A 57,671-nucleotide genomic window follows, 5' to 3' on the forward strand; every position below is an offset into this window, starting at 1 on the left:
TGGTCCTGGCGCAGCGGCGACACCCCGCTGCTGTTCGACGGCAACTTCAACAAGAAGCAGGCCTACACCTCCGTCCTCAACGCACTCAACGCCGCCACCCCGAACACCAGCCCGTCCCCGGGCACCACTCCCTCCCCGGGCACCAGCCCGAACCCCGGCTCCACGAGCGCGATCAGGGGGGTCGCCTCCGGCCGGTGCCTGGACGTGAACGGCGCTTCGCAGGCCAACGGCGCGCAGGCGCAGATCTGGGACTGCAACGGCCAGTCCAACCAGCAGTGGACCTCCACCAGCGCCGGTGAGCTGCGGGTCTACGGCAACAAGTGCCTGGACGTGAACGGCGGCGGCACGGCCGACGGCAGCAGCGTGATCATCTGGGACTGCAACGGCCAGAACAACCAGAAGTGGCGCCTCAACTCCGACGGCACCATCACCGCCGTCGGGGCGAACAAGTGCCTCGACGTCATCGGCGCCGGCACCGCCAACGGCACGAAACTCCAGATCTACTCCTGCTGGGGTGGCACCAACCAGCAGTGGACCCGCGTCTGACATCACCACTCACTCACCGGGGGCGGCCATGACCTGGCCGCCCCTTTTCCCGTGGCCGGCAACGACTGCTGCGCCTGGTCGCCGCACCTCCTCGTCCCCGCGCCCCCTCGCGCCCGCCCGTCATCCCGCACGCCGGTCACGCGCGGACCATCGCCGGCGGGGCGCTTGCGCCCGCGCGGCCGTCGTCGTGAGAACACGACCACGGGCTCGGCCCACGGGCGACGTCGTCCCTTGACGAGAGGCATGTTATCGGTAACTCTTCTCTCCATTACAGAAGCGTCTGCGCCAGATTTCCGGGCAGCCCGCTGCCGCTCGACCCCGTGGAGCGGCGTACGGAGTGAAGCGTGATTGATGACATAGTTCCCCTCGCCTCGGCGCAGGGACGCCGGCGACGGTCGGACCGCCGGTTCGCGCGGCACGTGCGCGTCACGGCCGAGGCGTACGCCCTGCTCGCGCCGAGCCTGATCGGATTCCTGCTGTTCCTGGTCGCGCCCATCTTCGGGGTGGCGGCGCTGAGCCTGTTCGACTGGAACCTGATGGGCGCGCCCTCGTTCGTCGGCCTGGACAACTACCGCGAACTGGCCGCCGATCCCGATGCGTGGCGGTCCCTGGTCAACACGGTCTACTACGTACTGCTCAACATCCCGGCGCAGACCGTGCTGGCCCTGCTGCTGGCTCTCGCCCTGAACCGGCGGATGCGCGGCGGCAAGGTCTTCCGCGTGGCCTTCGTGCTGCCCTGGATGGCCATGCCCGTGGCCCTCGGCATCGTCTGGTCCTGGATCTTCGACCCCAGACACGGCGTGGTCAACCAGGTGCTGGGCATGGTGGGAATCGACGGGCCGAACTGGCTCACCGATCCCGCCTGGGCCATGCCCGTGATCGCCTCGGTGAACGTCTGGCAGTACACCGGCTACACCATGCTGATCCTGCTGGCCGGGCTGCAGGCGATTCCGCACCAGTTGTACGAGGCCGCGGCGATCGACGGCACCACGCCGGCGCAGCGGTTCTTCATGATCACCCTGCCGCTGCTGCGGCCGTCGCTGTTCTTCGTGCTGGTCACGAACACGATCGGGTCGTTCCAGGTCTTCGACACGGTCTTCGTGATGACCCAGGGCGGTCCCGGCGGCGCCACCGACGTGCTGAACTTCCACATCTACCAGCAGGGTTTCCAGCTCTTCCGGGCCGGGTTCGCCTCGGCGCTGGCGATGGTGCTGTTCGGACTGATCCTGCTGGTGACCGCGGCGCAGTTCCTCTACTTCCGCAAGCGCACCGTGTACGACTTCTCGTGAGGACCCGATGAAGAGGACACAGCTGAAGAGGATCGCGCTGTATCTCGCGCTCTTCATGGGCGCCGCGGTCGCGGTCGCGCCGTACCTGATGACGCTGAACTCGGCTTTCAAGGAACCCGCGAAGGTGCTCACCACCCCCGCCTGGGAGCCCGCCTTCCCCGTCACGCTGGGCAACTTCGCGAAGGTCTGGTCGGAGTACGACATGGCCGGCTTCCTGCTGCACTCGCTGGTCTACGCCGGGGCCGTCACGGTCGGCCAGGTCGTCTTCAGCACGATGGCCGCCTACGCCTTCGGGCGGATGTCGTTCCCCGGCCGCGACGCACTGTTCTGGGGCTACCTCGCGACGATGATGGTGCCGCAGATCGTCACCCTTGTGCCGCTTTTCCTGATCATGCGGGAGTTCGGGCTGATCGACACCTATCTTGGGTTGATCCTGCCCACCGCGTTCGGCACGCCGTACGGGATCTTCCTGGTGCGGCAGTACTTCCGCACGATTCCCAGGGACCTGGAGTCGGCCGCGCGCATCGACGGCGCGGGCACCTGGACGGTGCTCACCCGCGTCGTGCTCCCGCTGAGCCGCCCGATCCTCGCGACGCTCGCCACCATCACGTTCATCACGACCTGGAACACGCTGCTGTGGCCGCTGATCATCACCAACGGCGACGCGGTCAGGGTCGTCACGCTGGGCATCTCGGCGCTGAAGGGTCAGTACTCCTCGCAGTACCACCTGATCCTGGCGGCCGCCGCCCTGGCGCTGCTCCCACTCGTCGTGATCTTCCTGCTGTTCCAGCGGCACATCGTCCGCTCGATCGCCCTGACCGGGCTGAAGTAACCACCTCCACAGAGAAGAAGGGCATGCAGCTATGTCCAGAAAAATCGGTTTATCTATGGTCGCGACGGCGGCCCTCCTGGCCTTGGCCGCCTGCGGCGGAGGTTCGGACGACTCCGGCTCCTCCGGCGGCGCCGTCACCCTGCGCTACGCGATGTGGGACGAGGTGCAGAAGCCGCCGATCGAACAGTCGATCCGCGAGTTCGAGAAGGCCCACCCGACCATCAAGGTCCAGATCGAGCTGAACAACTGGAACGACTACTGGAGCAAGCTGCAGACCCAGCTCGCCGGGCGCTCGGCGCCCGACGTCTTCTGGGACCACGTCTCCTACTTCCCCAAGTTCGGCAAGGAGGGCGTGCTCACCGACCTGGCGCCGCTCATCGCGCAGGACAAGGTGGACACCTCCGGCTACGACCCCAAGCTCGCCGAGGGCTGGAAGGTGGACGGCAAGGTGTACGGCCTGCCGAAGGACTGGGACACCATCGGGCTCTTCTACAGCGCCAAGGCCCTGAAGGAGGCCGGGCTCACCCCCGCCGATCTCGACGGCCTCACCTGGAACCCCGCCGACGGCGGCACCTTCGTCAAGACGCTGCGGAAGCTGACGGTCGACGAGAACGGCAAGCGCGCCGACGAGCCCGGCTTCGACCCCGAGAAGGTCAAGCAGTACGGCCTGGCCATGCAGGCGCCCACCGGCCAGCAGGACTGGTGGAACTTCGCGCTGCAGAACGGGTGCAAGCTCCAGGACAAGCCGTGGGGCCGGTGGACCATCGACCAGCCGGCCTGCGTGCAGGCCATCCAGTTCGTCCAGGACCTGCGGCTGAAGTACCACGTAGCCGTGCCCGCCACGGTCACCAACCCGCCCAACGGCCCGTCGCTCGACCAGGTCGTCGGCCGCGGCGAGGCGGCCACCGCGATGGACGGAAGCTGGATGCTGCGCGCCTTCGACACCGCGCTTCCCGACGGCGGCTTCGGCGTCGCCGACCTGCCCGCTGGGCCGGTCGGCAAGGGCAGCGTCTACAACGGCCTGACCGAGGCGATCTACTCCGGGACCAAGCACCCGAAGGAGGCGTGGGAACTCCTCAAGTGGCTGACCTCGGAGAAGCACCAGAAGGCCGTGGCCCAGGCGGGCGCCGTCTGGCCGGGGATCAGCTCGCTCAACGACGTCTTCGCCGAGGCGTGGAAGGCCAAGGGCGTGGACGTCACCGGGTTCAAGAAGGCGGCCGAGGGCACCACGATGGGCTACCCCCTCACGGAGGCGGCCGACACCTACAACGTGAAGGCGCTCGACATCTTCAACCAGGTCTGGCTCGGGCAGATGCCGGCGCAGGACGCGGCCAAGAAAATCAACGACGAGGCGAACGCCGCCATCAAGTAGGCTCTGGAGCTATGGGAGTTACCGGTCACATGCCAGCGCAGGACGCTTCTCGCGGCCGCTCGGCGAGCATCTGGGACGTCGCACGTGTGGCCGGTGTCTCGCAGCAGACCGTCTCTCGTGTCATCAACGGCAAGGCCCGGGTCAGCGAGGCGACCCGGGCCAAGGTCCTGCAGGTCATCGCCGAGCTCGGCTACCGGCCCAACAAGCTGGCCCAGACGCTGGCGGGAGGCCCGGTGCGGTCGGTCACCGTACTGACCTCCGACACCGCCCTGTACGGCGCGGCCGCCACGCTGCGCGGCATGGAGGAGGCGGCCAGGACGGCCGGCTTCTCCGTCGGCATAAGCGTCCTGGAGCCGGAGTCCCAGCAGACGGACATCGCCCTGCGGCTCAACCGGCCCGGGGAGCCCGTCATGGTGATCGCCTACGACGACGCGGGCGTGCGCGCGCTCCGGGCGCTGCCGCCGGACGTCCCGGTGGCCGCCGCCGTCGAACGCCGCCCCGACGAGGGCGACGCCGCGGACGGCGGCCCGTGGCAGGTCTGGCTGGACGACCGGGCCGCCGCCGCGCACGCGACCCGTTACCTGCTCGGCCTGGGACACCGGACGGTCCACTACGTGGCCATCCCCTCCTCCACCAGCCCGTCCCCCCAGCGGACCCAGGGCTGGCAGGACGCGTTGCGCGCCGCGGACCGCCCGGTGCCCGAGCCGTCGCACGGGGGGTGGACGCCGCGCTCGGGCTACCTCGCCGTCCGCTCCCTGCTGGCGGACCGCTCGGTCACCGCCATCCTGTGCGGCAACGACGACCTCGCGCTCGGTGTCATGCGGGCCGCCCGTGAGGCCGGGCGGGACATCCCCGGCGACCTCAGTGTGGTGGGCTTCGACGACGCCCCGCCCTCGGCCTACCTCAACCCCTCGCTCACCACCGTCCGGCTCGACTTCGAGGGGCTCGGCCGCGCCTGCTTCGGCCTGCTGCACCGCAGGCTGGAGCCGCAGACCGCCCCTCCCGTGCCCGCCTGGAGCGAGCCGGAGCTCATCGTGCGGGAGAGCAGCGGCCCCGCCCCGTCCTGACCTCGGCGCCGTCCCGGATCGACCACCGTGTGCCCCGCCGCCGGACCGCGCCCTCCTTCCCGAGCCCGCCGCCCTCCATGGCGGCGGGCGTTCGGCATGTCCTCGTCCCCCACCGCCCAAGCCCTCTTCGCAACGGAAGGCCAACATGATCGTCCACGACTCCGAACGCCGCCTCTGGGTGCTGTCCGGGCCGTCCTCCTCCTACGTCCTGCATCTCGACGACCATGACCGGCTGCGCGTGCTGCACTGGGGCCCCCGGCTCACCGTCGAGCAGGCGGCCTCGCTGCCGCTGCTGCCGCGGCCGCCCTTCCGCCCCGTGGAGGACGCCGCCGAGGGCACGCTGGACCTGACCGCGACCGGCGGCCTGTTCTACGGGCACGCGGCCGTGCAGGTGCGCTTCGCCGACGGCACCCGGGATCTGGAGCTCGTCCCCACCGGCCAACGTCGTACCGATCGGGAGCTGGTGCTGACGTTCGCCGACCGCCACTATCCGCTGACCGTCGAGTGCCACTACGGCGTGCACGAGGACAGCGACGTCATCGAGCGGCACCTGGTGCTGCGCAACGAGGGCGAGCCCGTCACCGTCGTACGGGCCGACTCCGCCACCTGGGTGCTCCCCCGCATGGATGGTTACCGGCTCAGCTGCGTGCGCGGCCAGTGGGGCGCCGAGACCCGGCTGCACCGCACCGAGCTGCCGTACGGCGAGACCGTGACGACGAGCCGGCGGGGCGTGACGAGCCACCAGGCCAACCCCTGGGCGATGGTCGACGACGGGACGGCGGGCGAGGAGCACGGCGAGGTCTACTCCTGCGCGCTGGCCTGGAGCGGAAGCTGGCGGCTCACCGCGCAGCGGCTCCCGACCGAGCGGGTGACGCTCTCGGCCGGCGCCGGACACGACCCGGTGACGCGGGAGCTGGCCGCCGGCGAGGAACTGGTCACCCCCGTGTGCGCGGGCCTGTACACCGACGGCGGCTTCGGCGCCGCGAGCCGCGCCTGGCACGACCACCAGCTGCGGCACGTGCTGCCGCACCCCGGCGAGACGCGGCCCGTGCTGTACAACTCCTGGGAGGCCACCGGCTTCGACGTCTCGCTCGACGGCCAGATCGAGCTGGCGGAGAAGGCCGCCCGGATCGGCGTCGAGCTGTTCGTGGTGGACGACGGCTGGTTCGGCGCGCGCACGCACGACGCGGCGGGGCTCGGCGACTGGCACCCCAACCCGCGCCGTTTCCCCGACGGACTCGGGCCGCTGATCGACCGGGTGCACGAGCTGGGCATGCTGTTCGGCCTGTGGGTGGAGCCGGAGATGGTCAACCCGGACAGCGATCTGTACCGCGCCCATCCCGACTGGGTCATCCACCGGCCGAACCGGCGGCGCACCGAGCACCGCAACCAGCTCGTGCTCGACCTGAGCAGGCCGGAGGTGGCCGACTGGCTGTTCCGGACCCTTGACGAGCTGCTCGCCAAGAACGCCGTCGACTTCCTGAAGTGGGACATGAACCGCCCCTTCACGGAGGCGGGACCGGACGAGCGGCTGTGGACCGGCCACGTCAGCGCCCTGTACGCCGTGCTCGACCGGCTGCGCGCGGCCCACCCGCACGTGCGTATCGAGTCCTGCAGCAGCGGCGGCGGGCGGGTCGACCTCGGCGTCCTCCGGCGAACCGACCAGGTGTGGACCTCCGACGACACCGACGCCCTCGACCGGCTGGAGATCCAGCACGGCTTCAGCCAGCTCTACCCCGCCCGCGTCATGGGCGCCTGGGTCACCGACAGCCCCAACCCCTACACCGGCCGGGAGACGCCGCTGGAATTCCGCTTCCACGTCGCGATGGCCGGCGTGCTGGGCATCGGCGGCGCCCTCACCGACTGGAGCGACGCGGAGCTCGAACGGGCCGCGGAGCTGGTCGCCGACTACAAGCGGATCCGTCCGCTCGTCCAGCACGGCCGGCAGTACCGTCTGCTGCCTCCGGACCGCGAGCTGTCGGCCGTGCAGTACCTCGCCCCCGACGGGAGTGAGACGGCCGTGCTCGTCCACCGGCGCTCCCGCCGGTTCGGCCATCCCGAGCCGGGCGTTCGGCTGCGCGCCCTCGATCCCGGCGCCCGCTACCGCGACCGCTCCACCGGCCGGATCCATCACGGCGTCGTCCTGCTCGCCCACGGCGTGTTCCCCGACCTGGCTCCCGGCGACTACGCCAGCGCCCTGGTCCACCTGATCCGCGAGTAGGGAGGACGGCGGGCAGGGCCGCCGGCACCGGCGAGGGGTGCCGGCGGCCTTTCACCTCCCGGTCGCCGGGGCCGCGCCCCGGCGACCGGCGCACCGCTCAGCGAGGGGTGAGGACGAGGCGGTAGGCGCCGCCGGCGTTCTGGTTGGCGATGGGGATCGTGACGCTGCCGTTGGTGACGGTGTAGGCGTTCGATGACACCGTGGTCGGCCCGGAGACGTTCGTCGTGCGTCCCGAGCCGGGCACCGACTCGAGGGTGGCGGTGACCGAGGAGCCGAGCGCGCCGATGCCGTCCACCCGGATCGAGCCGTTCCCCGACTGGCCGCCGAAGACGACGCTGAAGGTTCTGCCGCCCGCGTCGTAGGCGGCCACGCCGTCGTTGTCCGTGGTCGGGGTCACCTTGACGATGTTGCCGGTCTGGTCCGCGTACCACTTGTACATCCAGTACGACGCGGTCGGCCGGCCGTTGTACAGCAGGCCGTTGAGGGTGCCCGCCTCGTACCAGAACGCCCGCTGCGCGTCGCGCACGCCCGCGCGCTCGAACTGCGCCACGTAGTGGTTCGCGCTGCTGGGGACGTCGATTTCGCCGGTCGCCGCGTACTCGTTGATCGAGATGGGCCGCGGGGAGATGCCGAGCTCACGCTCCAGGTTCCGGTAGGCCTGGACGTTGCCCGTGACCTGCCGCCAGCCGCTCAGCTCGTGCCACGACACCACCTGGGGCACCGTGTTCGTGGCCTTGGCGTTGGTGAGGAAGGCCCGCATCCGGTTGACGTCCCAGTAGGAGTAGCTCGGCCCCATGATGGCGGCGTTCGGCTCGCTCTGCCGGATGCGCTGGTAGGTGCGGACCCAGCCCTCGTTGAAGGAGACGCCCGACCCCGAGGGCCAGGTCCAGTCGGGCTCGTTCCACGGCTCCCACGCGTCGATGTTGGTGACGCCCGCCGACTTGGCCGCGGCGATCATCTTGTCGATCCGGCTGTACCAGTCGTTCCAGTTCGTCCACCAGTACGGGAAGCCGTCGAAGCTGTCCGCCATGTCGACGGTGATCACCGCGCCGATGGCCGCCGCGTTCCTCCAGACGTTCAGCGTGTCGCCGATCGGCGCCGGAACGCCGTTGGGCCGGTGCTCGTGCAGCGGCGGGGGCTGGCGCAGCTGCTTGAGCTTCAGCGGCTGCATGACCGACACCGGCGGGGTGTTCGCGTCGGACAGGCCGTAGAGGGTGCCCGAGCCGACCCGCGTGACCGGCCGCACGACGGTGGCCGCGTCGACGACGAGCGTGCCGCCGCCGGTTCCGGTGCCGCCGCCCCACTTCTGGTTGCTCTGGCCGTTGCAGGTCCACAGGATGACCGCGGTGCCGTTGGCCGTGCCCGCGTGGTCGACGTCCAGGCACAGGCCCGACTGCGTCCCGGTGACGGACCCGTCGGCGTTCTGCCGCCACTTCTGGTTCGCCTGCCCGTTGCACGACCAGATGATCACCTGCGTGCCCGGTGAGGTCTGGTTGTTGTAGGCGTCCACGCAGCGCGTGCCGTTCATCGTCCGCAGCTCACCCGCCGAGGTGAACTCGAACCCCTGGTTGGCCTGACCGTTGCAGTCCCAGATGTCCAGCGGGGTGCCCAGCGTGTCGACGTTGCCCTTCACGTCCAGGCAGCGTCCCGCCGCCGCGCTCACCAGCGGAGCCACCGCCGCCGAGGCGGGCGCCGCCCACGTCAGCGCGCTCGCCAGCATGGTCGCCAGGGCCGCCACGACGCACGCGGCGACGGCCGCCGGCGACGGCCGTCCACGGCGCGCCCGGCCGGGTAACAGAGGGGATGTATCGCGCATGTTCTTCTCCTGGGGGTGGGAGACGGGCGAGAGCGAGCGACGTCCCGCACGAGGTACGGGGCCGGCCGGAGCCGTTGCCGACGGATGGACGGATGAGGGCCGGCCGCCACGCGCTCGCGGTTCTGCCGGAGTGGCCGGCACCTTGCTTGTTTCCGGGATGTTGAGAGTGCGTTACCGGTAACATCAGGATTTAGGGGCTTCCCAAGCCCAATGTCAAGACCCAACCGGGCGGCGGGCGGCCGATGGGCGGTGCCGGCCGGTTCACGCCCGCCGCCGGGCCCGGACTACGTACGGTTCACGAGGACGCGGGCGAGGACGACGGTGGCGGCACCGGCCAGGACGACGGACAGCAGCCCGACGCGCAGGCTGATCAGGTCGGCGACGAACCCGACGAGGGGTGGCGACAGCAGGAATCCTCCGCGCAGCAGCCAGCTGACGACGGTCAGGCCGGTGCCGGCGGGCAGCCCGGGCAGCTCGTCGGCGGCGTGCATGGTGGCGGGCACGAGGGTGGCGACACCGAGCCCGGCCAGGGCGAAGCCGGCCAGCGCGGTCGCGACCGACGGCACGGCGAGAGCGGCGCCCATGCCGGCGGCGGCCAGGACGCCGCCCGCACGGGCCACGGTGCGCTGGCCGAAGCGGTTCACGACGCGGTCGCCGGTGAGACGGCCGGCGGTCATGGCGGCCTGGAAGGCGACGACGGCCAGTCCCGCGGTGGCGGCGTTCGCGTGCAGGTCGCTGAGGAAGAGGGCGCCCCAGGACGCGCCCGCGTCCTCGACCAGGGCGCCGCAGGCGGCGAGCACGCCGAGCACGGCCAGCATCCGCACGGCGGGACCGGTGAACGAGCGCCGGCCTCCGCGCCGGTCCGCGTGGGCGGGCGGGGCGGCCGGGTGGCCGTCGGCGGCGGCGAGGTCCTGCGCTTCGGCGGACCGCTCGGCGTCGTCCGGGCCGGGCAGCAGGAACCGGTGGGCGACGACGGCGACGACGCTGAACAGCGCCGCGGAGATGCCCAGGTGGACCGCGAGAGGGATGTGCAGGCCGGCCGCGGCCGAGCCCATCAGACCGCCGATGACCGCGCCGACGCTCCACAGGCCGTGCAGCGAATTGAGGATGGACCGCCCGTACAGTCGTTGCACCCGCAGGCCGTGGGCGTTCTGCGCGACGTCGACGACCGCGTCGAGAGCGCCCACCACGAACAGCGCGCCGCCCAGCGCGATCCAGTTCGGCGCGATGGGGATGACCAGCGTCGCGATCGTGGTCACGACGATCCCGAACGCCGCCACGCGCGCGGATCGGAACCGGCGGATCGCGGCGCCGGCCAGCAGCCCCGCCAGCAACGCACCGATCGAGGTCCCGGCCAGCGCGGTCCCGAGGACGGCGTTGCTCACCCCGAGATCGGCCTTGATCTGCGGATATCGCGGGACGACGTTGAAGAACACGGCGCCGTTGGTGAGGAACAGCGCGGCGACGGCGGCGCGGGCCTGGCGCGCCTGACGAGTGGGTGCGGTCAAAGAGAGGGCGGCGGGCATGGGCTTTCCGATCACGGTGGTGCGGTCGAGGGAACGGCGCGGTTCAGCGCAGGTAACGGTCGATGGCGTGGCGGATCTGCTCGGGCGTCATCGGGTCGGTCGACAACGCGCTGTGCAGCACGAGCCCCTCGATGAGCGCGTCCAGTTCCCTGGCCGTGGTGGGGTCGAAGTGACGCTCCAGCGCCTCACGGCTGCGCGCCATCCAGGCCTGGGTGACGGCCCTCAGTGCCGGGTTGCGCGCCGCGGCCAGATACAGCTCCACGGCGAGGACGAGGTCGCGCTGTGCGCCGAGCAGGTCGTCCGACACCAGCGCGATGACGGCCTCGACCGCCGCCTCCCGGTCCCGGGCGGCACGCATGCGCTCGTCGAAGACGCGGGCCACGGACTCGGCGTGCCGGGTGAACGCCTCGGCGAGCACCTCCTCCAGCGAGGTGAAGTGGTAGGTCGTCGACCCCAGCGGCACGTCGGCGACGCGGGCGATCTCCCGATGCGTCGTCCCGGCCACGCCCCGCTCGGCGATGACGGCCAGCGCGGCGTCGATCAGCCGGTCCCGCCGTCCGGGGTCGTGCCGGCGGGGCCGCCGTGGAACCGGCGGAAGCGAAGCGGCGGCGGGGCCGCTCACGCCGCGCCCGGGCCGATCGTCCGGATCACCCGGGCGGGGTTGCCCACCGCCACGACGTTCGCGGGCAGATCCCGGGTCACCACCGCGCCGGCGCCGACGACGCTGCCGTCCCCGATGGTGACTCCCGCCAGGACGATCGCCCCGCTGCCCAGCCACACGTTGTCGCCGATGGTGATCGGCTTGGCGGCCTCCCATTTCGCGCGGCGAAGCTCCGGGTCCACCGGGTGAGTCGGGGTGAGGAGCTGGACGTTCGTACCGATCTGCACGTCGTCGCCGATCGTGATCGGCGCGACGTCGAGGGCGACGAGACCGTAGTTGACGAACGAGCGGGCGCCGATGCGGATGTGGCCGCCGTAGTCCACCCGCAGCGGCGGCCGGATGTGCGTGTCCTCGCCGATCTCCCCCAGCAGCTCGGTGAGCAGCCGCCCACGCTCCCGGGAGTCGCGCGCGGGGGTGGTGTTGAACGCCTCCATCAGGTCCATGGCCCGCAACTGGTGCTCGGCCAGCTCCGGGTCGTCGGCGATGTAGAGGTCACCGGCGAGCATCCGCTCGCGCATCGAGCGGCCGTCCGAGTCAGGCGCCATATGTACGAGTGTACACACGATATGTACGCCCGTACGTATCTCCGTCCGGGCGCTGTGGAGGCCGGTCTCGCCCGCTCCGCCTGAACAGGTGCCGGCGCCCCCTCGCCGTCGGGCCGGCGCGCCCGCGTCCCCTCGGGAGGAGCGCGGCGATGACCAGCGCGGCGGCCGCCGCGACCGTCGTGGTGATCAACGCGAGCCGGAGCCCCTCACGGGACGGCAGTGAGAAGGCCCCGGCCGGCACGATGTGGGCCGCCAGGACGGCGCTGATCACCGCGCTGGCCGAAGCCGTGCCAATGGAGCGCATAAGCGAGTTGAAGCCGTTGGCTGCGGCGGTCTCGGATGCGGGCACCGCGCCCATGATCGAGGCGGGCATGGCGGAGTAGCCGAGGCCGGCCCCGGAGGACACGACGGTCGCGGCGAGCACGATGTGCCAGACGTCGTCCATCAGGAACAGCGCGACAGCGTAACCGGCGACCGCGCACAGGGCGCCGATCATGAGCGTCACCCGAGGCCCGTACGTGCCGGTGACACGGGCCGAGACCGGCGAGAGCACCATCATCATCGCGCCGCCGACGGCCATGCACAGCCCCGCCTCGAACAGGGACAGTCCCAGGCCGTAACCGGTGACGCCCGGGGCCTGGAGCACCTGCGGGAACACCAGGCTGGGCCCGAACATGGCGAACCCGAACGCGATGGACGCGACGTTCGTGATCAGCACCTCGCGCCGGGCGGTCGCCCGCAGGTCGACCAGCGGATCGGCCACCCGTAGCTCGACGAACCCCCACACGAGGAGGATCACCGCCGACGCGGCGAACAGCCCCAGGGTGAGAGGGCTGTCCCAGCCCCAGCCGCCGCCCTTGCTCACCGGCAGCAGCAGGCACACCAGACCCGCCGACAGCCCCGCGGCGCCGAGGAAGTCGAACCTTCCGCCCGTACGCAGCGGGGAGGCGGGCACCACCGCGAGAGTGAGGACGAGGCCCACCGCGCCCATGCAGGCCGCCGTCAGGAAGAGCATGTGCCAGTCGACGAGCTGCACGACGAGGGCGCCCAGTGGCAGCCCGATCGCGCCCCCCGCGCCCAGGGTGGCACTCATCAGCGCCATGGCCGAGCCGAGCCGCTCTGGCGGCAGCAGATCGCGCATGATGCTGATGCCCAGCGGGATGACGCCGACGGCGCAGCCCTGCAGCGCCCGCCCGATCACCACCACGAGCAGCGAGTTCCCGGCCACACAGACGACCGACCCGGCGACCATCAGCACAAGGCTGACCACCATGAGGCGACGTTTCCCGTACATGTCGCCGAGCCGTCCGCTCACCGGCGTGAACACGGCCGAGGACAGCAGCGTGGCGGTGACGGCCCAGGAGGCGTCCTCCGCCGGGGCCGACAGCAGGCGGGGCAGATCGGGGATGATGGGCACCACCAGGGTGAACATCATCGAGACCACCATGCCGCTGAACGCCAGCGCACCGGTGACGACACCGGATCTGGCACCCGTGATGGGCGTCGCCACCGCGCTCCTTCCGCCGAGGACGACTCGCCACCCTAGTCGTCCGGCCGGCCCGCGATGTCGCCGAGCACCCCGGCCGGCTCGATCCAGCCGCCCTTCGACCGTTTCGGGGTGAAGCGACGGACGTCGTCTTCGCCGCCGTGAACCTCCTCACTGGTGACTCTCGGGGTGGCGACTCCGGGGACGCGGTGTCTGTCCGCCGGAGCGCCCCCGCACCATGGCCGCCGGGTGGTGGCTCCCAGCGCGTTGTTAACGTTAACATTTTCTGCCGTGCGTTCTCCGCCGGCTGGTCGCAGCAGGTCGGATCCAATACGAGACGGAGCGGCGACGTCAAGAACGGCGCCCCCGCCCACGGCGGGGTGACGGGACGGGCGTACGTTCCATCAGGCGTTATCAGCGGTCGCCGCGGGTGACGGCGCGAGCGTCGCTCTGAAACTTTCGCGGGGGACTTGACACATTTCGGCATGATTTCCAGACTGTGTCCTCAAGGCGGCTTCCTCCTGCCCTGTGGTGGTGTGCGGTGAGGACCGCCGTTCGCGACGCCCCGGTGGTGTGCGTTCCCTGATCACGGGACGCGGCGTCGATCGCGCGGAGCGACCCCCCGCGTGTCCGCTTTTCATACAACGGCTCCGTCGTCGCCGGCTGGCTCCACAACGTTCGGGTTCACCGCGAACGGCAACGCGGCACCCGACCGCCGCCTGCACCAGCCCCGACAACGGCCGGACATGATGATGAGGAGATTTCGAATGCGTCTGCCCTGGCGAGCGCGGTCACCGCGCCCCTCCGCCGCCGCGATCACGGCGCCGCCCCGGCGGGCCTCGCGCCGCGGCCTCGCGATCGGCTCCATTCCGGTCCTGCTGGCGGGAGCCGGCGCCCTGATGGCCACGCAACCCGCCCAGGCCGCCGTCGCCTGCCGGGTCGACTACACCATCAGTTCGAGCTGGCCGGGCGGGTTCAACGCCAACGTCACCATCAACAACCTCGGTGACGCGGTCAACGGCTGGCGGCTGACCTGGTCCTTCGGCGGCGGCGAGCAGATCAGCCAGATCTGGAGCGCCACCCACACCCAGTCCGGCTCGTCGGTGACCGCCACCAACGTCTCCTACAACGGCAGCATCCCCAGCGGGGGCAGCACGAGCTTCGGGTTCAACGGCTCCTCGAACGGCTCCACCCCGGTGCCCACCTCGTTCTCCCTGAACGGTGTGGCCTGCACCGGCAGCCCGGGCTCGCCCAGCCCCTCCCCGGCGCAGTCACCGTCGCAGTCGCCGTCGGCCCCTGCGTCCCCGTCTCCGTCTCCGTCGGCGACGCCGACCGGCGACACGTGCGATCTCCCCTCGCGGTACCGCTGGACCTCGACGGGCTCGCTGGCGAACCCGAAGTCCGGGTGGGTCTCGCTCAAGGACTTCACCAACGTCGTCTACAACGGCAAGCACCTGGTCTACGCGACGACGCACGACACCGGAACGCGCTGGGGTTCGATGAACTTCGGCCTGTTCACGAACTGGTCCGACATGGCCTCCGCCAGCCAGAACACGATGAACTTCTCCGCCGTCGCGCCCACGCTGTTCTACTTCGCCCCGAAGAACATCTGGGTGCTGGCCTACCAGTGGGGCGGGACCGCCTTCTCCTACCGGACCTCCACCGACCCCACCAACCCCAACGGCTGGTCGGCGCAGCAGACCCTGTCCACTGCGAGCATCACCGGCTCCGGCACCGGCCCCATCGACCAGACCCTCATCGGTGACGGCCAGAACATGTACCTGTTCTTCGCCGGGGACAACGGCAAGATCTACCGCTCCAGCATGCCCATCGGGAACTTCCCGGGCAACTTCGGCTCCAACTACACCACGATCATGAGTGACACCACGAACAACCTGTTCGAAGGCGTCGAGGTCTACAAGCTCCAGGGCCAGAACAAGTACCTCATGCTCGTCGAGTCGATCGGCTCGCAGGGCCGTTACTTCCGCTCGTACACGGCGACCAGCCTGGGTGGTTCGTGGACCCCGCAGGCCACCAGCGAGAGCAGCCCCTTCGCCGGCAAGGCCAACAGCGGCGCCACCTGGACCAACGACATCAGCCACGGCGACCTGGTCCGCAGCAACCCCGACCAGACCAAGACCGTCGACCCCTGCAACCTGCAGCTGCTCTACCAGGGTCGTAGCCCCAGCTCCGGCGGCGACTACGGCCTCCTGCCCTACCGGCCGGGCGTGCTGACACTGCAGCGCTGATGATGTGACGCGGATCCGGCCCGGGTGTTCGTGACGATCACCGTGGAGACGTACGCCGGATCCGGTGAGCGTCGACGCGGTACGCGATCGGGGCCGGGTGGAACCGGCGTGGCGGGCTCGGCGCACAGCCGAGCCCGCCACAGTCACGCCGGCAGCCGGATCGTGGGCCGTCCGAGGGAGGCCGGTTCGCCTCCTTCTGCCACCGGGCCGGCGGCCGCGGTGGTCACCCCGGGTCGAGCGGCCGCACGGTCACCGCGTTGCTGGAACTGACGGGTGGCCCGCCGCAGGCCTCCGCGACCAGCGTGTCCGACCCGGGAGAATGCAGACATGGCTGAACAGAGCATCTGGATGCAGAAGGTCGCCGCCGACCCTGATCACTCCACCTGGTTCATCGAGCGCTTCCGTTCCATGGCTCGCGCCGGTGACGATCTCGCCGGGGAAGCCCGCCTCGTGGACGCCCTGGTGCCGCGTCGCGCCCGCATCCTCGACGCCGGATGCGGGTCCGGCCGGGTCGGTGGCGCGTTGGCCGAGGCCGGCCACGACGTCGTCGGCGTCGATGTCGACCCGGCTCTGATCGAGGCGGCCGAGCAGGACCACCCCGGGCCGCGCTGGCTGGTCGGCGACCTGGCCGAACTCGACCTCCCCGCACAGGGCATCAGCGAGCCGTTCGACGCCGTCGTCTGCGCCGGGAACGTGATGACATTCCTCGCGCCGAGCACCCGTCGTGAGGTGCTGCGACGGTTCCGTGCGCACCTCGCGCCGGGCGGCCGGGCCGCGATCGGCTTCGGCGCCGGGCGCGACTACGAGTTCGGCGAGTTCTTCGCGGACGCGGCCGCCGCGGCGCTCGAACCCGACCTGCTGCTGTCCACCTGGGACCTGCGTCCGTTCAGGGACGACTCGAGCTTCCTGGTCGCCCTCCTCCGCCCTGCCTGACGAAGGCCCCGTTCACGCGCGAGGAAGCGCCGTCGGCTAAGGCGCGAGTGTCTCCAACGCGAGCAGGTCGCGCATCGACACCATGCCGATCAGGCGCCCGTCCTGGTCCACCGGGATGTGACGGATGCCGTAGTCGAGCATGCGGCGGGCCACCTCGCGCGTGTCCTCGTCCAGGGTCGCGGTCTTGATGTCCGACGACGCGCACATCCCCGCGTTCAGCGCGGCGAGGTCCGCGGATGTGGCGAGCGCCGTCACGAGGTCCCGTTCCGTGATCACTCCCGTGACCCGGTCCTCCTCGAGCACGGCGAGCGCGCCGATGTTCTTCTCCGTCATCCGGCGCGCCACCTCGGGCAGCTTCGCGCTCACCGGGCAGCCGAACACCATTGGACGGTAAACGTTGGCGATACGCATGCGGCCTCCCCTCCTCACCAGCACATCCAGCCAACCACACCGCCCCGGGACGCCCGTCAGCCGCCGGGCGGGCGGACTCCGCATTCAGGCCCGGCGCCGGTTATCGGTGTAGCCGCGCCAGCCAGTTCCCGATGACGACGAAGTCGCTGCCAATAAGACCACGGCGAGGGTCAACCCGATGGAGATGGGCCTGGGCGCGATGGTGCACGGATACCCAGGCACGATCAGCATCGGTGATCTCGTCGTCGATCCAGACGAAGGAACGTCCCGCCGCCCACTCGACCAGGCCGCGGGTCTTCCAGTGCAGCGGCCCTTGGTCCTCTTCCGCATCCGGCCAGTCCACCACGGGCAACTCCGGCAGGCCGAGCAGCGGACAGATCACCTCGTTCGCGTCCGCCATCCAGGTCGTCGCCCACACGAGGTCGCACGGCAAAGCCGCCAGCCGCGGCCCGTGCCGGGGATCGATTCTGGCCAGCAGCGGATTCACCCCTTCAACCATCGGGATTCGCGGGCTGGAGACTCCGTCGAGATGCGGCTCAGGCGCGCCGAAGGGGATGAGGGGGCCGTCGACGTCGAGGAACAGTACCGGACGGGCCGGCGAATCAGGCATTTCCGCAGAATAGCTCTCACGAACGGCGCCACCGCGAAGGATGCCGCCATGGTCACCTGGCGCTGACGGTGGGACGGCTCCGGTCAGCCCCGGGCACCGGGTGCGTCCCCTCGCGTGCCTGGGCGGCACCAGAAGACCAGCGTGACGAGCAGGGCGATCACCAGGGCGCCGCAGGCCCAGAGGAACATCGACGAGATGGTCCCGGCGAGACCACCCGAGCCCTGCGTGAGCGGGATCAGCATCACGGCCAGGCCGAACGAGCCGCCGATCGTGAGCGCCGTCTGCAGCACGCCCGCGGTGACCCCGGCGTACTCCTGCGGAGCGGTGGTCAGGACGATCATGTTGAACGGGATGATCGCCACGCCGACGCCGAGCCCCATGACGACGAGGGCGGGGAGCACGCCGCCGGCGTAGGTGCTGCCACCGTCAAGGCGGGTCAGCCAGGCGACCCCGGCCAGCACCACGAGCAGGCCGGCCACGGCACGCGTCTTGAGACCGATCCCGGCGATGTACTTGATGAGGATCTGGGTGCCGGCGAGCAGCGCCAGGCCGAAGGGCAGGATGGCCAGGCCGCTCTGCAGCGCGTTGAGGTGCAGCACACCCTGGAGGTACTGGACCAGGTAGATCAGGAAGCTCGTGAGCACGGCCGCGAGCAGCAGCAGGGCGAGGAAGGCGCCGGCCCGCTCGCGGCCGGCGAAGACGGCCAGGGGCAGCAGCGGCTCGGCGGCCCGCCGGTCCACCAGCAGGAACACCACGGCCAGCACGACCGCCGCGCCGAGGGCGGTCAGCGTCCAGCGGTCGCCCCAGCCCTTCTCCGCCGCGTGGACGAGGCCGTACACGGCGGCGGCGAGGGCGGCGGTGCTGAGCAGCGCACTGCTCATACCGGAAACACCGCGCAGGCCGGAAACACCGCGCAGGCCGAGCGGTCGGGACCGGGCCGCCTCGTCCCGCGGGCCGAGGGCCCGGGCGGCGACCACGATTACGGCCAGGCCGATGGGCACGTTCACCAGCAGGCTCCAGCGCCAGTCCCCCGCCCACGTGAGCACGCCGCCGAGCACCATGCCGGCGGAGGCTCCGAGCCCGGTGACCGTGGAGTAGAGGCCGAAGGCCCGCTGCTGCCGCTCCCCCTCGAAGACGATCGCCAGCAGCGCCAGCCCGGTGGGACCGGCGATCGCCGCGCCGGCGCCCTGCAGGACGCGACCGGCGAGCAGCACCTCCAGGTTCGGCGCGAGCCCGGCGATCAGGGAGGCCAGCACAACCAGCCCGACCCCGGAGAGGAAGACCCTGCGGTGCCCGAGCACGTCGCCGAGGCGGCCGGCGAACAGCAGGAGGCCGCCGAAGGCGAGGAAGAAACCGTTCGGCACCCACGATCCCCCGGCCACCGACAGACGGAGGTCGGATTGGAGGGCCGGGAGCGCGACGTTCACGATCGTGCCGTCGAGCTGGAGCATGAACTCCGCCCCGACGATCGCCGCGAGCACGAGGACCCAGGCGCGGCCGTCCGGTGACACACGGGCCGAGGCATCATCGGAGACACGTTCGGTGGTCATGGAACCTCCGCGATCCGCTGACAGAGGACATCAAGGCGAGGCAACCTCAGGTTAGTGGGCACGTCTATACTGAGGTCGTCTCAGGTTAAGTAAGGAGATTTAAGCTGAGGCATCCTCAGGATGTCAAGCGGGAGGTACCGGTGGACGGCAAGCCCTACATCGCCCAGCGCCCCAAGCGGGCCGACGGCCGGCGCAACTACGACGCGATCCTGGCCGCGGCCAGAAAGGCGTTCGAGACCGCCGGCGCCGACGCCTCCCTGGAGGAGATCGCGAGTCAGGCGGGGGTGGCGATCGGCACGCTGTACCGGCACTTCCCCACGCGGGCCTCGCTCGTGGAGGCCGCGACCCGGGACGGCCTGGAGAACCTCGTCGCCCACGCCGAACGGCTGGCCGCCGGCCCGGACCCGCTCGACACGCTGATCGCCTGGATGCGTGAGGCGGTGGTCCACTTCAGCACCTTCCGCGGCCTGGTGGGCATCCTCGCGCAGAGCATGTACGACGAGGGCACGCCCTCCCACACCATGTGCAGCGCCATGCACCGCAGCGGCGCCGACCTGCTGCGCGCCGCGCAGGCGGCCGGCAGGGTGCGGCCCGACCTGACCCCCGACGAGCTGTTCGACCTCCTCAGCGGCGCCGCCTGGGTGCGCGAGCAGGCGACCCCGGACCGGGACGGCAGCGTCCGCTTCCTCGAACTGGTACTGCAGGGCATCACCTCGCGGGACTGACCGTCTCGCACTCGACGTCTTGCCGCCCGCGGGCGCCTGGTCGCGATTCAACGAGTCAGGAACATCGAAGCGCTTCGGTCAGCCATGCCGATCGCGGTGGAGCAGTCGTATCGACGTCATCGCGTGTCCAACGCGTACACGTTGCCGTCCCAGCCGCCGACGTACACCACGCCGCCGGAGACCACCGGAGGGGCGCCGACCGCACCGCCGGTGCGGTAACTCCATCGCACCGTGCCGGAGGCGGCGTCCAACGCGTACACGGAGTTGTCCCTGCTGGCGACGTACACCACGCCGCCGGAAACCACCGGTGAGCTGACCCAGCCGTCAGTCCGGTGACTCCACCGCTCCTTCCCCGTGACGGCGTCCAGCGCTTGCACCGAGTTGTCCAAGCTGCCGACGTACACCACACCATCGGACACCACCGGAGAGCTGACCCAGCCACCGATCCACTGGCTCCACCGCACCGTGCCGGAGGCGGCATCCAACGCGTACAGCGAGTTGTCCCTGCTGCCGACGTACACGACACCACCGGACACCACCGGAGGGGCCTCGACCGCACCGTTGGTGCGGTAACTCCACCGCACCTTCCCCGAGACGAGATCCAGCGCGTACACCGAGTTGTCGAAGCTGCCGGCATACAACGTGCCCCCCGACACCACCAGAGACGCGACCCAGTTGCCCGTCCGGTGACTCCACCGCACCTCGCCGGAGGCGGTGTCCAGCGCGTACACCCGGCCGTCCTCACAGCCGACGTACATCAGACCGCCCGACACCACCGGGTGAGAGAAGACGGGCGCGTCGATGCGGCGGCTCCAGCGCACCTTCCCGGTGCCGGCGTCCAGCCCGTACACGGCGTAGTCCCTGACCTCGGCGGGGTTGTCCCTGCTGCCGGTGTACACCATGCCGCCGGACATCACTGGGGCGGAGAGGGCGGACTCGTCGATCCGGCGGCTCCAGCGCTCCCTCCCCGTGTCGGCGTCCAGCGCGTACTGCCGGCCGTCGAAGCCGGCGACGTACACGACGCCGCCGGACACCAGCATGGTGTCCTGAGCGGCGGGGTGGCTCCAGAGGGCCTTTCCCGTGGCGGCGTCCAGCGCGTACACCCGGTCGCCACTGGCGACGTGGACGACACCGGCGGACACCACCACGCCGGAGTGGATGCCGTCGTCTGTCGGGTAACTCCAGCGGACTCTCGATGCGGGGGCCGCCGCCGAGGCGCCGGCCGGCTGCGGGTAGCGGGCCAGCAGGTTGTCCCGCAACAGCGGAGCGAGGAGTCGCACCGCAAGTCGCGAGGCGGCCGTGAGCTTGACGATGACCGGACCCACGTTGACGAGCGCCGCGCCGAGACCGCCCGCCGGCGAGCTTTCGGTGTACTGGAAGATCTGAGAGCTCTCGCTGGTGGGATCGAATGTGTCCCGCTGCTTGGCCAGGGCCACCTCTTCGGCGAACAGCTTCTGCGCGTCACGGTTCGAGGAGGCCACCCAGATGATGGAAGCCGACACCGTGACGCCCTCGTCCATGGACGGAATCCAGTCGCATGCCGCGGGCTTCGGGAGCGCCACATCCCCCAGAGCGCGGGCATGCGGACTGGCGAAGTAGCCGTCCGCGATGGTCTTCAGGTCGCCGTCGGTCAGAAGAGCGCAGGCATCCGGCCAGGCGCCCGGTTGGACGCCGCCGAGCGAAGCAGGCCCGGCGGAAGCGCCGTACGCCATGCGGTAAGCGGTGACCCGGCCTCCGCCATCGTGATCATTGACCGGTGCGTAGACGAGGGCCAAGTCGTCGGCCGTCCCCACAAGGACGGGCCGGGACCCGTGGGAGATGTCGAGGGGGAATGCACTGAGGTCGCCGGTGCCTGTGTCCAGAGAGATCAGGAATACGGGGATCGGCCACCCGTCGGACAGGTATACCGACCGTCCCTTGGCCACGACGGTGGACGACTGGAAATACGCGGGCCGGGTCCAGCGGACGCGGCCGGTGACCGGGTCGATTCCCCTCGCCTGCTGACGGGAGTCGGGGGTGTGCGGAACCAGAAAGGCCTCGTCGGCGGTGGTGAGGAGCCGGCCGTCCGGCGTGTAGATGGACGCGGTGCCCTCGACCTTGACGTGGACGAACCCCTCCGCGTCGACCGTCACGCGATGCGGCAGGTCCGTGAGCCGTGACTCGTCCACCGGGGACGGCAGCTCGCGCGTCCAGCGAGGCCGGAGGGTGACGGGGTCCATTGAGGCGAGGCGAAGTCCGCCGCTGCGGCAGTAGCCGAGGAGGAGCACCGACCGCTCGGCGACTACGGCTTCCAGATCACAGCGCCGCGGATAGGTCATTCGCGCCCTGGTCGTCCCGGTCCTGGGATCGAGGACCTGTATCTCGATAGGCTCGGACGACCGCTGGAAGACCACGATGTCCCGCCGGTTCACCAGAACGTTCGGCCCGGTATAGGCACCGATGCGCTCCGTCCTCGACGGGTCGTACGCGGATATGGCGACCTCACGCCGCCACAGGACGGCGCCGGTGTCCAGGTCGTGGCCGGACAGGACACGGTCGTCCCGGTCGGGCACCTCTCGCGACACGACGAGCGTCCCGGTGGCGATCCACATGCCGGCGATCCGAGGGAGCGTGGGATCCGGGGCGATCGTGTACCGCAGATCACCGGTACGCGGGTCGTGGACCGCGATCGCGCCCCGCCGGGTCGCCACCGCCAGGGCGCGATCGGACACCCTGGGGTACGCGTGCCCCACGGCGTCATCAGGGTCCAGGTCGACGGCCACCGACCAAGCGGCGCGCCAGCCGACGGGGACCTGGAGGTGCGGCGTGTCGGCCACCACCACCAGGTACGCCAGCAGGACCATCGCCGACAGGCCCGCCAAAGCGCGCAGAGTCCGCAGGGTCAGCACCGCTTCGCCTTGGGAAACTCGGCGCAGACCACGTCACGCGAGGCTTGCATCCAACCGCCGTTCGGGGAGGCGATGTAAAAGGAGCGGTAGTCGGCGGCGGGGCCGGTCAGCCGGAACGGGACCCCGCCCGGCGCTCTTATCACCATCTGCTCGGCACGACCTTCCGTCACCACGGTGGCGACGAGATCGAACTCGTAATAGGCCTTCCGGCCGGTGATCGAGAGGCTCAGCGTGACCCGCTCGTCCTGCTTCAGGTCGATCTGCTTGGCCAGGAAGTACGATGTGCGCTGCTTATCACCGGTGGTGAAGTAGGGATCGAGCCTGTCGAGATCGGCCGCCATCTCGATGGTGTCGGTCTCGCCGGCGGTGACGGCGATCAGGTAGGCGCCGTCCGACACCGGTTGCCGGGTGAGGACACGCGGCTTGATGTCGGCGACGCGGAGACTGCTGCGGTTGCCCTCCAGGACCACGGTGACATCCATCTGTCCGACCAGGGCGGCATGGTGGCGTTCCAGCAACGCGCCATGCCGCAGGTCGGTGCTTCCCAGCAGGACGGCCCGATCCCTGGGATCGGTCACCGTCTCCCGCAGGGCGAGGTCCTGGCTGCTGTAGTGGACTTCCACGTGGGGAACCTTCACAGCGGCAGCGCCGCCGATCCGGTCGATCGCGTCCGATCCGTGCTCGTTGAACCAGGCGGTGAACATCACGCCCGCCGCGGCCACGATCACGGCTCCGACGATCCCGGCCACCCATGCCAGCACCGCCCTCCAGGCTCCCCGCTGGGCCGGCTGCCCCTCCGCGCCCGGCCGCGACGAGTCCACGGTGTCCCGCGCGATGTCCGGAGGCGTCTCCGACACCTCACCGGTGTGCGTCCGCTGCCGGGCTTCGCGGCTGTTCTCCCCGGATCCGATCGGCCGGTCACGGCGTCGACCGGTTGCGGGAACGTCAGGTTCCGCGGCGGTGCGCAGCGTCTTACCACGCTTTGTGCGGCGACTCCTGGCCACGGGGTGCCCTCACCCTGACTTGAACCCGAAAACACGTGACTGAGGATGCACCAGCATATGCCGAACCTCTTGTTGAGAGAAAGCGAATGCACTCAATAACGCTGAGGACTGATAGCGGTAGTCGCAGAGACTCGAAGGCCATGCGAGGCTCTCCACTCGCCGTCACATTCCTCGCCGATCGTCCTTTTCATTCGATTCGCACAGCAATTTTCGCAAGCACCTGGAGTGGTACTGGGCACCGAGGTGAAGAGGCCGAGCCGTATGGCCGGTTCACCTACTACGGCTCAGGGCTGACGCCATGTCCCTGAATGGAGATATTCGTGTTCCGGCGGACCGAGGCGCGCTCGCCGAAACCCGCGAGCACGTCGTGAATGGCAGAGAGGAGACTCCCGATCCCGCGCCTTCGCTACGCTGACGCCCGTGTCGTTTGATTCCGGTTTCCCCTGCTCCTGCTGCGGCCGGCATCATGACGAGATTCCGCTGTGCTACCACCTGCCGCGCCGGCATATCGGAGCCCCGAGATGACCGGCGCGCCCGGCAGCCTGATCCCCTCCGCGTCAGCAAACGAAGCATCATCGAACTCGAGGACGGAAGGACACCGACACGATGACGCAGCCCGGCGACTACGGCCTGCCCGGGGCGCTGCACCGCGTGCTGGACGAGGTGGCGTCGGAACGAGCCGCCCAGGACGCGACGTGGGGCCTGCAGCACCACCCCGACGGCACCGGGCCCGCGTACGAGCCCGAGGCCGACCTGGCCAAACAGGCCGTGACCGACGCCGCGGCCGAAGGCCGGCTGACCTGGCGCCACATCCTGCACGAAGAGGTCCTCGAAGCCTTCGCCGAGAACGACGCCGACCGCCTGCGCTGCGAGCTGATCCAGGTCGCAGCGGTCGCGGTCAAGTGGGTCCAGGACCTCGACAGACGCGCCCAGTCACCCGGGATGCCGCAAACCACCGCCCCGGCGTGGCCGGGCGCCGCGGAGCCGGGCCCGACGGCGTGACCATCGGCGCGGCTGAGCGATCAGCGCGGGTTCCTCGGGCGAGCGTCGCGGGACGGGGACGGTCAGGACGCCGATGTCCTGGTCGGCGCGGGTGAGCAGGCCCTGCCACGGCCTGCTGGGGCAGATGACGTGTGGTCGTGGCGGTCCGCCCGAAGGCCTGCTCATGCCGGGTAGGCGTGGGTCTCGGTGGCCTTGACCGAGGCCCAGATCCGCTGACCCGGGCTCAGGTCGAGGTCGGCCAGGGCGGCGGGAGTGATGTCGGCGAAGGCGGTGATCGGGCCGTCGAGGTGGACGCGGACGTTGTCGCCGTGCCGCTCGATGCCCTCGATCGTGGCCTGCCAGAGGTTGCGGGGGCTGCCGTCGGGGCGGGTGCGATAGAGGGCCACGGCGGCGGGCGAGAAGGCCACGAACGCGGGCCCGCCGAGCTGTTCGCAGGTGTGCAGCAGGAGTTCGCCGACCTTGACCCGGGCCCCGTCGCCCCGCCCCCGGTGCAGGTTGAGCCCCACGAGGCGGGCGACGTAGTCGGTGCGCGGGCGGCGCGCGACCTCTGCGGGGGCGCCCTGCTGGACGACGCCGCCGGACTCGATGACGATCAGCCGGTCGGCCAGCACCATGGCGTCGAGCGGATCGTGGGTGACCAGCACGGTGGCGCCGTCGAAGTCGGCCAGGTGGCGGCGCAGCTGGGAGCGGATCTCCAGCCGGGTGTGCGCGTCCAGGGCCGCCAGCGGCTCGTCCAGCAGCATCAGCCGGGGCCGTACGGCCAGGGCCCGGGCGAGGGCGACGCGTTGCGCCTGTCCGCCGGACAGCTGGCGGGGTTTGGCCGCCGCCCGGTCGGCCAGGCCGACGCGCGCCAGCAGGGTCGCGGCGACGCGGCGTGCCTCGGCCTTGGGAACGCCCTGGCAGCGCGGCCCGAAGGCGACGTTGTCGAGCGCGGACAGGTGCGGGAACAGCAGGTAGTCCTGGAAGACCATGCCGACCGGGCGCTGCTCGGCGGCCAGGTGGTGCAGCGGCCGGCCGTCCAGGGTGATGTGGCCGCCGGACATCGGGGTGAGCCCGGCCAGGGCGCGCAGTGCGGTGGTCTTGCCCGCGCCGTTCGGCCCGAGCAGCGCGACGACCTCACCCGGTGCGACGTCGAGCGTGACGTCCAGGGTGAAAGCGGGTCGGTGGACGACCAGGGTCGCCCGCAGGCCGCCTGAGGTCATGGGCTGTTCACCCACCGATCGCGCAGGCCGGCCAGGATGACCACGGACACGGCCAGCAGGACCAGGCTGAGCACGATGGCCGCGTCCGGCTCGGTCTCCAGCGCCAGATAGACGGCCAGCGGCATCGTACGGGTGGTGCCGGGGAAGTTGCCGGCGAAGGTGATGGTGGCGCCGAACTCGCCGAGCGCCCGTGCCCAGCACAGCACCGCCCCGGCCACGACGCCGGGCATGATGAGCGGCAGGGTGACCCGGCGGAAGACGGTCCAGCGGGAGGCGCCCAGCGTGGCCGCCGCCTCCTCGAACCGCCGGTCCGCGGCGCGCAGGGCCCCTTCGACGCTGATCACCAGGAACGGCATGGCCACGAACGCCTCGGCGACGATCACGCCGACGGTGGTGAAGGGCAGCGTGATCCCGAAGGCGGACTCCAGCCACTGACCGATCAGCCCGCGCCGCCCCAGCACCAGCAGCAGCGCCACACCGCCCACCACCGGCGGCAGCACCAGCGGCACGGTCACCAGAGCCCGCACCACCCGCCGGCCCGGGAATTCCACCCGGGCCAGCAGCCAGGCCAGCGGCACCCCTAACAGCACGCAGACGACGGTGGCGACGGTGGCGCACACCAGCGACAGCCGCAGCGCCTCCAGCACCTGCGGCTCGGTCAGCCGCTGGAGCAGCGTCGGCCAGGGCGCCCGGATCAGCAGCCCGGCCAGCGGCAGCACCAGGAAGGCCAGCCCCGCCACGGCCGGGAGCACCAGCATCCATGGCAACCGAGCGGACACCTCACGGCGTCCGGCTACGCCGCTGCCGGGTGCGTCTGGACGGACGGTCATGGGATCAGGGCGACTCGAAGCCGGCCTTGGTCAGCACGTCCTTGCCCTGCTGCGACAGCACGAGATCGACGAACCGCCCGGCCAGATCACCGGCGGGAGCCTTCGGCAACGCCACGATCGGATAGTCGTTGATCGCTTTGTCCGCCTCGGGAAAGTCGATGCCCTGCACCCTGCCCGCCGCGGCGATGACGTCGGTCCTGTAGACCAGGGCGGCGTCCACCTCGCCCAGCTCGACCTTGGTCAGCGTGGCCTTGACGTCCTGCTCCAGCGTGACCGGAGTGACCTTGAGCCCGGCCGCGTCCAGCGCCTTGACGGCAGCCGCCCCGCACGGCACCTGCTCGGCGCACAACGCCACCTTCACCTTGGGATCGGTCAGGTCCTTCAGCTCGCCGACCTTGGCCGGGTTGTCCTTCGGCACGGCGATCTCCAGTTTGTTGCGCACGAAGGTGGTGGGGACGCTCGCGGGCGACGCGTCGGTGACGGTCTTCATCGTGGCCGGGCTGGCCGCCGCGAACACGTCGGCCGGAGCGCCCTGCACGATCTGCTGCGCGAGTGTCGCGCTGGAACCGAAGTTGAACTTCACCGTCGTGCCCGGGTGCGCCGTCTCGAAGATCTTGCCGAGCTCCGTGAACGTCCCGGTCAGCGACGCGGCCGCGAAGACGGTCAACTCCTTCGCCCCGGCGGCCGCCGCTGTCGGCGCCGAAGACGTTGCCGGTTCGCCCGAGCCGCAGCCGGACAGCACGGCGATCACCAGCGCGACGGGCACGGCGACCGCCCATCGGAGTAGGCGCCCGAACACCAAGGGAGCTCCTCAGGGGGTGGCGGCCACGCGCTCGTGGCCGGGAATCTCGACGACGACGTTGGTGGACTTGATCACGGCGACCGCCACCACGCCCGGCTCCAGGCCCAGCTCGTCGGCGGCCTGCCGGCTCATGAGCGACACCACCCGGAACGGACCGGCGGCGATCTCCACCTGGGCCATCACCGCGTCCCTGATGACCTCGGTGACGATCCCGCGTAAGCGGTTACGCGCCGAGGACCGCCGGCCGTCGCCGGTCGTCTCGACCTGCGATCGGGCGAAAGCGGCCAGGTCGGCCCCGCCGATCTGCCGGTGGCCGTGCTCGTCCCGTACGGCGGCCAGCCGACCCGCGTCCACCCACCGGCGGACGGTGTCGGAGCTGACCCCGAGCAACGCGGCGGCCTCGCTGATCCGGAACGTCGTCACACCCCAACCTTACCCTTCGCATATACGACCCTGAATACCCATGCTCCATCGCAGAAGCGCCTCGATCCACGTTGTTCTCGTGGCATTCACGAGACCGGGCAGCGCGCGAGGCGCGGTTGCGTGTCCTTGCACAAGGCCCGCATCGAGACCTCGGCGGCATCACGACTCTGCTGTGCCTCGCCGCCGCCGGCCCACGACCACGGTCCCCGCGGCTACCGCCACCACCAAGACGGCGGCGACCAGTGCGAAGGTCCACCCGCCGCCTGACGACGAGGACGCGGCCGCCGACGTACCGGCCGCCGGGGACGACGGCGCAGCCCCGGCGGGAGTCGCCGCCATGGCCGGTGACGGGCCGGCAGCCGGGCTCGCGAACGTCGGCATGGCCGTGGGCGAAGGCGCGGGAGCTTTCAGGGTGAAGTGAAGTTCCCCGCTGACGGGATGACCGTCGGAGGACACCACGCGGAAGGCGATCGCATAACGGCCGTTGGGCAGACCGGCGGTCAGTGGCTGGGTGACGACGGGCCCTGTGGTGCTCGGCTTGCCCTTCGTGACCTTCCGCCCGCCCGGGCCGGTCACCACGACGGTGACGAACTGGCGATCGATCTTCTCGGTGAAGACCAGTTCGATGTGGGAAGGCGCCTTCTTCACCGTCGCGCCGTCCTTGGGCGTCGACGACTTCAGCCCCGTGTGCGCGGCCGCGGGACCCGTCACTCCGGCGATCACGGTGGTCACGGCAGCGGCGACTGCGAACAGGCGGATGACGATGTGCGCGTATCTCACGGCTTGCCCTTCCGAGGAGGGGGGACCCCTAAGGCTATCCGCGATGATCGGCCCTTCCCCTGAGCACCGCCGTAGTGCCCCTGGGACTTCTGTTGCAGCCGCATCGAGTTCTGTTCATTCGAGGCAAAAGTCGTTAACCTCGTCGCAATCGGTCTCACCGGTCCGAAACCGCATCTCCCCATCCAGGGGCCATATCTCGTGGAGAACAGAAGTGACGATGGCGCGCTCGTTGGGCCGGTTGCTTCTGCTCGTCGTCATCGGCGTGCTGGCGATGACCGCTTTGGCGGCGCCTGCCTCCGCACACGGCCAGCTCGCGATGTCGACACCGGTCAAGGACAGCACGGTGCGTGAGCCGATGAAGTCTCTCACGCTCTACTTCACCGAGGCGCCCGCCCCGAACGCGTACTTCGCGGTCACCGCCCCCAGCGGCGCCCGCGTCGACCGGCCCTGGGCGCACGGCCGGCCCGAACGCCTCGACAAGCCGGTCCAGGAGTACAACCTCGTCAACGGGACGTGGGAACCCGTCGTGTACAACACCGGATTCCCGGCGGAGATCCCGATCGCCTACTGGCCGGAACGGGGCGAGTACGTCGTGCGCTACCTGTCGATCGCCTCCGATGGGGAGCCCGTGCGGGGAGAGCTGCGGTTCACCTACAAGGGCAGGACCTCGGGGGCGCCCAAGGGCTGGCAGGCGCCGGACAACGAGCCCGACCCCGGCCTGCTCGACTCGCACGAGCCCGAAGGTGGCACACAGACCCCGGTGCCGGAGGCCGGCGGCAGCCCGGCGGCGATGGGCCCCGCGGCGCCCCAAGCCGGCACCGGCCCGGCCGCGGCATCCGAAACCGGCGGCGGTCAGGGCGCCGTGCCCGAGACCGGCTCGCCCGGCACCGCCGCCCGGGCAGCGCAGCCGTCCGACTCCGGCAGCGGGCTGTCGGTATGGCTGGTACCCGCGATCCTCGTCGTGGGAGCGGGCGTCCTGGTGGTGCGGGCCGCGCGCCGGCCCGCACCCGCCACCGCGGCGGCCCGCAGGCCCGGCGGCCGCCCGCAGGCCGGCAAGCCCTCACGCGCCCCGGCGTCACGCACCCCGCACCGCCCCAAATCCGCCAAGCGACGCTGACCGTCCGACCCCTCCAGGAGAACCCTCCCCATGACGATCGCCCATGCCCGCCTGCGCCCGCTGCTCGCCGCGCTCCCGCTCGGCGTGGCCCTGCTGATGGCCACGTCGGCCTGTGGCGGGTCGGATGCCGCCGCTCCCGCCCAGTCGGCGGCCCCGGTCTCCACCGAATCGGCTGCCCCGGCTCCGGCCGAGTCGACTGCCCCGGCTCCTGCCGAGTCGGTTCCCGCGGCCCCCGACGCGTCGGCCGCCGCTCCCGCCGACTCGGCCGTGAAGGAGATCACCGTCACCATCGCCGGCCGGAAGGTCACCCCGCCGCCGGGACGGATCGAGGTGACCAAGGGCCAGACGGTGCGGATCACCGTCACCAGCGACACCGCCGACGAGGCGCATCTGCACGGGTACGACAAAGAGGCCGGCCTGAAGCCCGGAACCCCCGCGAGCATCGAGTTCGTCGCCAACGAGACCGGGCTGTTCGAGATGGAAACCCACGAGTCGGGACTGCAGCTGTTCCAGCTCGTCGTGCGATAGGCCGCCGGAATGCTGCTGGCTCATGGCGTCGGGGGCCGTCAGGACCTGCCGATCCCCTTCTCGGCCGCGCTGACCGGCGCGGCCCTCGCGTTGCTGGTGTCGTTCGTGGCGCTCGGCGCGTTGTGGAAACAACCGCGGCTGGATGCCGCCCTCACCGCCGCCCGCTCGCTCCCCGCCGCCATCCAGAGCGCGGTGAGCACGCCGGCCTGGCGGTGGGGCTGGCGAGTCGCGGGGCTCGTCGCCGCGGCGTACTTCTGCCTCGGATTGATCTTCGGTCCCGATCAAGCGGACAATCCCACGGCAGGGGCGTTCTACGTACTGTTCTGGGTCGGCCTGGTGCCGCTGTCGCTGCTGTTCGGGCCGGTGTGGCGCGGCCTGAATCCGCTGCGGACGCTGCACCTGCTGGCCAGCAAGGGCCTCGGGCGCGACCCCGAGCTCGGTCTGCGGCCGCTGCCCGCGGGCGTCGGATACTGGCCCGCCTGCGCCGGCCTGTTCGCCTTCGTCTGGCTGGAACTGGTCGCCCCCGAGCGGGCCACCCTGCCGGTCATCGGAGCCTGGCTCGCGGCCTACGCCGTGCTCATGCTCGCCGGGGCGGCCGTCTTCGGCTCGCGGTGGTTCGACCACGCGGATCCGTTCGAGGTCTACAGCGACCTCGTGGGCCGGCTGGCCCCGGCCGCCAGACGCCGTGACGGCGTCGTGGTCTGGCGCAACTCCCTCGACGGCATGGCCGGGCTACGACCGGCGCCGGGACTGACGGCACTGGTGGTCGTGCTCCTTGGCTCCACCATGTACGACAGCCTGTCCAACGCCCCGGTGTGGGTGCGCTTCATGCAGGAGAGCGCGGTGCCGGCCCCGGTCACGGGGACCGCCGGTCTGGTCGCCGTCATCGGCCTGGTGCTCGCGGCGTACCGGACCGCGACCGCGCTCGCCGGCCGGTGGGGCGCGGCGGAGCCGGGTACGACGGCGGGCGAGATCGCCCACTCGATCGTGCCGGTAGCCGTCGGATACGTGGTGGCGCACTACTACACCTTGTTCCTGCTGGAGGGGCAGCGGACCATCGCCCTGCTGTCCGATCCACTGGACACCGGCGCCGACTGGCTCGGCACCGCCGGGTGGACCATCCAGGCGCTCGGCACCACCCCCGCCGGAGTCGCCACCCTCCAGGTGACGGTGATCGTCATCGGCCACGTGCTGGGCACCGTTCTGGCGCACGACCGCGCGCTGGTCCTGTTCCCCCGGCGTACCGCCGTCCTCGGGCAGATTCCCCTGCTCGTGCTGATGGTGGTCTACACCGTCGTGGGCCTGCTCCTCCTCTTCGCCGCCTAGCCGCGGCGAGAGTTCGCCGCGACCGTATTCCAGGTGCCTTCTCACGGTCGGGCCGGTTAGGTTACGGGAGGCGCGAAAGGAAAGAGCATGTCGGACGGGCTGACGACCTTGTGGCGGCCGACCGGGCCGGAGGAGTTGGAACTGGTCCGGCGGTCCCGGTGGCGCGCGTGGCCGCCGCGGCTGCCCGAGCAGCCCATCTTCTATCCCGTGCTCAACGAAAACTACGCGATCAGAATCGCCCGCGATTGGAATGCTCCCCGCCACGGGGTGGGATACGTGACCCGCTTCCGGGTCTCCAGTGAGTTCCTGGCTCGTTATCCGATCAGGCAGGTCGGCGGGGAGACGATTCTCGAACTGTGGGTGCCCGCCGAGGAACTGGACGAATTCAACGCGCACATCTCCGGTGTCATCGAAGTGGTGCACGAGTTCCGGCCGGATCTCGACAGGCGCTGAGGAGGCGGCGCGGACACTGCGTCGCGGCCTGGCTTCCTCAGCGCCCGCAGGCGTGGCGCGAGGCCGTGGAGGTCGTGGCGATGGACGGGTTCACCGGCTCAAGACCACCGCCGCTGAGGAGAGGCGTCGGCTGCCCGACCAGGGACAGCGATGCGCAGACGCAGCCGAGGCCCGATCTTGTGTCACCGTTCGCAGTGGACTTCTTCGCGTACCCGCTCAGATCGGTCAACGGCGCACCCGATAGCGCAGGTGAAGCACCCGGTTGCCCTGAATCACCACGTCAGGATCCTCCAACAGGTGCTGCGCGTGGATCGACCCGAAGTAGCGCTTGCCGGACCCGAACACGACGGGTACGACGTCCATGCGCACCTCGTCGACCAGACCCGCGGCAAGCACCTGGCCACCGACGTCACCGGCGGCGACCTCGATCAAGCGGGCACCCGCGAGGTCCTGCGCCTTGGCTACGGCTGCCTCGACGCCGTCGACGAAGTGAAACGGCGCCTCGGGATCCCAGCCCTCGGGCTGCGGCCGGTGCGTCACGACGACCACGTGGTCGATCCCGCTCGGCGGCTTTCCGTCCCAGCCGTCCGTCAGGTCGAAGACGTGGCGGCCGACGATCGTGACTCCGATCTGGTCCCAGTACGGCCGGGTGTAGTCGTAGGACGTCCGCGACACCTTCAGCTCGCCGCTCTCGTCCAACGGGACGTCACCGCTGGACAACCAGTCGAACAGCGGTCCGGGCTGGTCATCGTCGTCCGCGACGAAGCCGTCCACCGACACCGAGCCGTACATGACCACCTTGCCCACGGGGCTCTCCTCTGCTTTGGGGTGCCCCAAATTAGCGCGTCGTGAGCTGCGGCTCTTGTACGAAATCAATCGGCCGGCAGCGGCCAGCCGTCCATCACGTGGCCGGGATGTTCGCGCAGGAACCGCCGCCGGACTTCGACGTACCGGGTCGGCGTGAGCCCGGTGAACGCCCGGAACTCGTGGCCGAAGTGGGCCTGGTCGAAGTAGCCCGCGCCGCCGGCGAGGTCGCCCCAGTCGATCGGTCCGGCGGGGTTGATCGCGAACACGGTGGCGGTGAAGCGGTAGGTGCGGGCCAGCCGCTTCGGCGTGACGCCGATGAGCTCCTTGAACCGCTGTGCCAGATGAGTGCTGCTGACACCGGCTGCCACGCTCAGGTCGCCGATCGCCACCGCCCCGCTGGTCGCCGCGAGGACGCTGCTCGTATGCCGGACCAGCCCCAGGCCGGCGGTCTCGCTCAGCCGCCGCATCAGCTCCTGCTCGAGCAGCGTCAGCATCTCGTGCGGTCCGTCCGCCGTGGCCAGCCGGTCTCGCAGCTCAGCAATGGCGGGCCGGCCCCAAACCTGCTCTACCGTCACCGGCCGGTCACACAGCTCGGCCGCGGGCATCGGCAGGAACGGCGCCAGCCCCCACGGCTTGAAGTGCACGCCGACGGACCGGGTCCGGAGGGGGTAGCCGAACTCCAACGCGCGGGTGGGCATGGTGACCACGCAGCCGTCGGCGTACTCGTCCGTCTCAATGTCGGTGCCGGCGCGGATGCGGAACGGCGCCCCAAGGTTGACGATGAGCAACGCCGCCGGCATCGGCGGCAGCATCAGCCGGGCGTACGGCGGCGCACCCTCCAGGTAGTAAAGGTCGTCGATCAGCCCGTCCAGCGGCGGTCGCGGCACTCTGGACACGTACTCCACGCCCACAGCATCGCCGCCCCCGTGTTCGCGATCAACCCCGCAGGCGCTCGTCGCCCGCCGGTATGCGTGTCCGTCAGGGCGGAGATCACCCAGGAGCCGGAGAGCCCTGCTGAGCTCTGTTCATTGGTCGGCTCCCCGGCTACGGCTCGCTAGCCGTAGAGATGCTGACGGACTGTGACGTCGTTCTCCAGGATGTGATCTATGGTCTCCCAATAGTCCGGCAGCCAGGGATGGGCGAGGGCTTCCTCCCGGGTCAGCTTGCGACCGTAGAACGGATCGTCGGGTGCGACTGCGGCGCCTTTGACCAGAGAACAGGCGGGGGCAGGCTGCCCTTCGACGGGACCGACGCGGCATCCGAAGGTGGCGCGGTTCGGGCCAGGGCGGCTGACAGGTTCGTCCGGAGCCCAAGCGTCGTCGATGACGACATCGATCCAGGCCTCGTGGATTCCGTTGTGGTGGTAGCAGGATGCGTAGTAGATCGCATAGGCGCCGTCCTCGTTGTTGATAAACCCGGTCACGCGATCGAATGGGGTCTGGCAACAGTCGCAGACGCCGGTTCGAATGTTCCTGTCTGGATCGATTCGCAGTTCCACGCTGGCATTATGGGGCGGCTTGCAGGGGGTCGCCGACTCCGCGGAGATGGTGAGGGGGTTTGCCGGACAGAATGACGTTTCTGGCTGATCGGCGATTTCCGCATCCTCCCCTGCGCGTCACGCTGGTGGAGGATGAAGGGCGGCACTACAGCCTTACTACCACGGTTCACATATCAGGGGGTGACCTTCAGCTCCACGAGCGAAGCCGCTGCTGTCGAAGCGCGCGCCCGAAGCCCATCCGACCAGCCACTCGGTCATGGTCTCCCTGATCAAGTGCTCCTGCTCCTCGTAACCATGAATGATGAGCGCCACAGGCCATTCCTCCGGCGTGCCCACCGTCATCCAGCCGAGGTCGTCGCCGTCAATGGTGGAGCCCCATGGGAAGAACCCCCCGGGCTCAGGCCACATTGCCAGCGGGAAGTCCTCGGGAGAATCATCCCTGAGGTCCCGGTAGTGATCCATCCACTCCGGCGCGAGAACACACTGCTCGCGCGTGAGCGTCCGCTCGTCGTTGATGCCGAGCCAGCGAGCGAACTGACAGCTTCCGTAGCGTTCTAGGAACGCGACATAGTCGGCCGGAAGCCGGAGCCCAAGGTCAGCGAATACTTCATTCCAGTCACGGGTGCCGAACACCGGCGTGGCCGGCGGAGGGACAAGGACAGTAAGCCGATCGAGGGGTGATAGATCCTGAGCCACGACGGCGACTGTAGCGGGGCGAAGCCGGAGCAACCACGCCTCCGGCGAGAGCTTCCGGCTCCGGGGTGATGCCCACGGCCTGCCCTTCGTGGCCGGCCGTAGTGGGCCGAGGGTCGGCTCTGTTTGCTCAAGCTGCGCCATCAGCTCCCGAGCGTGGTCACTGTCGGGCCCCCGCACCGCAGGGCGGCCCGCGTTCTTCGGCATTGATCGCACATCGGGGTTCGACCCCCTGCCGGTCAGACACGCCCGCCCGCAGCCGACAGAGTGTGATGAACGCTGCTCACGCACCCCGGAGGATTCACGGCACCGGCCGAACAGCCCTCTTCCGCCCGGAGGAATGTGGCGTTGACTTTGTCTCAAAGCATGTCTCATGATGTTGCTACAAACCTTGCGACAAAGGAGGGGCTATGGCCCATGAACCCCCCGGCACCAGCCCGTCGGCGCGTGCGACCGACCTGCGACTGGCGGACGCATGGCTCGCCCGGCACGGCCTGTCCGGTGCCCGCTCGACCCCGCTGCTGGCCAGCCGGCTGGCGGTCCGGGGACGTGCCCGCCTCGCCGCGGCGACGATTCCGGCCCTGCTGATCGTCGCGAGCGCGCTCGCCGCCGTTCCCGCCTTCGACGGCCGCGAGTCGCATCGCCCGCTGCCGCTGCTGGCCCTGACCGCGCTGGTCGCCGGGCTGCTGCTGGCACAGTCGCTGCTCGACTGGTGGGTGCGACGCGTCGATCAGCGGGCGGGCGCGACGCTGTCCCGCAGGGCCGCCCATCCGATCCAGCCCAGCTGGCGGGCCGTGCTCGGCCTGCCGTACGCCGTCTTCGCGGTCGCCACGTTCGCCGGCGCGATGGCGCTGGCCGGGAGCGCCCTAGCCGTCCCCGACCCCACCGTGCGGCAGCTGGCCGTCGTCCTGTTGATCGGCCTGCTCGGCGTGACAGCCATCACCGCCGTGCAACTGCGCCACCTGCTGCGGCGCCCGGTCGTGGCGGAGGACGAGGAGTCGCTGACCGCCGACGTCATCATGCGCGTCGAGGACGCCCGCGACCTCACCACGCCGAGCGTGCAGTGGTCGCTGCCCATGGTGCTGCTGTTCGGCGCCGCGCCCGGCTGGTGGAGCGCCGCCGCGGTCGCCAACGTGGTCTTGGGCATGGTCGCGTGCGTCGCGCTCCGGTTCAGGACGCCGTCGAGCGCGACGGTGGCCCGGCGGGTGATGAGCGTCCGATGATCGTCATCGACGCGGCCTCACCGGTGCCGCCGTTCGAACAGCTGCGAGCCCAGCTGGCCCGGCAGATTCAGGATCGCACGCTGGCCGTGGGCACCCGCCTTCCGACCATCCGCCAGCTCGCGGCCAACCTCGGCCTGGCCGTGAACACGGTCGGCCGGGCGTACCGGGAGCTGGAGGAGGCAGGTCTGATCGAGACGCGCGGCCGGGCGGGTTCGTTCGTGTCGGCCGCCGGTGAGGATGGCCTGGAGCGGGCCCGCCAGGCCGCCGCCGACTACGCGGCCGTGGTCGCCAGCCTCGGCATCGACACAGGCGAGGCGATCCGCATCGTGCAGGCGGCGCTGGCCTCGGGCACGGCGAAACCGGCCTCGTCATGACCGCGACCCTGACCGGCTGCCCCGGGGGGAAAGTGTCCCCCGGACCTCCTGTCATCGGCCACCATCAGTAGGTCCATCCGGCGGTGCCGGTCGAGCTTCACGCGGGTCGGCGCGGCGTTCTCGTTGCGGCTTCCCTGTCGGCTCTTCTCGCGGAAGCGCCGGCCGGCTCATGGCGTACGAGGGCGTGGCCGGCGTCCGTGACGTGCCGCAGCGAAATTACGAGACGTTGGCCAGGTCGGGCAGCGGGCTGTTCGGACAGTCCTGCACGGTGTGCTTCCCCCCACACCTCCCGCACCCTCTCCGCTCCCCTCCCGGTTGGCGATCGACTCCTGATCGCCTTCCCCCTGTCGACGACGTGGTTGCGAAGGTACTCGTCCTCGCACATGCCCTTGAGAAAGGCATGCTCGTCCACCTGCCGGTTCGTCGGCGCCACCTCGGCCTCCCATTCCGTCGACAGCTCGGTGACCGATGCTGCACTACGCCACCGACAACACCTGCCCCGTCTGAGGCGACACGGGCGGCCGTGAGCCGAATCCCCTTTTGCGGTTGTGCTGACATATGCCGATACGCCAGAGTCTTCCCGATCATTGTTGTGGATCTAGGTCGACACGGGAGGACAGGGCATGGCGGGTCGCCCGTACGCGCGGCTGAGGAGTCCGGTCCGGCGGACGCGGGGACCCCTGATGCTGTTCTCGGCGGTGCTGGCGTCGTCCCTCCTGGTCGCGGTCCCCGCGGCGGCCGCCCCGGCGGCCGGCGCCGGGGCGGTCCTGGCGAAGTCCGCGGCTTCCACGGCCGGGATCGCGAAGGACGACCTCCTGGCCCGGCTCAGGGCCGTCCCCGGTCTCCGGGTGGTGTCGGTGAAGAAGGGGCGGGCGAAGGGCTACAAGGACTACACCCTCACCTTCACCCAGCCGGTGGACCACCGGAACCCGCGCGGCGGCACGTTCCAGCAGCGGCTCACTCTCTCGCACCGGTCACTGGACCGGCCCGTGGTCCTCTTCACCAGCGGATACTTCATGCCGAAGAAGGTGTGGCTCGAGGAGCCCACCTATGGGCTCGACGCCAACCAGCTCTCCGTCGAGCACCGCTTCTTCGGCTCCTCGCTTGCGAAGGGGAAGGACTGGGCGAAGCTCGACATCTGGCAGGAGGCGAGCGACGAACACGCGATCGTCGAGGCACTCAAGCGGGTCTACGACGGCGCCTGGATCGGCACCGGGGCCAGCAAGGGCGGCATGACCGCCGTCTACCACCACCGGTTCTATCCGGGCGACCTCGACGGAGTCGTGGCCTACGTCGCGCCCAACGACGCGGTCAACGCCGACGACCGCGTCTACGAGCGGTTCTTCACGACCGTGGGCACGCCGTCGTGCCGGGCCGCCCTGCGTACCGTGCAGCGGGAGGCGCTCAAGCGCCGTAAGAGCCTGGTCCCCCGGCTCACGGCCATGGCGAGGCGCGAGGGCCTCACCTTCCGCCGCACCATCGGCACGGCCGACCGCTCCTTCGAGATGAGCGTGCTCGACTCCGCCTGGACGTTCTGGCAGTACTTCCGGCAGCAGGACTGCAAGGACATCCCCGGCGAGAACGCTTCCGACGCCGCCATCTTCCGATGGGTGGACAAGATCCAGAAATGGAGGCAGTACACCGACCAGGGCATCGAGCCGTACCTGCCCTACTACTACCAGGCGGCCACCCAGCTCGGCTGGGCGTCCCTGAGCTTCGCCCACCTCAAGGGCCTGACCCGGTATCCGGGGCTCTACCAGCCGAACTCCCTGCTGCCCGCGTCCCTCCGCTCCCGCTTCGACGGCAGGGTCATGCGGGACGTGGACGCGTGGGTGACCCGGCAGGCGAGCCGGATGATGTTCGTCTACGGCGGGCGGGATCCCTGGAGTGCCGAGCGGTTCACGCCGAAGGGTACGGACTGCCATGTGTTCGTCGCCCCGAGCGCCAACCACGGCGCGAGCATCAGGCACCTGTCCTCTCGCGATCACGCCGAGGCCGCGGACACCCTCAGGCGCTGGGCCCGGCTCACCTGAGCGCCTCCGGGCACGGACGGATCGGGGGCCTGGCCGATTCTTGGACCTCGAGGCCGGAGACGGTGCGCTCGTCGCCGGGTTCATTCTCGTAGGTGCGCCGGCGCACGCGGCCTCGGACGATGACGCGCATGCCGCGGACCGATGCTTGGGCTTCGGGTTGCTGTTCGCGATCCCTGGCGGTCACTGCTTTGCTGACGGAACTCATTGAGGTCTGTACGGGCGGAGTGGGTCCGGTCGGACCGCTTGCGGTAGCCCGCTGATGCGTCCGTCCTAAGCCCATATACCGCCAGGGAGCCACTCGAATGAGATATATTCCTCAATATGAGTGCCCAATATGCATGGTCTGAACGCTTCCCTGCGAGGCATCCGGCTACCGAGGGCCCTGATACTGACAGCGATCTGCATTCCCCGGCTACCGAGGCAGAAGTCCGCCGCCTTGAAGAGCGATTGGGCATGGAGTTGCCGCCGAGTTACCGACAGTTTCTCCTTTTCTCCAACGGGTGGGGCAACGCCGACGACTGCTGCCTGCTACGCGTGGAGGAGATCGGCTGGCTTCGTGATGTCGACCCCTCGGTCGCCGAGAGCTGGTCAGAACCCAAGCCCGAGAACTCATGGAGCGTGCCCGACGAGCTCTACTTCGTCTACGGACACGAGCAAGTCTCCGGCAACATGAGAGGGGAGTATGTATCCGACACCCTTCTGGTGGGGTATTGGGACGATGGAGTCGTCCTCCTCAACCCTCACGTCAAAACTCCTGAAGGTGAGTGGGAAGCCTGGTATCTCGCGCCTTGGCTAGCCGGCGCCAGGCGTTACATGTGTTTCTGGGACCTGATAGCCGACCAGCTGAAAATCGGGGTCTAGGGGGCGCGTTAGAGCTTGGTCGCGATGTCCGGTTCGTATTCGGCGGGCTGAGCATGCCCAGGGTCGAGTGGCGGCGGCGGGGGTTGTAACACCCGTTCGATGAAGGCGAGACAGGCAGCCTCCGCCTGCGCGCGGGTGGCGACGCTCCCGCAGCTCCTGCTGGACCACGGTCAACCCGGCCCGGCCCGCCGGCGCCCAGGAGCAGACCACACAAGTGCGCTGGCAGCAGCTCCACGACCTGCTGAACAAGGGCGTCGGCCTGCTGGAATGCGCCCGCCGTCTCAACCTGTCCCTGAACACCGTCAAGCGCTATGCCCGCACCCGCGAGCCCGAGGCCCTGCGCCGCGCTCCACGCTTCCGGCCCACCCTCGTCAATCCCTCCCGCGCTCACCTGGCAGTCGGTGACCGCTCGCGGCGCCGAATGTGATGCGTCTCACTTCTGATGCCATGCTCCATGGACGAGGGACAGTGTTTGACATCGACAACAAGTGCACTGGCCGCTTCGCGCCGTTGCGGTATTTGCGTGGACGGGACCCGCGTCGAGCGGGCCAGACCGGCCTTGTCAGAACACCAGAAGCATGACCTGCTCGACATAGTCACACTCTCGGAGACTGGCGGCCATCGCTGGGAGGGCGATCAGCGGCCGGGTTATGTCGGGTATAAGTCGCTTCTGGCCGTTCTTCTTAACGACGTCATCGCGTTCAGCGAGGGCATGGTCGGCATCATGAAGGGGTTGCGGGCGGACCCTGATGCCTAGTTCGGACAGCAACGCGGCGATGACCCCTGCCTGCTCCCACCGCTGGAAGTGCCAATACACCGTCTGCCAGGGTGGCAGATCCGTGGGCAGGTATCGCCAGGGACAACCCGATCGCACCAGGTACAGGATGGCGTTCACGATCTCACGACGGGGATGCTTCTCCGGGCGCCCGTCTGTGTTGGGTACCGGCAGTAAGAGCTGGATCTGTTCCCACTGTCCATCGGTGAGGTCTGAGGGGTAACGGCGAGGGGACATAGGTGCATTATGGCGACGAATCGGACCTCAAAGAAGATCGCCACGTCATGTCCGGGAAGTCGGCAAGCTTCTCAAACACGCCCACGCATAGTCACGCAGGGTGGTAGCGCGCGAGTGTAGGGGCTGGTCGCAGGAGGGACGGCCACCCTCTTGAACAGGCTTTTTTCTTCTACCTGTCGTCCCGTCAGCAGGTAGATGATCACGCTCTGCCGATCTTGACAGGGGTTTTGGGGCGTTGGCTGAATGCCCATACCCATGCCCTTTCGGGCTCGTACGAAAGTGAGAGTGCGTGACAGCGTTACCCCCGAGGGCGGAGTTGCCCAGACAACCACGTCCTAAACGCCGCAGTATCCCATTGCGGCGAACCGCGGTCCTGTTCGTCGCCACGAACATGGCTGTCGGACTGGCCGCCATCCCATCCCGGGCAGAAGTGCCACAACCGGCCGCGCCCCCAAGCTCCGAAGCCTCCGGGTTCACGGGGGGCAGACGTGTAGCCGACCGGCTGATCGAAGAGGCCAAAGCCAAGGCCCACAGATCCGGCAAGAGGGTGGAGATCCCGGAACGCAACACCGAGATGGTCACCCTGTACGCGAACCCCGACGGCCGGACGCTCCGGATGGAACTCAGCACCCAGCCGATCCGGGTCAAGACCGCCGACGGCAAGGGCCTCACGCCGATCGACACCACTCTCGTTCAGGCGGACGGCGTCATCAAGCCCAAGGCGACCCAGGGGAACCTCGTCCTGTCCGCCGGCCAGGACAAGACTCTGCTCAGGAGCCGGGCGGCGGACGCCACGGCAGAGATCGCCACGCCGTCGGTCCTGCCCAAACCCAGGCTGAAGGGCAACACCGCCGTCTACCCTGACGCCTACGGCAAGGGCCGCGACCTGCTCGTGACCGCGAATCCGACCGGCTTCCGGCAGCAGATCACCATCGCCGAGCGGCCCACCGGCCCGGTCTCCTTCAAGGTGCCGGTGAACCTGCCCGAGGGGCTGTCGTTCAAGAAGAACGCCGCAGGCAAGCTCACCATCGTGGGCAAGGACGGCAAGACCACGGAGATACGTCCGACCCTGATGCAGGACGCGAAGGCCGCCGACGCCACCGCTGCCATGGGAGCGGGCAAGGTAGGTAAGGCCGCCGTCACTCTTGACGCCGACAACAAGACTCTGGTGTTCACTCCGGACGCCACGTTCCTCGCCGACCCGGCACTCACCTATCCGGTGACGATGACCGCCGCGGCATCCGACTGGTGGGAGGGTCACACCGGACAGTGGCAGCTCGGCGGCATGGACACTTTCGTCAACAACGCCGACTACCCAGACAGTTGGGACAACTTCCTCCTCGACCGGATTTTGGTCGGCAAGTCCAATAGTGGCACAGTGCGCTGGCGCGGCTACCTCCAATTCCCGGACATCCCCGCCGAGTTCCGCGGCAGCAGGGTGGAGAACGCCGACCTGATCCTGTGGAACTACCTATCCAACTCCTGCGGGCTGCGAGTCGGGTCAGGGATTACCGCCCGGCAGATCACCTCCGACTGGGATGAGCTGACGCTGCACTGGAACAGCCAGCCCTCGGTCACCAGCACGGGTGCGAACACCGAATACGGCGCCTACAGCACCGACTGCACCGGCTCGATGAACTACGCATGGGACCTTATCCACTCGATCAACGGCATCGTTCAGGCATGGGTCGACGGCGCGCCGAACTACGGCATCCAGCTCACCGCCGGCAGCGAATCGGATGCGACCAACTGGCGGCGCTATCGAACCGACGAGGCCGGCGGCTGCAAAACAGAGCCGCTGCAGGACTGCCAAGGGACGCTCCACCCGCCCATCCTCACCGTGGACTTCGAACTGCCGGACCCGCCGCGTGTCGAAACGGTGGTCACTACTTCGCGTGACCCGCTCACCTCGATTCCTGAATACGAGGAAGCTCTTACCAGGTCCGTCTATATGCCAGAACTCAGCGAACCGATCAATTCGCTGAGTGACGAGCTGATCGCTGCGAACGAGGGGCAGCGGGACGGTGGAGGCTCCCTGATCGGAACCGACAAACTCTCCCCTGGAGTGCCAGATCCTGGCGATAGCGATGACACCACCAATCCAGGCGGTGAGGACACGACACCGCCGCGGGTGCTGGCGACAGAACCAGTCGGCGGCGCCACCGAGGTCCCCCTGGATTCCCCCATCCGGGTGACGTTCTCGGAGGAGATCTTCGATCCAGAGTTCGTGGTGAAGAGTCCGCAGGGCGCCCTCGTCCAGGGCACCACCGCGCTCGACGACACCAAGAAGATCGCGACCTTCACTCCTGCGCAGCCGCTCCACCCCGGCACGACGTACACCGTTGAGGTCTCAGGAGCAATTGATCTGTGGGAGAACGAGATGGCTCCCTACACCTGGACCTTTCAAACGATCGACCAGGCAGCCGCTCGTTGGAGGTTCGACGAGGAAGACGGCCCTACGGCTGCCGACTCGTCGGGAAATGACCATGATGCGAGCCTGAACGACACGGCGGCGTGGATCACCGGAAAGACCGGGAACGCGATCTCCAACGTGCCGTCGCAAGCGCGGGTCGCCGCCTCCCGGGCGGCGGCCGAGCAGGGCAAGGCCGTCGAGGTCGCGGATGAGACAACCGCGACCAGCATCACCTACGCCCAGCCCGACGGAAAGACGTTCAAGACCGAGGTGACGGCCGGTCCGGTGCGGACCAGGCAGGCCGGCAAGTGGGTGCGGGTCGACACCGCGTTGGCCGAGCAGGGTGGCAAGCTGCGGCCCAAGACTCTGGCCGAGGGCGCGGCCGTGGAGTTCTCCGCCGGTGGTACGGATCCGTTCGTGAAGATGACGGCCGATGGCAAATCGTACGCGCTGCGCTGGCCGACACCGTTGCCGAAGCCGACCGTCAAGGGCAGTGTGGCCACCTACACCGACGCCGCCGGTGTGGGGGCCGATCTGGTGGTGACGGCGTTGCCCACGGGGTTCCGGCATGAGGTGGTGCTGCGGCAGCGGCCGGCCAAGCCGCTGGAGCTGCGGATCGGCGTCGAGGACGAGGGCCTGACCCTGTCGGAGGCCAAGGGCGGCCGGCTGCTGCTGAAGGGCACCGACAACAAGCTGGTCGTCGCGGGAACCCGGCCGATGGTGTCGGACGGCGGTGCCAGGGACCTGCCGGCCAGGCGAGGCGAGGCCGGTACGGACGTGGTCACCAAGAACGGCCGTACGGAGCTGGTGATCAAGCCGGATCAGGCGTTCCTGGCCGATGGCGGCACCGCCTATCCGGTGCGTGTGGCGTCGGCGGTCACGCTGCCCCTCGCCGCCGACGTCGAGGTGACCACCTTCGACACGGCGGGTTCGCCCGCTGTCCCGGACACCGCGTACCTCATGGCCGGCACCATGAGCGGGTTCATCAAGTCGCGGGTGCACCTGCGGTTCGACACCGCCGGCCTGCAGGGCAGCACGGTGACCGGCGCCACGCTGTCGATGAACACCATCGACAGCCACAACTGCGGCCCCGCGCTTTCCCGAGGTATCCAGGTCGCCCGCCTGACCGGCGCGTGGAACCCCGACAACATCTACTGGGCCAACAAGCCCGCGCACACCACCGAGGACGCCTCCACCAACTTCAAGGGCGTCACCTCCGACTGCGCCGTCTATCCCGACAGCATGGACTGGAACGTCACCGGCATCGTCCAGGACTGGGCCGCCGGCGCCGCCAACCACGGTCTGGTGCTCAAGTCGCCCGGTGAGACGGACGTCGACAACTACCGGGTGTTCACCTCTTCGGAGGACACCGACTTCACCCTGCCGCCGACCCTGACCATCACCACCAGCGGGCCCGCCTCGGCGCCGGCGGTCGGCGCCCTGGCCATCACCCCCGCCCACAGCGTGGACGGCGGCGTTGTGGCCACCTCGCTCACCCCGCAGCTGGCCGCCACCGTCAGCGACACCGCCGGCGGCAACCTGACCGGCGCGTTCGAGATCGAGCACGACCCGGCCGCACCGGCCGGTCAGGGCACCGGCCAGATCTGGGCGGGCGACTCTTCCGCCGTCGCCTCCGGCGGCCAGGCCACGGTCAGCGTCCCGGCCGGGAAACTGGCCGACGGGTGGAAGGTCCGCTGGCGGGCCCGGGCGGTCAACGCGGGTGCGTCGACCACGTCGGCGTGGTCGGACTGGCAGACCACGACGATCGACGTGCCCAACCCGACGGTCGCCGCCTTCCAGGTCACCCCCTCCCACATGGTGGACGGCGGCACCGTGGCCACCAGCCTGACCCCGGCCCTGCACACCACGGTCACCGACCCGGCCGCCCAGCCCGTACGGGCGCAGTTCGAGATCGAGCACGACCCGGCCGCCACCGGACAGGGCACCGGCCAGATCTGGACCGGCGCCGTGGACGAGGTCGCCTCCGGCGCCCAGGCGTCGGTGACCGTGCCCGACGGGAAGCTGACCGACGGGTGGAAGGTGCGCTGGCGAGTCCGGGCGGTCAACACTGCCACCACGGTCGGCTCCCCGTGGTCGGACTGGCAGGGGCTGACCGTGGACGTGCCCGACCCGGTCTCCGAACCCGCCGTTGGCGCGCTGCAGGTCGCCCCGTCCGAGCAGGTGGAAGGCACCACCGTCACCCCCACCCTCACCCCGGCCCTGCTGGCCCAGGTGAGCGACCCCGCCGGTAAGCCGCTGCGCGCCGAGGTCGAAGTCGAGCACGACCCCACCGCGACCGGTCAGGGCACCGGCCAGATCTGGACCGGCAGCGCCGACAACGTCCCAGCCGGCACCCAGGCGAGCCTCGCCGTCCCGGCTGGGCAGCTGACCGACGGGTGGAAGGTCCGCTGGAGGGCACGCGCGGTCTCGGCCACCGCCGCCTCGGCCTGGTCGGACTGGCAATCCTTCACCGTCAGCCTGCCCAAACCCACCGCCACCGACCTGACCATCACTCCTTCACAAGTGGTGGACGGGGCGACGGTGACCACCACAAGCACCCCCACGCTGGAGGCCACCCTCACCCACCCGGCCGGGCAGCCGTTGCGGGCCGAGGCCGAGATCGAGCACGACCCGGCAGCCCCCGAAGGTCAGGGCAGCGGCCAGATCTGGACAGGCGCCGTGGACAATGTCGCCTCCGGCACCCGGGCGAGCATCCCCGTCCCGGCCGGGCAGCTGACCGATGGGTGGAAAGTGCGCTGGCGCCTGCGCGCGGTCGCCGGCGACACCGCCTCGGGCTGGTCAGACTGGCGGCAGGTCACCATCGATGTCACCCAGCCCGGCGAGGAACCCCTGGCCCAGACCGCGGGACCGGTGATCCACACCGACCAGAGCTTCACCGTCGCCGCATGGCTGCGCTGGAGCGACAAGGACGGCGACTACACCGTCTTCGAACAAAAAGGCACCCATCAGGCCCCCTTCCGCCTGGGTAACGATCCCGAGCACGGATTGGTGTTCACCTTCACCAACGCTGACGCCACGGATGCGACGGTCGAGGGTGTCCTGTCCGGGGTCGAACCGCCCCTCGATGAGTGGTTCCACCTGACGGGGACCTATGACGCGACCACCCGGACGGCCACCCTGCACCTGAACGGGACACAGGCCGGGACCGCGCAGTTGTCCTTCCCCGCCTGGGACGCCCAGGCGCCGCTGCGAATCGGCGCGGCGATGGCCGGGAGCATCGACGAAGTCCACATCTACCAGCGCTCGCTCGACGCCGACGATGTCGCCGGTCTGATCGCATCGGTCACGGCCCCGGCACCTGTGGCTGCGCCTGCGCTGCGGAAGGGGGCCGCGTCGATCCAGGCCGCGGCTCAAACCGGCGATTTCGATTACGACCGCATCAACATACAGACGTGCCAAGTCAGCGGAAGCGAAACCGGGCACGCAGAGTACGATGCACGCATCCGCGAGCTGCCGTACAACTCCTGCTGGTCCTCCTACCTCCAGGTGAACGACTACATAGAGGACGAATCGAGCGGCAGATTAGTGAAAGCCACCTGCAAAAGCCTGTTCAAGAACCCGGTCCATAAATGGGCCTGCAAGCAGGTGGCCGAGTCGTTCGATGATGACATCGCCCTCCGCTTCCGAGCCACGGTAGTCATCCACAGCTATCTCGGAAATGCGACCGGGACCGGTGTAGTGGATGGGGCCGGAACCGGCATCAAGCCGACGGACATGAAGATGTTCATTCAGCTTGATGATTTCGCGCTTATCGATGAAGACGGGGACGTGGTCAAGCCGGGGAGCGAATTGAGTGGCCTACCCCTCACAACGAGGCTATATATTCCGGATCCTCCCCTCACAAACGAGGGTTGCACTACCCCCGACGGAGAAAAGGAAAAGGATATCGCCACCTGGCGATCCAGCCCGTACGATGTCTTCAACATTCGCACGACCATCGATAATCCGGGCGTAGTCACCTGCGCGTTCCATCCCGAGGTCGTGCTTTACACCGACCTCGGGCTGGAGTGGTTGCGCCTGCCCCTCTTCAGCCAGAAGGTCATCGACGTCAAGGGCAAGTGGGTCGGCGTCGCACGCGAGGGTAAGGACGTCCCCGTGGGCTGGAAGCGATGGTTGCCTCACTTCCGCTGCGACAGCCTCGCATTCGGCGCGGCCGATCCAGAGGTCGAGGATCGCGTCGGCGGCTGCATCAACACCAGATCGAAACGCGTATTCGTCATGTCCACCAGTCCTGGTACGGAATTTCCGGAGGTAGCCCAGCACATCAAGGACGCACTCAACCCCGCGACAAACAAGAACACCTACCCGCCTAAGCGGGAAGGGGATCACGAGGTCCCGAATCCGCCTAGCAGGGAAGTTCTCGGCACTGAGCAGCCCAAGCGCATCCCCGGGAACTGGGCGGCTCCTGTCGGTAGCGATGCGGGCGAGCCGCTGCACAGGACCACCAGCGATGAAAAGAACACAGAAAACCGGCTCGTCTTCTCGAGACGTTCATTCATCTCCGATCTCGGCAAGCCGACGCAGAAGATATGGCCGGACAACCCGGGAAGCAACTATTGCAAGTACTACCAGTGGGAGAAGTACATTGCCCCCGGGACCAGTTGGAAGGACCTGAACTGTGACGAGTATCCATTCGCGGCCACATTAGAGGGAGCCGCGAGCACCGAGTGGGACTTCTCAATTCGGGCGCTCAACGCAAAACAGAACCGAGACCAGGGGAATGCCCTGAAGAGATTCTACGCCGACTTCCGGGTCGGCAATGAGAACTCTTTCTGGGTGATGATCGAGTAATAGTCGGCGCAGCGCCTGGATGCCGGGTTCGAGGTCAGCCTGGGACCCGGCATTCAAGCGCAGCCAAACCAGAGTCTTCTCCGCCGGCGAGACGCGGGACTACCACGACTGCGTCGAATGGGCGGGCACTCAGCCCTGGAGCGACGGCAACGTCGGACTGTCGGGGGTGTCGTACTTCAGGTGGTCCGCGACGCGCTCCAGTCGCTCGCCACCGCGCTCCAAGGCCGGGGCTTCGCCCCGCGGCTCCGGAGCGGTGAGGGGTCTTCGCCCCACCTGTTCGTGATGAAGCCTGAGGCTCCCGTGCTCACGGAGGTCCGGTCGCCGGCACATCCTTCCTGTGGGCCTTCAGGCTTTCGCTGGCCTTGGTTAGTTCATCTGTGGCCTACTCGACGTGAAACGCCACGTCGTCGCGGCGGAGATGACATACCTCGATGTGCTGGAAATCTCTGCTTACCGTGACCCGTCCGACGCCGCTCCAGCCCTATCCAGGACTCCCGTAGCTTTCGCCGCCTGAGCCGCGACAGGAGCCCGCGACGAGCCGCAAGAGCCGGGCCCGCTACTACAGGCCCCCAGGCTGCGTAGTCGCGCCCTCCCCGCCGTACACACCTCACGGTCATGTCCACAAACGCCCACTGTTCACCACTCGGCGAGAGATGGGGGCCGGAGCCCGGATTGTCGCGGATCCGGGCTCCGGCTGCACGGCGATGTGCCTAGCCGGCCAACCTGGAGCGGAGCCCGAGCAGAGTGTCGATCACCAGGAACGCGGCCAGGGAGATGCCCATCAGGGGCAGGAAGTACCCCACGACGAGGGCGAACAGGGCCAACGGCGCCAGGACTCCCCAGTGCACATCCCGCCAGCCACCACGTGGGTAGGGCCGTCCGAATCCGCGGGTCGGACGGCGCCGCCACCACATCCGGTAGCCCAGCACGATCAGCGTGATGAGCCCGACCGCGATCGCGGCCAGGACGATCTGGTTGGCCAGGCCGAACAGCAGCCCCATGTGCGCGTCGATGCCCCACTCGGTGAGCTTGGCGGCCAGCGGATAGTCGGCGAATCGCAACTCGCCCACGACCTGCCCGGTCGCCGGGTCGAACGCCAGCTGGTCCAGTTGCGTGGGAGCGGTCTTGCGGATCTCCTTGACCACGTACGCGGCCCCGGGCACGGCCGGCAGGACGATCTCCAGCGGGCCGGACAGCCGCCAACTGGCCGCCGCCAGCATGATCTTGTCGATCCCCACGTCCGGGGTGTCCCCCGCCTGACCACCGCTCGCGGAGTGTCCCCCGTGCCCAGCGTGCCCAGCGTGCTCGCCGAGATCGGTGCTGATCGACGGAGTCGCCCAGCCGAACTTCGTGCGCAGCTCGCCGATGTTCTCTCCGGCGTACTTCGACCAGGTCAGGCCGGTGGCGGACAGGAACAGCACGCCCAGCGCGGCCCACAGGCCCACCGAGCCGTGCCAGGACAACGTGCGGCGCGGCCCGGTGGCGGCGCGGTCGGGGGTGAGCAGGCCGCGCAGGCGGCGGCCGTCGCGGCGCCGCCTGCCCAGCCACAGCGCCAGCCCGCCGAGGGCGACGACCCACAGCCAGCTGGCGGCCAGTTCGCTGTAGATCCGCCCGGGCTCTCCCAGGTGGAGGCGACGGTGCAGGTCGGAGATCCAGGCGCGTACGGGCAGCGCGCCGGAGCCGCCGTAGCTTTCCAGTGTGCCGCGCACCTGACCGGTCCCCGGGTCGACGAAGACCGCCATCTGCGTGCTTTCGGGCAGATTCGGCACGTCCAGCAGCACCCGGGTGGTCAGGCCTGGCTCAGCCGCAGGCCGCACCGCGGTGACCTTCCCTTCGGGGAGGGCCTGGCGAGCCGCGGCTACCTGCTCGCTCAGAGGGACGGCGGTCTGGCTCACCGGCGCGGTCAGCTCGTGCCGGTAGACGACGTTCTCGATCTGGAAGGAGGCGGCGTACAGCAGGCCCGTGGTCGCGGCCACGAGCAGGAAGGGGGCGATGAGGATTCCGGCGTAGAAGTGCAGGCGCAACACCAGCGGGCGCAGCGCCGCCCAGTTCGCACGCCTCGGGTGGGGAGGCCGGGCCGGATCGACGGCACGCTGGATGCCGGCGGTAGAAGTCATGGGGTTCTCCGTTCAACGGCGAGCGCACACCGACAGGTACGCGTCACCTGAGTAGGGGGTTGAGCCGCGGACCGCCTTCAGCGCGGTTCAGGGCGGCGAAACGGGCGCACGGCATGGCGAGCCGATGCCGCCAGCGGCAGGCGGCAGCCCGTGTCAGAGAACGGAGACGGCCAGAGGCGGGCCGCGCCGAGCGACCACCACGACGAAGTCGTTGCGACGAGGGACCGGGAGGGGAGGTTCCCCCACCGGACGGGGAGAGGACGGTGCGATGTCGGCCAGCGCGCCCGCGAGGACGCGCAACACGGCCCGCAGCCCGCGCACCGGCGTGACGGCCAGATGCACGATCATCGCCAGGGCGGACTCACCGTGTTCCAGCGCCCAGGCGGACAAGATCGCCATCGCGGCATGGATCAGCACCATGCCCAAACCGGTGCCGTGCTCACCCGTCCACGGCGACGGCGACGCGTGCGCGGCGCCGAGGGTGAACAGGTGGTGCATCCCGTACTGCGCACCGAAGGAGGCGCCCAGCAGGACTCCCATGCCTCGCTGACGGCCTGCGAGCAGGAACGCGCCCAGCCAGGTCAGTGCCATTGCGGCGACCAGGGTTCCCCCGCGCACGGGAGCCCCTCCGGCGAGCATGTGCAGAGCGGCCGAGACCAGCACGCACGCTGCCGCGAACACCGCGGCACGTAACGCACGCAGGGACGATCCGCCGACATGCACAGCGCAATCGTCCCAGAACGCCCAAACACCTTCCATTCTTGACTTGTTCGATCTCTGGCGGATATGGGTGTCCATTTCCCCACATGGGGCCTGACCAGGATCAACCGCCTGCCGGGGTTGCGGAGACAGCAGAAGGAACTCATGAAACGGTCATACGACCGGTCGATGACGTGACCGGCCGTACTGCGCAGGCGTCTGGCCGATCGGCGTTGCGACGAGTCGCAGCACGCCAGCCGCGCGGCAATCCCTGCCAGGGGTCGCGCGTACGGCGTGTTCATCGTCCTGCGACGACGTCGGGAACGCGGCAGCGGCGGGCCCGGGCGCTGCTCGTGGTTGCAGACCCTGACGACCCGCCGCTCCGGGTGGTCTTCGGTACCGAAGGGCTGCCGATGACCCAGCAGGCCTACGCCGAGCGGCTCACGACGTGGGCCGGCTGGGAGGAGCGGTCAGCAGCGGCTCACTGACTGCCCGGCCTCCTGGCTGTTCGGCCCGGACCTCCCGCGGCGTCCGGGCCGCGGTCAGCCAGAGGGCGGTGAACACGGCGCAGGCCAGCGTCACGGCACCGGCCGCGAGGAAGGCGCTGTTGAGGCCGGATTCGAAGGAGGCGCCGCCGGACTCCCGCGTGTGGACGATCGCCCCGAGCACCGCCACGCCGAGCACCGCGCCGATCTGCCGGGTGGTGCTGCTGACGCCGGAGGCGAGGCCGCCCTCCTGCGGGCTGACCGCCTGGATGGCGGCCCCGGTCAGCGGCGACATGGTGAGAGCGAACCCGATGCCGACGACCGCCAGCCGCCACCACACGTTGCCGTAGCCGGTATCGGCGTGGACGAAGCCCAGCGCCAGCAGCCCCAGCCCGGCCAGGCCCAGGCCGATGCCGACGACGACGCGGAAGCCGTACCTGGCCGCGTACCGGCCCGCATACGGGCTGACGATGACCATGGCCAGCGAGACGGGCAGGGTCCGTAGCCCGGCGACCAGGATCGAAGTGCCCTGAACGTAGACGAAGAACTGGGAGAAGAAGAACGACGACCCCATCAGCGCGAACCCGACCACGACCATCGCCGTGTTGGACACCGTGAACAGCCGCTGACGAAACAGCCGCAGCGGCAGCATCGGCGTCGGCACACGACCCTCGACCACGACGAACGCGGCCAGGAACACCAGCCCGGCGGCGAAGCTGCCCAGGATCACCGGCGAGGTCCACCCTCGGGATCCGCCCTCGATCAGGCCGTAGGTGACAGCGCCCACGCCCGCGACGGACAGGACCGTGCCGGGGACGTCGATCGGCGGTGCGCCAGGGTTGCGGGACTCCCCCAGCACGCGCAGCCCGGCCAGTAGCAGGACCACCCCGATGGGCACGTTGACCAGGAAGATGGCGGGCCAGCCGAAGGACTCCACCAGGATCCCGCCCGCCAGCGGTCCGGCGGCCAGGCCGATGCCGCTGAACCCGGCCCACAACCCGATCGCTCTGACGCGCTCCCTCGGAGCGGGGTACGCGGCAGCGAGCAGCGCCAGTGAGGCGGGGCTCAGTGCCGCGGCCCCGACGCCCTGCAGCACCCGCCCGGCGATCAGCCAGCCGATCGAGGGCGCGAGCGAACACACCACCGACGCGGCCGTGAACACCACCACCCCGGCCAGGAACACCCGCCTGCGGCCGAACCGGTCGGCGAAGACGCCGCCCGACAGCAGCAGCATGGCCACCAGCAGCACGTAGGCGTCGACGATCCACTGCAGGCCGGTCAGGCCGGTGTGAAGCCGCTCCTGCATGTCGGGCAGGGCGGCGCCGACGATCGTGTTGTCGAGCAGCACCATGAACTGACCTGCACAGGTCAGAGGGAGCAACGCTTTCACGCACATCCTTCCTAAAAGCAGTCTGGGACTGCGTTTAGGAGGACTCTAACGCAAGTCTCGACTGCGTTAAAGTGAGGGTATGGATGAGCAGGGGCGAGCCAGGCGGCCCGGCGGGCGCAGCGCGCGGGTCCGCGCGGCGGTGCACCAGGCCGTTACCGACCTCGTCAGCGAGCGCGGCTACGGAAACTTCACCATCGGCGACATCGCGGCCCGCGCAGGGGTGGCCGACACCAGCCTCTACCGCCGGTGGGGCAACCTCCAAGCCCTGCTCGGCGATGTGCTGCTGACCCGGCTCAACACGCAGGCGCCGATGCCCGACACCGGCACCCTGGCCGGCGACCTGCGCACCTACGCCGCCATCGTGGCCCGCGAGGTCACCGGACCCGACGGCCTGGCGTTGGTGCGGCTGACCGTCTCACTGACAGGCGAGGGGCAGCAGGGCCTTCAGGCGCGCGACGAACTCTTGGCCGACCGCACCAGGCAGTTGCAGACCATGCTCGACCGCGCCCGCGACCGCGGCGAGGACCCGCCTGAGGCACTGGAGGTGCTGGACCATCTCCTGGCGCCGATCTACATGCGCGTCCTGTTCGGCGCGGTCCCGCTCACCCCTGACTACCTCGACAAGCTGGTCGACCGCTTGCTCGCCTGATCCAGCCCGTCGCACTGTGGAACAGCAGCTACCTGTCGACCGCCGTCGACGAGCTACCCGCCCAGCGCGTCCGGGAATTCGGTGATCCCCAAGCTCACAGCCGAGGACGTCCCTGCCGAGGCCGGGGAGCTGAAGGACGAGCCGCCGGGATGCCGCCGTTCGCGCCGATCGCCTCGTCCTGCTCCGACGGGCAGCGTCCATCCTGTATATGGCGCGGCTTCCCGCAGAATCGGTGAGCAACACCGGCAGACATGCCGGGAACTGGCACTGCGTTCCACACGAGAGCAGATCGTTTTAATAATGAATGATCAAGGAGTAGTGCCGCTCGAAGGCAACCGAAAAGCGAAGGCTCGCCGTCCCACCGAGTCCAGAACAAGCTCGTCCGGTAATTTTGAGACCGTCGGCTGCGGACCGGGCACCGTTGTCCCGGACCACCCGCGTGATTGCCCGAGCCGGGTCCCGCCTCTATGCACCTGGCTCAGCCACCCACGGCAATGGCACCGGCTGCGCCGGCAGGCGACCGGCCAGCAACGGCGGCATGAGGCGATCGAGTCCGCGGGGAAGGATGACCTCCTTCGTGGAGGCGAGCTCGCCGACCGACCACCAACGGTGGCCGACGATGGACTTCCGCTCGTGCTCCTCTCGGCCTGAAATCTCGAACGTGAGCTGGAACACGCGCACGAAGAAATATGAATTGTGCGAATGCACGCGTTGCCCCGCCACGGTGGAACTTCCCGAGGTGACGGCCACGACCGGTCCGAGTTGGCTCGGGTCCAGCAGATGTCCCGTCTCCTCAAGAAACTCTCGAGAAGCCGCTTCGGCGAGGTCTTCCCCAGGATCGACCCCGCCACCAGGTGTGATCCAAATATGTCGAGATTCCCATGCCGGCGAGCCACGGTAGTGGAACAGGAGCAGCCTGTCACGCGGATCGACGGCCAGTATCCGGGCACTGGCGCGTACGGGAAGGGATACGAACTCGATGGTAGCGACTCCTCTTCAGAAATGCTCAGTGCTCGGGTCGAGACGCCGAAGCTTGCCCATTCCTGACTCTAGCACTCGTGATCCTCAGTAAGTTTACCGATCATCCAAACTAACCTCACGGCGCCCCGGTACCCGTCAGGGACGACGCTCACACCACAACGTGAAGGAAGGCCTCATACACACGCCCCGGCGGCCTCTCGCAGACCGGCCGAGACCATAACCATCGTCTTGCAACATCCGAAACTCATCGAGTCGGCACAGCCGACCATTCCTAATTCGCTTCGTTCCGCTGATGCCGTCGGACGGCGACACCTTCGGACTGCACAAGTACCAACAGAGTTGTCGCGCCGCCGTCTTCAACGACGCCATCGCGGAAAAGCGCATCACCGACCAGCGTGCGCCTGCCCTGCTGCGCGAACGCGCCCGGCAGGCCGACCCCGCCCGGGTGGCCCTCCTGCGGCGCTCGTTGGTCGGGAGGTGGTCTCAGTCCCCGAAGCCGACCGATCCGGAGGCTGCCTGCGGTGTCTGGACGAGCTCGACCGATGCCTACGTCCCGGTGGGCGACGGCGACTCTTCGACGGCGAGACCGGCATTGCGCTCGGCCAGCTACCTGCCCCTGAACGAAATAGCCGGCTAGAGCACCTTCCGGGCGCCCGGCACGGCGCGCACCAGGTACGCCGCCACCCAGCACAGAGGCAGCGCCAGGATGGAGAGCAGCGCTACCTTCGCGATTGCTGGTGCCTGCACGCCGCTGAGGGCGTGGTTCAGGGCGACCACCACGACCGCGTGGGTGACGTAGACGGTGTAGGCGTGCCTCGACAGGAACCTGAGGCGGGGTCCCTGATGGTTGAAGCGCTCACGGAACAGCACCAGCAGGCCGATGATGATGCCGATGGCGAGCGCCGACTCGCATATGGCGGCCAGCAGTGACGGTACGGATCCGTGGCCCAGAATTCCCTCTCCGGCGGAGATCATGACGAGGGTCATCGCGACCGCGGCGACGGCCGCCGTGGCGGGGCAGCACGTTCAGGCGGATCACCGTCGGGCGATCGGGCGACCGACGGCGTGATCGGCAAGGACGCAGACGCTGCGATCCCACGACGCATTCATTGCGGTCACCTGCGGGCATGGAGCTGGTGCGGGGCGGCGCCGATGACCGCGGTCGCCTCCGCCGGCGCCGCCGACGCACTGGTCTCCTCCCGCGCTGTCGTGGACTCCTTCCCCGTCAGAGCGTTGAGAAGGGGGCGTAGACCGGCCGAGCCCAGGCGACCGAGGCCGCCCGGGCAGCAAGCATCACCTGATCACCGACGCCACCGGCATCCCGCTGGCCTTCACACCGGCCGGCGGCAACCGCGGGCGACGTCACCCAGCTCATGCCGCTACCGGAGGCCATCCCCCCGGTGCGCGGCAAGCACGGCCGGCCCCGCCAGCACCCTGACGTCGTCCTCGGCGACCGCGGCTACGACCGCGGCAAGTACCGCAAACTCGTCCGGGCACTGGGCGTGCGCCCGCAGATCGCCCGACCCGGCACCGAGCACGACTCCGGCCTGGGCAAACAGCGCTGGGTCGTCGAGCAGGCCATCGGCCCTGCTCCATGGTTTCCGCCCGCAGGCTGCGCATCCGCGGGCAAGTCCGCGAGGACATTCCTCAGCCTCGGCTGCGCCCTCATCTACTGGCGTCGCCCCAGCTCATCGCGGTAGGAGCTCTAGGCGTAGCCAGAGAGGCCCGTCACTATCTCTGCTGCGGAGTCAGGACGTGCCGGGTCCGGTCCCCGGTCCAGGCCGCTTCGAGGATCGCGGTCAGGCTGGCTGTGTCGGCCGGGCCCGGATGGTTCTGGATCAAGCGGGTGACGCCACTGGCCATCTCCGCGAAGCGCGGGAGGTCGGCGCGTGCCACGCCGATGTCCGCCAGGGTGGGAGGGATGCCGATGTCGGCAAGGAGCCCGTCGAGCCAGGTGAGGAACGTATCCGCGGCCTCGGCATCCGAGGCGTCGGTCACGTCGAGCCCGCACACCCTGGCGAGGATGGCCAACCGGTCGCCGATGGCGTCCCTGGCCGCGTCCAGCGCGTAGGGCAGCAGCAGCCCGACGCCCAGGCCGTGCGGTGTGTGGGTGGCTGCGCCGATGGGGTACTGGAGGGCGTGCGGAGCCGCGGTGCCTGCGTGGGCGAATGCGAGCCCGGCCAGCATCGACCCATAGGACATGTCCGCGCGCGCCTCCTTGTCGCCTCCGTCCTTGACGACACGGGGCAAGCTGCGGGCGATCCGCTCCGCGGCCAGGAGCGCGTAGTGATCGGTGATCGGGTTGCGGCCGAGGAAGACCTGCTCCACCGGGTCGCGCGGGCCATGGGGCCGGGGCCGCGCGGTGTAGCTCTCCACCGCGTGACAGAACGCGTCGATGCCGGAGTGGGCGGAGACGGTCGCAGGGCAGCTGTAGGTGAGCTCGGGGTCGACGATGGCGAAGTCGGGCACGATGTGGACGCTGGAGACTCCCACCTTCAGCTCGCGGTCCGGGTCGGTCAACACCGAGACGGGCGTGAGCTCGGAGCCGGTGCCCGACGTCGTCGGGACCGCGACGAGAGGAATCGTCGGCCCCGGCACCTTCGACTCGCCGTAGTAGTCGCGCGGCGTCCCGCCGTGGCGCCGGATGACGCCGACGATCTTGGCGAGGTCGATCACCGTGCCACCCCCGATGGCGAGGATCACGTCGGCGTCCACCTCCGCGGCGGCCGAGACGGCCAGGGCGACATCGGCGAGTGGCACGTCCGGAGTCGCGTCGGCGAACACCCCGACGGCTTCGGCCTTCTCCCGAACGGCGGCCACGATCTCGGCCACGCTTGGCTGCCCCAGAAGAACCCGGTCGGTCACGATGAGGACTCGCGAGCCGCACTCGGCCACCACTCGTGGGATGTTCTGCGCGACCCCTTCGCCCACTATCAGCTGGCGTGGTCCGCGGACGGTCTCAAGCATGTCAGTGCCTCTCTGGAACGTCGGCGGTGATTTGCTGGGCGGATGTCCAGGTCACCTGCGAGACCGGGACGGCGTGGGCAAGGTTGGCTGCCGGGTGGCGCAGGCGCGCGCCCGGCTTCCGGACTCGGGCGCGCCCGGGCGCCCTCGGGTCCATCGCGACGAAGACGTCGCCCTCGGCGGGCGGTTCAGCCGGGTCGGGGGTCTCGCGGACGTCGTCGCCAAGGGCCGTACGAGTCGAGGTCGCGACCAGCACCTCGATCATGAGCCCGAGGGCCTGGCCTCTGGGCCCGCCGAAAGGGCTGATCGCCCCGTCCACCGCCGCGGCCGCGTCTGTGGCGCGCACACCGGCAAGGTCGACGGCGTCCCCGGGTGCCGGCGGATTCGTGCCGGCCATGGCCCGGGTCCCGCCCCACGGGTGGGGGCGGGTCAGGTCATGTACGCACAGGGCGCGGTGGTCCTCGGC

General features: G+C 69.6%; 49 protein-coding genes and 2 pseudogenes (1 of these 51 running past the window's edge). 24 read left to right on the forward strand and 27 right to left on the reverse strand.

Annotation, left to right across the window (positions count from 1 at the left end; genetic code table 11):
* From ACWEQG_RS20735 to ACWEQG_RS20760, 6 genes are all read left to right on the forward strand, one after another.
* On the forward strand, window positions 1-546 hold a 546-nt coding region (locus ACWEQG_RS20735), incomplete at its 5' end, for a lectin (RefSeq protein ID WP_452286798.1).
* Window positions 547-890: 344 nt separating this feature from the next.
* A complete protein-coding gene (locus ACWEQG_RS20740) occupies window positions 891-1,835 on the forward strand; it encodes a carbohydrate ABC transporter permease (RefSeq protein ID WP_452286800.1) in 945 nt (314 codons plus the stop codon).
* 7 nt (window positions 1,836-1,842) lie between these two features.
* Entirely contained in the window at window positions 1,843-2,667 is an 825-nt protein-coding gene (locus ACWEQG_RS20745) for a carbohydrate ABC transporter permease (RefSeq protein WP_452286802.1), read from the forward strand.
* A 31-nt stretch (window positions 2,668-2,698) separates the two neighbouring features.
* On the forward strand, window positions 2,699-4,039 hold the full coding sequence (locus tag ACWEQG_RS20750; protein WP_452286804.1) for an ABC transporter substrate-binding protein: 1,341 nt from the start codon (window positions 2,699-2,701) through the stop codon (window positions 4,037-4,039).
* Between the two features lie 29 nt (window positions 4,040-4,068).
* Window positions 4,069-5,106, forward strand: coding sequence for a LacI family DNA-binding transcriptional regulator (locus tag ACWEQG_RS20755; protein ID WP_363470870.1), 1,038 nt, complete (start codon window positions 4,069-4,071; stop codon window positions 5,104-5,106).
* Window positions 5,107-5,251: 145 nt separating this feature from the next.
* Window positions 5,252-7,327 (forward strand): alpha-galactosidase, encoded by a 2,076-nt coding sequence (locus ACWEQG_RS20760; RefSeq protein WP_452286806.1) that lies wholly within the window; start codon window positions 5,252-5,254, stop codon window positions 7,325-7,327.
* A gap of 97 nt (window positions 7,328-7,424) precedes the next feature.
* Here ACWEQG_RS20760 and ACWEQG_RS20765 read toward each other — a convergent pair whose 3' ends face one another.
* The 5 genes from ACWEQG_RS20765 to ACWEQG_RS20785 form a co-directional block, all read right to left on the reverse strand.
* Complete coding sequence (locus tag ACWEQG_RS20765) at window positions 7,425-9,143, reverse strand: ricin-type beta-trefoil lectin domain protein (RefSeq protein ID WP_452286808.1); 1,719 nt, start codon at window positions 9,141-9,143, stop codon at window positions 7,425-7,427.
* Between the two features lie 284 nt (window positions 9,144-9,427).
* A complete protein-coding gene (locus ACWEQG_RS20770; protein WP_452286810.1) occupies window positions 9,428-10,669 on the reverse strand; it encodes an MFS transporter in 1,242 nt (413 codons plus the stop codon).
* Between the two features lie 43 nt (window positions 10,670-10,712).
* On the reverse strand, window positions 10,713-11,291 hold the full coding sequence (locus tag ACWEQG_RS20775; RefSeq protein WP_452286813.1) for a TetR/AcrR family transcriptional regulator: 579 nt from the start codon (window positions 11,289-11,291) through the stop codon (window positions 10,713-10,715).
* Window positions 11,288-11,875 (reverse strand): sugar O-acetyltransferase, encoded by a 588-nt coding sequence (locus ACWEQG_RS20780; protein ID WP_452286815.1) that lies wholly within the window; start codon window positions 11,873-11,875, stop codon window positions 11,288-11,290. Before ACWEQG_RS20780 ends, ACWEQG_RS20775 begins: the two co-directional genes overlap by 4 nt.
* The gene (locus ACWEQG_RS20785) at window positions 11,865-13,322 is read right to left on the reverse strand and encodes an MFS transporter (RefSeq protein ID WP_452287267.1); all 1,458 of its coding nucleotides are present in this window, start codon (window positions 13,320-13,322) and stop codon (window positions 11,865-11,867) included. Before ACWEQG_RS20785 ends, ACWEQG_RS20780 begins: the two co-directional genes overlap by 11 nt.
* An 806-nt stretch (window positions 13,323-14,128) precedes the next feature.
* Between ACWEQG_RS20785 and ACWEQG_RS20790 the strand changes: the two genes are divergently transcribed.
* Together ACWEQG_RS20790 and ACWEQG_RS20795 are read left to right on the forward strand one after the other, a co-directional pair.
* Window positions 14,129-15,610 (forward strand): non-reducing end alpha-L-arabinofuranosidase family hydrolase, encoded by a 1,482-nt coding sequence (locus tag ACWEQG_RS20790; protein WP_452286817.1) that lies wholly within the window; start codon window positions 14,129-14,131, stop codon window positions 15,608-15,610.
* Window positions 15,611-15,937: 327 nt separating this feature from the next.
* Window positions 15,938-16,543 carry a class I SAM-dependent methyltransferase gene (locus ACWEQG_RS20795; RefSeq protein ID WP_452286820.1) on the forward strand — a complete coding sequence of 202 codons (606 nt, stop codon included), beginning with the start codon at window positions 15,938-15,940 and terminating at the stop codon, window positions 16,541-16,543.
* A 36-nt stretch (window positions 16,544-16,579) separates the two neighbouring features.
* Here ACWEQG_RS20795 and ACWEQG_RS20800 read toward each other — a convergent pair whose 3' ends face one another.
* From ACWEQG_RS20800 to ACWEQG_RS20810, 3 genes are all read right to left on the reverse strand, one after another.
* The gene (locus ACWEQG_RS20800; RefSeq protein WP_363471777.1) at window positions 16,580-16,954 is read right to left on the reverse strand and encodes a CBS domain-containing protein; all 375 of its coding nucleotides are present in this window, start codon (window positions 16,952-16,954) and stop codon (window positions 16,580-16,582) included.
* A gap of 100 nt (window positions 16,955-17,054) precedes the next feature.
* Entirely contained in the window at window positions 17,055-17,564 is a 510-nt protein-coding gene (locus ACWEQG_RS20805; protein ID WP_452286822.1) for an HAD domain-containing protein, read from the reverse strand.
* Window positions 17,565-17,647: 83 nt separating this feature from the next.
* Complete coding sequence (locus ACWEQG_RS20810) at window positions 17,648-19,114, reverse strand: MFS transporter (RefSeq protein ID WP_452286824.1); 1,467 nt, start codon at window positions 19,112-19,114, stop codon at window positions 17,648-17,650.
* Window positions 19,115-19,254: 140 nt separating this feature from the next.
* On the opposite strand from ACWEQG_RS20810, the gene ACWEQG_RS20815 reads away from it, so the two are divergent.
* Entirely contained in the window at window positions 19,255-19,839 is a 585-nt protein-coding gene (locus ACWEQG_RS20815; RefSeq protein ID WP_452286826.1) for a TetR/AcrR family transcriptional regulator, read from the forward strand.
* Between the two features lie 116 nt (window positions 19,840-19,955).
* Here the strand turns inward: ACWEQG_RS20815 and ACWEQG_RS20820 are convergent, their stop codons facing one another.
* Together ACWEQG_RS20820 and ACWEQG_RS20825 are read right to left on the reverse strand one after the other, a co-directional pair.
* Window positions 19,956-22,727: an outer membrane protein assembly factor BamB family protein gene (locus ACWEQG_RS20820; RefSeq protein WP_452286829.1), complete on the reverse strand. Its 2,772-nt coding sequence runs from the start codon at window positions 22,725-22,727 to the stop codon at window positions 19,956-19,958.
* Entirely contained in the window at window positions 22,721-23,476 is a 756-nt protein-coding gene (locus ACWEQG_RS20825; protein ID WP_452286831.1) for a hypothetical protein, read from the reverse strand. Before ACWEQG_RS20825 ends, ACWEQG_RS20820 begins: the two co-directional genes overlap by 7 nt.
* An 861-nt stretch (window positions 23,477-24,337) precedes the next feature.
* Between ACWEQG_RS20825 and ACWEQG_RS20830 the strand changes: the two genes are divergently transcribed.
* On the forward strand, window positions 24,338-24,733 hold the full coding sequence (locus tag ACWEQG_RS20830) for a hypothetical protein (RefSeq protein ID WP_452286833.1): 396 nt from the start codon (window positions 24,338-24,340) through the stop codon (window positions 24,731-24,733).
* A 161-nt stretch (window positions 24,734-24,894) separates the two neighbouring features.
* Here ACWEQG_RS20830 and ACWEQG_RS20835 read toward each other — a convergent pair whose 3' ends face one another.
* From ACWEQG_RS20835 to ACWEQG_RS20855, 5 genes are all read right to left on the reverse strand, one after another.
* On the reverse strand, window positions 24,895-25,935 hold the full coding sequence (locus tag ACWEQG_RS20835; RefSeq protein WP_452286835.1) for an ABC transporter ATP-binding protein: 1,041 nt from the start codon (window positions 25,933-25,935) through the stop codon (window positions 24,895-24,897).
* Window positions 25,932-26,765 carry an ABC transporter permease gene (locus ACWEQG_RS20840; protein ID WP_452286837.1) on the reverse strand — a complete coding sequence of 278 codons (834 nt, stop codon included), beginning with the start codon at window positions 26,763-26,765 and terminating at the stop codon, window positions 25,932-25,934. The genes ACWEQG_RS20835 and ACWEQG_RS20840 overlap by 4 nt, the downstream gene beginning before the upstream one ends.
* A 4-nt stretch (window positions 26,766-26,769) precedes the next feature.
* Window positions 26,770-27,567, reverse strand: coding sequence for a molybdate ABC transporter substrate-binding protein (modA, locus tag ACWEQG_RS20845; RefSeq protein WP_452286839.1), 798 nt, complete (start codon window positions 27,565-27,567; stop codon window positions 26,770-26,772).
* Window positions 27,568-27,576: 9 nt separating this feature from the next.
* Complete coding sequence (locus ACWEQG_RS20850) at window positions 27,577-27,990, reverse strand: TOBE domain-containing protein (protein WP_452286841.1); 414 nt, start codon at window positions 27,988-27,990, stop codon at window positions 27,577-27,579.
* A 159-nt stretch (window positions 27,991-28,149) separates the two neighbouring features.
* Window positions 28,150-28,770, reverse strand: a complete 621-nt coding sequence (locus ACWEQG_RS20855; RefSeq protein WP_452286843.1) for a copper resistance CopC family protein — start codon at window positions 28,768-28,770, stop codon at window positions 28,150-28,152.
* 217 nt (window positions 28,771-28,987) lie between these two features.
* On the opposite strand from ACWEQG_RS20855, the gene ACWEQG_RS20860 reads away from it, so the two are divergent.
* The 4 genes from ACWEQG_RS20860 to ACWEQG_RS20875 all read left to right on the forward strand — a co-directional run bounded on the left by ACWEQG_RS20860 (window position 28,988) and on the right by ACWEQG_RS20875 (window position 32,194).
* Window positions 28,988-29,887: a copper resistance protein CopC gene (locus ACWEQG_RS20860; protein ID WP_452286846.1), complete on the forward strand. Its 900-nt coding sequence runs from the start codon at window positions 28,988-28,990 to the stop codon at window positions 29,885-29,887.
* 30 nt (window positions 29,888-29,917) lie between these two features.
* Window positions 29,918-30,415: a hypothetical protein gene (locus tag ACWEQG_RS20865; RefSeq protein WP_452286848.1), complete on the forward strand. Its 498-nt coding sequence runs from the start codon at window positions 29,918-29,920 to the stop codon at window positions 30,413-30,415.
* 9 nt (window positions 30,416-30,424) lie between these two features.
* Entirely contained in the window at window positions 30,425-31,741 is a 1,317-nt protein-coding gene (locus tag ACWEQG_RS20870) for a hypothetical protein (protein WP_452286850.1), read from the forward strand.
* A gap of 87 nt (window positions 31,742-31,828) precedes the next feature.
* Window positions 31,829-32,194, forward strand: a complete 366-nt coding sequence (locus ACWEQG_RS20875) for an ADP-ribosylation/crystallin J1 (RefSeq protein WP_452286852.1) — start codon at window positions 31,829-31,831, stop codon at window positions 32,192-32,194.
* A gap of 225 nt (window positions 32,195-32,419) precedes the next feature.
* Here the strand turns inward: ACWEQG_RS20875 and ACWEQG_RS20880 are convergent, their stop codons facing one another.
* The 4 genes from ACWEQG_RS20880 to ACWEQG_RS20895 form a co-directional block, all read right to left on the reverse strand.
* Window positions 32,420-33,001 (reverse strand): dihydrofolate reductase family protein, encoded by a 582-nt coding sequence (locus tag ACWEQG_RS20880; protein ID WP_452286854.1) that lies wholly within the window; start codon window positions 32,999-33,001, stop codon window positions 32,420-32,422.
* Window positions 33,002-33,066: 65 nt separating this feature from the next.
* The gene (locus ACWEQG_RS20885; RefSeq protein WP_452286856.1) at window positions 33,067-33,906 is read right to left on the reverse strand and encodes a helix-turn-helix domain-containing protein; all 840 of its coding nucleotides are present in this window, start codon (window positions 33,904-33,906) and stop codon (window positions 33,067-33,069) included.
* A 149-nt stretch (window positions 33,907-34,055) separates the two neighbouring features.
* A complete protein-coding gene (locus tag ACWEQG_RS20890) occupies window positions 34,056-34,499 on the reverse strand; it encodes a hypothetical protein (RefSeq protein WP_452286858.1) in 444 nt (147 codons plus the stop codon).
* A gap of 156 nt (window positions 34,500-34,655) precedes the next feature.
* On the reverse strand, window positions 34,656-35,195 hold the full coding sequence (locus tag ACWEQG_RS20895; RefSeq protein WP_452286860.1) for an SMI1/KNR4 family protein: 540 nt from the start codon (window positions 35,193-35,195) through the stop codon (window positions 34,656-34,658).
* Window positions 35,196-35,602: 407 nt separating this feature from the next.
* Between ACWEQG_RS20895 and ACWEQG_RS20900 the strand changes: the two genes are divergently transcribed.
* The 5 genes and pseudogenes from ACWEQG_RS20900 to ACWEQG_RS20920 all read left to right on the forward strand — a co-directional run.
* Window positions 35,603-36,415 carry a hypothetical protein gene (locus ACWEQG_RS20900; protein WP_452286862.1) on the forward strand — a complete coding sequence of 271 codons (813 nt, stop codon included), beginning with the start codon at window positions 35,603-35,605 and terminating at the stop codon, window positions 36,413-36,415.
* Complete coding sequence (locus ACWEQG_RS20905) at window positions 36,412-36,789, forward strand: GntR family transcriptional regulator (RefSeq protein WP_452286864.1); 378 nt, start codon at window positions 36,412-36,414, stop codon at window positions 36,787-36,789. Before ACWEQG_RS20900 ends, ACWEQG_RS20905 begins: the two co-directional genes overlap by 4 nt.
* 683 nt (window positions 36,790-37,472) lie before the next feature.
* Complete coding sequence (locus ACWEQG_RS20910) at window positions 37,473-38,822, forward strand: S28 family serine protease (RefSeq protein WP_452286866.1); 1,350 nt, start codon at window positions 37,473-37,475, stop codon at window positions 38,820-38,822.
* 321 nt (window positions 38,823-39,143) lie between these two features.
* Window positions 39,144-39,683: an SMI1/KNR4 family protein gene (locus tag ACWEQG_RS20915; protein ID WP_452286868.1), complete on the forward strand. Its 540-nt coding sequence runs from the start codon at window positions 39,144-39,146 to the stop codon at window positions 39,681-39,683.
* 142 nt (window positions 39,684-39,825) lie between these two features.
* A pseudogene (locus tag ACWEQG_RS20920) lies at window positions 39,826-40,083 on the forward strand (ISL3 family transposase); the annotation flags it as partial.
* A gap of 162 nt (window positions 40,084-40,245) precedes the next feature.
* On the opposite strand, the gene ACWEQG_RS20925 reads toward ACWEQG_RS20920, so the two are convergent.
* Window positions 40,246-40,695: a transposase gene (locus ACWEQG_RS20925; protein WP_452286869.1), complete on the reverse strand. Its 450-nt coding sequence runs from the start codon at window positions 40,693-40,695 to the stop codon at window positions 40,246-40,248.
* Between the two features lie 391 nt (window positions 40,696-41,086).
* Here ACWEQG_RS20925 and ACWEQG_RS20930 point away from each other — a divergent pair, with 391 nt between their 5' ends.
* Together ACWEQG_RS20930 and ACWEQG_RS20935 are read left to right on the forward strand one after the other, a co-directional pair.
* Window positions 41,087-47,920, forward strand: coding sequence for a DNRLRE domain-containing protein (locus tag ACWEQG_RS20930; RefSeq protein ID WP_452286871.1), 6,834 nt, complete (start codon window positions 41,087-41,089; stop codon window positions 47,918-47,920).
* A gap of 19 nt (window positions 47,921-47,939) precedes the next feature.
* Window positions 47,940-48,203: a CocE/NonD family hydrolase gene (locus ACWEQG_RS20935; protein ID WP_452286873.1), complete on the forward strand. Its 264-nt coding sequence runs from the start codon at window positions 47,940-47,942 to the stop codon at window positions 48,201-48,203.
* Between the two features lie 427 nt (window positions 48,204-48,630).
* Here ACWEQG_RS20935 and ACWEQG_RS20940 read toward each other — a convergent pair whose 3' ends face one another.
* The 3 genes from ACWEQG_RS20940 to ACWEQG_RS20950 form a co-directional block, all read right to left on the reverse strand.
* Window positions 48,631-50,037 carry a PepSY-associated TM helix domain-containing protein gene (locus tag ACWEQG_RS20940; protein WP_452286875.1) on the reverse strand — a complete coding sequence of 469 codons (1,407 nt, stop codon included), beginning with the start codon at window positions 50,035-50,037 and terminating at the stop codon, window positions 48,631-48,633.
* A gap of 153 nt (window positions 50,038-50,190) precedes the next feature.
* On the reverse strand, window positions 50,191-50,718 hold the full coding sequence (locus ACWEQG_RS20945; protein ID WP_363460701.1) for a hypothetical protein: 528 nt from the start codon (window positions 50,716-50,718) through the stop codon (window positions 50,191-50,193).
* A gap of 459 nt (window positions 50,719-51,177) precedes the next feature.
* Complete coding sequence (locus ACWEQG_RS20950) at window positions 51,178-52,611, reverse strand: MFS transporter (RefSeq protein ID WP_452286877.1); 1,434 nt, start codon at window positions 52,609-52,611, stop codon at window positions 51,178-51,180.
* A 79-nt stretch (window positions 52,612-52,690) separates the two neighbouring features.
* Here ACWEQG_RS20950 and ACWEQG_RS20955 point away from each other — a divergent pair, with 79 nt between their 5' ends.
* Entirely contained in the window at window positions 52,691-53,260 is a 570-nt protein-coding gene (locus tag ACWEQG_RS20955) for a TetR/AcrR family transcriptional regulator (RefSeq protein WP_452286879.1), read from the forward strand.
* Between the two features lie 465 nt (window positions 53,261-53,725).
* Here ACWEQG_RS20955 and ACWEQG_RS20960 read toward each other — a convergent pair whose 3' ends face one another.
* On the reverse strand, window positions 53,726-54,241 hold the full coding sequence (locus tag ACWEQG_RS20960) for an NUDIX hydrolase (protein ID WP_452287269.1): 516 nt from the start codon (window positions 54,239-54,241) through the stop codon (window positions 53,726-53,728).
* 292 nt (window positions 54,242-54,533) lie between these two features.
* On the opposite strand from ACWEQG_RS20960, the gene ACWEQG_RS20965 reads away from it, so the two are divergent.
* Window positions 54,534-54,878, forward strand: a complete 345-nt coding sequence (locus ACWEQG_RS20965) for a hypothetical protein (protein WP_452286881.1) — start codon at window positions 54,534-54,536, stop codon at window positions 54,876-54,878.
* On the opposite strand, the pseudogene ACWEQG_RS20970 reads toward ACWEQG_RS20965, so the two are convergent.
* Window positions 54,875-55,231 (reverse strand): annotated as a pseudogene (locus ACWEQG_RS20970) (acyltransferase family protein); the annotation flags it as partial. The gene ACWEQG_RS20965 and the pseudogene ACWEQG_RS20970 sit on opposite strands and share 4 nt — an antisense overlap.
* A 383-nt stretch (window positions 55,232-55,614) precedes the next feature.
* On the opposite strand from ACWEQG_RS20970, the gene ACWEQG_RS20975 reads away from it, so the two are divergent.
* Window positions 55,615-55,941 (forward strand): hypothetical protein, encoded by a 327-nt coding sequence (locus ACWEQG_RS20975; RefSeq protein ID WP_452286883.1) that lies wholly within the window; start codon window positions 55,615-55,617, stop codon window positions 55,939-55,941.
* 31 nt (window positions 55,942-55,972) lie between these two features.
* Here ACWEQG_RS20975 and ACWEQG_RS20980 read toward each other — a convergent pair whose 3' ends face one another.
* Entirely contained in the window at window positions 55,973-57,208 is a 1,236-nt protein-coding gene (locus ACWEQG_RS20980) for an iron-containing alcohol dehydrogenase (RefSeq protein ID WP_452286885.1), read from the reverse strand.
* Between the two features lies 1 nt (window position 57,209).
* On the reverse strand, window positions 57,210-57,671 hold the 3' portion of the coding sequence (locus tag ACWEQG_RS20985; RefSeq protein ID WP_452286887.1) for an Ldh family oxidoreductase. Its footprint extends 27 nt past the window's final position; the window shows 462 of its 489 coding nt (coding positions 28-489); the start codon falls outside the window, past its right edge; its stop codon occupies window positions 57,210-57,212.

The sequence above is a fragment of the Microbispora sp. NPDC004025 genome, from assembly GCF_053604425.1.

Bases quoted from the DNA above. Each gene is read 5' to 3' on its own strand.
- ACWEQG_RS20875 (WP_452286852.1), top strand. From the start codon at position 31,829: ATGTCGGACGGGCTGACGACCTTGTGGCGGCCGACCGGGCCGGAGGAG.
- ACWEQG_RS20975 (WP_452286883.1), top strand. From the start codon at position 55,615: ATGCCGCTACCGGAGGCCATCCCCCCGGTGCGCGGCAAGCACGGCCGG.
- ACWEQG_RS20760 (WP_452286806.1), top strand. From the start codon at position 5,252: ATGATCGTCCACGACTCCGAACGCCGCCTCTGGGTGCTGTCCGGGCCG.
- ACWEQG_RS20865 (WP_452286848.1), top strand. From the start codon at position 29,918: ATGACGATCGCCCATGCCCGCCTGCGCCCGCTGCTCGCCGCGCTCCCG.
- ACWEQG_RS20925 (WP_452286869.1), bottom strand. From the start codon at position 40,695: ATGTCCCCTCGCCGTTACCCCTCAGACCTCACCGATGGACAGTGGGAA.
- ACWEQG_RS20790 (WP_452286817.1), top strand. From the start codon at position 14,129: ATGCGTCTGCCCTGGCGAGCGCGGTCACCGCGCCCCTCCGCCGCCGCG.
- ACWEQG_RS20805 (WP_452286822.1), bottom strand. From the start codon at position 17,564: ATGCCTGATTCGCCGGCCCGTCCGGTACTGTTCCTCGACGTCGACGGC.
- ACWEQG_RS20800 (WP_363471777.1), bottom strand. From the start codon at position 16,954: ATGCGTATCGCCAACGTTTACCGTCCAATGGTGTTCGGCTGCCCGGTG.
- ACWEQG_RS20935 (WP_452286873.1), top strand. From the start codon at position 47,940: ATGCCGGGTTCGAGGTCAGCCTGGGACCCGGCATTCAAGCGCAGCCAA.
- ACWEQG_RS20785 (WP_452287267.1), bottom strand. From the start codon at position 13,322: ATGGTGGTCTCGATGATGTTCACCCTGGTGGTGCCCATCATCCCCGAT.
- ACWEQG_RS20870 (WP_452286850.1), top strand. From the start codon at position 30,425: ATGCTGCTGGCTCATGGCGTCGGGGGCCGTCAGGACCTGCCGATCCCC.
- ACWEQG_RS20835 (WP_452286835.1), bottom strand. From the start codon at position 25,935: ATGACCTCAGGCGGCCTGCGGGCGACCCTGGTCGTCCACCGACCCGCT.
- ACWEQG_RS20795 (WP_452286820.1), top strand. From the start codon at position 15,938: ATGGCTGAACAGAGCATCTGGATGCAGAAGGTCGCCGCCGACCCTGAT.
- ACWEQG_RS20930 (WP_452286871.1), top strand. From the start codon at position 41,087: ATGGCTGTCGGACTGGCCGCCATCCCATCCCGGGCAGAAGTGCCACAA.
- ACWEQG_RS20900 (WP_452286862.1), top strand. From the start codon at position 35,603: ATGGCCCATGAACCCCCCGGCACCAGCCCGTCGGCGCGTGCGACCGAC.
- ACWEQG_RS20840 (WP_452286837.1), bottom strand. From the start codon at position 26,765: ATGACCGTCCGTCCAGACGCACCCGGCAGCGGCGTAGCCGGACGCCGT.
- ACWEQG_RS20755 (WP_363470870.1), top strand. From the start codon at position 4,069: ATGCCAGCGCAGGACGCTTCTCGCGGCCGCTCGGCGAGCATCTGGGAC.
- ACWEQG_RS20810 (WP_452286824.1), bottom strand. From the start codon at position 19,114: ATGACCACCGAACGTGTCTCCGATGATGCCTCGGCCCGTGTGTCACCG.
- ACWEQG_RS20750 (WP_452286804.1), top strand. From the start codon at position 2,699: ATGTCCAGAAAAATCGGTTTATCTATGGTCGCGACGGCGGCCCTCCTG.
- ACWEQG_RS20980 (WP_452286885.1), bottom strand. From the start codon at position 57,208: ATGCTTGAGACCGTCCGCGGACCACGCCAGCTGATAGTGGGCGAAGGG.
- ACWEQG_RS20905 (WP_452286864.1), top strand. From the start codon at position 36,412: ATGATCGTCATCGACGCGGCCTCACCGGTGCCGCCGTTCGAACAGCTG.
- ACWEQG_RS20745 (WP_452286802.1), top strand. From the start codon at position 1,843: ATGAAGAGGACACAGCTGAAGAGGATCGCGCTGTATCTCGCGCTCTTC.
- ACWEQG_RS20955 (WP_452286879.1), top strand. From the start codon at position 52,691: ATGGATGAGCAGGGGCGAGCCAGGCGGCCCGGCGGGCGCAGCGCGCGG.
- ACWEQG_RS20940 (WP_452286875.1), bottom strand. From the start codon at position 50,037: ATGACTTCTACCGCCGGCATCCAGCGTGCCGTCGATCCGGCCCGGCCT.
- ACWEQG_RS20770 (WP_452286810.1), bottom strand. From the start codon at position 10,669: ATGCCCGCCGCCCTCTCTTTGACCGCACCCACTCGTCAGGCGCGCCAG.
- ACWEQG_RS20915 (WP_452286868.1), top strand. From the start codon at position 39,144: ATGAGTGCCCAATATGCATGGTCTGAACGCTTCCCTGCGAGGCATCCG.
- ACWEQG_RS20860 (WP_452286846.1), top strand. From the start codon at position 28,988: ATGGCGCGCTCGTTGGGCCGGTTGCTTCTGCTCGTCGTCATCGGCGTG.
- ACWEQG_RS20830 (WP_452286833.1), top strand. From the start codon at position 24,338: ATGACGCAGCCCGGCGACTACGGCCTGCCCGGGGCGCTGCACCGCGTG.
- ACWEQG_RS20765 (WP_452286808.1), bottom strand. From the start codon at position 9,143: ATGCGCGATACATCCCCTCTGTTACCCGGCCGGGCGCGCCGTGGACGG.
- ACWEQG_RS20780 (WP_452286815.1), bottom strand. From the start codon at position 11,875: ATGGCGCCTGACTCGGACGGCCGCTCGATGCGCGAGCGGATGCTCGCC.
- ACWEQG_RS20965 (WP_452286881.1), top strand. From the start codon at position 54,534: ATGCCGTCGGACGGCGACACCTTCGGACTGCACAAGTACCAACAGAGT.
- ACWEQG_RS20910 (WP_452286866.1), top strand. From the start codon at position 37,473: ATGCTGTTCTCGGCGGTGCTGGCGTCGTCCCTCCTGGTCGCGGTCCCC.